Below are 56120 nucleotides of genomic sequence, written 5' to 3'. Positions count from 1 at the left end.
CGACATCCTGGCTGACCTGAACAACGAAGCGGTGATCGACGCCGTTCGTGAGAAAGTCAAAGCCATCTGCAAGAAACTGCCGGTGTACGGCGCTTAATTGCGACGCTAAACCCGCAGCATGAAAAACCGGCCAAGTGATTGGCCGGTTTTTTTTCGCCTGGGATTTCCCCTGTAGGAGCTGTCGAGTGAAACGAGGCTGCGATCTTTTGATTTGTTTTAAAAACGGGATCAAAAGATCGCAGCCTCCGGCAGCTCCTACATGCGGCTCTGGCCTCTGGTCAGACCGGTCATGCCAATTTTAATGTTTTCACTTGTCATCCCGAAAAAACCGAGCGTAGACTGCACCCGCACTGGACATACCGGTAAGACCACAATAATTAAGTCCTGAATCTGAGCGTGCAAGCGCCAGCAGCCAGGACACCGACCAGGATTCCTCCCATGCTCAGATGGTGCTCGCGTTCAATCTTCCTCCAAGTGGTTCTCGGACTGATGCTCGGCATCGTCTGCGGGCTGACCCTTCCTGAATACTCGGCCCAGCTCAAACCGCTCGGCGACGGCTTCATCAAACTGATCAAGATGCTCATCGGCCTCATCGTGTTCTGCGTGGTGGTCAGCGGCATCAGCGGCGCGGGCGATCTGAAGAAGGTCGGGCGCATCGGTCTCAAGTCGGTGATCTACTTCGAAGTCCTGACCACCATCGCTCTGGTGATCGGCCTGGTCTTCGCCTTCAGCACAGGCATCGGCAGCGGCGCGAATATCCATCTCGAGCAACTCTCCGCCGCCGACATGGGTGACATCGCCGAACGCGGCCAGCACATGCACACCACCACGCAATTTCTCATGGACCTGATCCCGACCTCGGTGATCGGCGCCTTCGCTGACAACAACATTCTGCAGGTGCTGCTGTTCTCGGTACTGTTCGGCAGCGCGTTGAATCTGGTCGGTGAAGCGGCCTCCGGGATCTCGCGACTGATCAACGAACTGAGCCATGTAATCTTCCGCATCATGGGCATGATCGTGCGTCTGGCACCGATCGGCGTATTCGGCGCCATCGCGTTTACCACCAGCAAATATGGCCTCGATTCCCTGCAACATCTGGGCAGTCTGGTCGGCCTGTTCTACCTGACCTGCATCGCGTTCGTCAGCGTGATTCTCGGTCTGGTGATGCGAGCCTCCGGCCTGCGCATGTGGCCGCTGTTGAAGTACCTGCGTGAAGAACTGCTGATCGTCATGGGCACCGCATCATCCGATGCCGTGCTGCCGCAGATCATGCGCAAACTCGAACACCTCGGCATCGGCAGCTCGACCGTCGGACTGGTGATTCCCACCGGTTACTCGTTCAACCTCGACGGCTTCTCGATCTACCTGACCCTGGCCATCGTGTTCATCGCCAATGCCACCGGCACACCGTTGGCCATGACCGATCTGCTGACGATTCTGCTGGTGTCGCTGATTACCTCAAAAGGCGCCCACGGCATTCCCGGTTCGGCCCTGGTGATTCTGGCGGCCACGCTGACGGCGATTCCGGCGATCCCGGTGGTCGGTCTGGTGCTAGTGCTGGCGGTGGACTGGTTCATGGGCATCGGCCGGGCACTGACCAACCTCATCGGCAATTGTGTCGCCACGGTGGCGATCGCCCGTTGGGAAAAAGACATTGATGTACAGCGAGCCAACAAAGTACTGAGCGGCCAGCAGGGCTACACCTTTCAGCCGCGTAAAACAGCGACTCCGGCGCACCAGCAGGAGTTCTGATTTCAACCCTGCAGGCGCTGCCGCAAGCGGCGATCTTCTGATCCCGGTTTGCGGCGCCCCTACAGGCACATGGAGCAAGACAAGTGATTACCACATCAACCGTCGTCAACTCAGTCGTAGAAAAACTCCGTGCCGCATTGGCCCGTGGCCAGTGGCGCTCCGGCGACATGCTGCCGGGCCAGCGCGAACTGGCCGAACAACTGGGCATCAGCCGCCCGAGCCTGCGCGAAGCGGTGATCGTTCTGGAAACCCTTGGCCTCGTACGCTCGATGCCAGGCAAAGGCGTAGTCGTACTCGACGCGCAACTCAGCGACAGCCAAAGCCATGACAGTGCAGTCGCCGGCGCCAGCCTCGAAGACGTGCTGCAACTGCGCTACACCCTTGAGCCGTTCATTGTCGGGCTGGTGGCGCAGTCGATCAGCAGCAAGGAAGTCGGCCAGTTGCGTCTGACCCTGATGGACATGCGCGAAGCCCTCGAAGCCGGCGACAGTGAAGCCGGGGTCAGCGCCTACATCGCCTTCCACGAAGAGCTGTTCACCCTGACCTCGAATCCGATCTTCCAGAGTGTGGTGCAGCAAACCAGCAATGCCCTCAAGCAGAGCGCCGAAGTGCTGCGCAATTCCCCGGAGCATCTGGCCGAGCGACTGGAAGAAAACGAAGCGGTGGTCCGCGCGATCCGCAGCAAGAACAGCGCCCAGGCCAGCGCCGAAATGCGTCGGCACATTCTGCGCGAAGGTCAGCGCATGGGTATTGAGCTGAATATTCCGGAAGACAACTTGAGTCGCTGATACCGACTGGAGACAGGCCATGAACAATTTCGCTGCAGCTTCGCCCACTCGCCAGACCACGACGCCCCTGCCCTTCTCCCGCCTGCGCGCACCGGCGGAAGATCTGTATCCGCGGCTGCTCGACGCGATTCTCGAACAGCGCATCGACTCGGCCAGCCGTTTTACCGAGGACAGCCTCAAAGACATGTTCGGTGCCAGCCGTGCCGATGTGCGGCGGGTGTTGACGCAGTTGTCTCTTGAACAAGTCATTGTGCTGCGCGCCAATCATCGCCCACGTGTGGCGGCACCTGATCGGGAGCAAACCCGGCAGACTTTGCATGCGCGGCGACTGACCGAGAGCACGCTGGTGCGGCTGGCGTGTCAGCGTCCGCAGGCTGACAGTTTGAAAAGGCTGCGCGGATTGATTGAGCGTGAGCGTATGGCGATTGAACAGGATCGGCGCGGGGCGGCGATTCGCTTGTCTGGGGAGTTTCATCTGACGTTGGCGCAGATGGCGGGGAATGCACCGCTGGCGCATTTTCTTGGCAGTCTGGTGCCACTGACGTCATTGGCGATTGCGCGGAGTGAATGCCAGACGCACAGCGGTTGCGCGTGGCAGGAGCATTTGGCGTTGGTTGAGGCGGTCGAGCGTGGCGATGTTTCCAAGGCCGGAATGCTGATGAACCGGCATCTGGATCATCTTGAGCAGACACTGCTGGGTTCAAACCTTGAGCAATGTGCTGTCGGTTAAATCGCTTTCGCGAGCAGGCTCGCTCCCACAGTGGACCGCGTTCTGTCAGGAAGAATGCAATTCACTGTGGGAGCGAGCCTGCTCGCGAAGAGGCCATCACTGACAACCAGGATCCATCAGGCAGAAGCCACTCTGGCAAACCCCGCCCGAATCTTCTCTTCCGGCAAATCATCGGCAATAAACACAATCACACTTTCCCGCGCCTCACCCTCGGCCCATTCGGTATCCCAGTCGAAGCCATAGAGCTTCAACACGCCCTGAAACACCAGGCGCCGATCCTCACCCGCGATGTTCAGCACGCCTTTGTAACGCAGCAACTGCTTGCCGTGTTCTTCCAGCAGCTCATTCATGAACTCGCTGAGCTGATCGATATCCAGCGGCTGATCGGTGCGCAACACCAGACTGGAAATGCGATCAATCGACGGCGCCTTGCTGACCGGGCGCAAGCTCAAACCACCGCCGAGATCAGCATTGAGGTTGAAGCCGCGCACATCGAGCAATTCCGCCAGATCGATGTTGCCGTGCTCGACCACTCGGATCGGCGCGCGCCGGTTGATCCTCGTCAGGCGTTCGCTCAGCGCGGTGAACGTGGCTTCATCGACCAGATCGGTCTTGCTCACCAGCAAGCGGTCAGCGAAACCGATCTGTGCCTGGGCGATGGTCTGGCTCAGATGTACTTCCGCGTGGGCGGCATCGACCAGGGTGATGATGCCGTCAAGCAGGTAGCGCTCGCGCAGCTCTTCGTCGATGAAAAAGGTCTGCGCCACCGGCGCCGGATCGGCCAGACCGGTGCACTCGATGACCAGGCGATCAAACGCAATCTCGCCGCTGTCCAGGCGCTCAAGCAGCAGGTACAGCGCTTTGGTCAGGTCGGTGTGAATGGTGCAGCAGACGCAGCCGTTGGCCAGGGTCATGACTTGCACCGGTTCGTCACCGAGCAACTGAGTGTCGATGCCGGCATCGCTGAATTCGTTTTCGATCACGGCGATTTTCAGGCCGTGCTCGGCTTTCAAGATATGGCGCAGCAAGGTGGTCTTGCCGGCACCGAGGAAACCGCTGAGTACCGTGACCGGGATGGGAGAGGACAAAACTCGATCTCCTTCAAATAAATGAACAACACGAAAACAAATGTGGGAGCGAGCCTGCTCGCGAAAGCGGTGTGTCAGTCAAATTATTCATCAACTGACACTCCGTATTCGCGAGCAGGCTCGCTCCCACAGGGATTACCTCAACCTTGCGCTGTCAGCTCAACAGCACTTCGGCCCACCCTTGCCACCGTAACGGGCTTCCTGACGTTCGCGAAAGAACATCTCGTAGCTCATCACCGGCTTGTCCGGGTGCTTGGTTTGCATATGCTCGACGTAGGTGTCGTAGTCGGGCATGCCGACCATCAGGCGTGCAGCCTGACCGAGGTATTTACCGAGGCGACTCAGGTCATTGAACATGGTGCAATCCTCTGGTTACGCATCCGGCAGGGCCTGGAATGGCGATTCTTTATCCGTACGCTCTTTTTTGCCCCAGGCGGCGATGCCGACCTTGAGCGCATAGAACAGGATGCTGAAGACCACGAACAGGAACAGCGCGGTGAGCGTTGCGTTGGTGTAAGCGTTGAAGATCACGTGCTGCATCTGCTCGACGCTTTTTGCCGGTGCCAGCACCTGACCATTGGCCAGCGCATCGCTGTATTTCTTGGCCAGCGACAGGAAGCCGATCGCCGGGTTGGCATCGAACAGTTTGATGAAGCCGGCGGTCGTGGTGCAGATCAGCAGCCAAGTGGCGGGCAGCAGAGTGACCCAGATGTAGCGCTGGCGCTTCATTTTGATCAGAACCACGGTGCCGAGCATCAGCGCAATACCGGCCAGCATCTGGTTGGAGATACCGAACAGTGGCCACAGGGTGTTGATGCCGCCCAGTGGATCGATCACACCCTGGTACAGCAACCAGCCCCACATCGCCACACAACCGGCGGTGGCAATCAGGTTGGCGGTCCACGATTCGGTGCGTTTCAGCGCGGGAACGAAGGAGCCGAGCAGGTCCTGCAGCATGAAGCGCCCGGCACGGGTGCCGGCGTCCACAGCCGTCAGGATGAACAGCGCTTCGAACAGGATCGCGAAGTGGTACCAGAACGCCATGGTGTTTTCACCCGGCAGGACACTGTGCAGGATCTGCGCGATACCGACCGCCAGGGTCGGCGCACCACCGGCACGGGCCAGGATGGTGGTTTCACCGATGTCGTGGGCCACGGCTTGCAGTGCTTCCGGCGTGATCGCGAAGCCCCAGCTCGTGACCATTTGCGCCACTGACGCGGCATCACTGCCGACCACGGCGGCCGGGCTGTTCATGGCGAAGTACACGCCTGGCTCGATCACCGAAGCGGCAACCATCGCCATGATCGCGACGAACGACTCCATCAACATGCCGCCGTAACCGATGTAGCGGGCGTTGGTTTCGTTATCCAAAAGCTTCGGCGTGGTGCCCGAAGAAATCAGTGCGTGGAAACCGGAAACCGCACCGCAAGCGATGGTGATGAAAAGGAACGGGAACAGACCGCCCTTCCACACCGGGCCGGTGCCGTCGACGAACTGGGTCAGTGCCGGCATTTTCAGCTCGGGCATGGTCACCAGAATGCCGATCGCCAAGGCGACGATGGTGCCGATCTTGAGGAAAGTCGACAGATAGTCACGCGGCGCCAGAATCAGCCAGACCGGTAGCGATGCAGCCACAAAACCGTAACCGACCAGCATCCAGGTAATCTGCACGCCGGTGAAGGTGAAGGCCTTGGCCCACACCGGATCAGCAGCAATCTGCCCACCGAGCCAGATCGACCCGAGCAGCAGCAACACGCCGACCACGGAGATTTCGCCGATGCGGCCCGGGCGGATGTAGCGCATGTAAATGCCCATGAACATCGCGATCGGGATGGTCGCCATTACGGTGAAGATGCCCCACGGGCTCTCGGCCAACGCTTTAACCACGATCAGCGCCAGCACCGCGAGGATGATGATCATGATCAGGAAGCAGCCGAACAGGGCGATGGTGCCAGGCACGCGGCCCATTTCTTCACGCACCATATCGCCCAGGGAACGGCCGTTGCGCCGGGTCGACATGAACAGCACCATGAAGTCCTGCACCGCGCCTGCCAGCACCACACCGGCAATCAGCCAGAGCGTGCCGGGCAAGTAGCCCATCTGCGCGGCCAATACCGGGCCGACCAGAGGTCCGGCGCCCGCGATCGCGGCGAAGTGGTGACCGAAAAGAATGTGTTTGTTGGTCGGCACATAGTCCAGACCATCATTGTTGAGCACGGCGGGGGTCGCCCGACGCGGATCGAGTTGCATCACATTGTTAGCGATGAACAGGCTGTAGTAACGGTACGCAACCAGATAAATGGCCACGGCTGCGACCACGATCCACAAGGCGTTGATCGCCTCGCCGCGGCGCAATGCCACTACGCCCAGGGCGCACGCTCCTACGATTGCCAGCACTAGCCAGGGTAAGTGGCGTAGCAGGCTATTATTATTTTTCATTTTATTATTCCAGCCAGGGTGGACAAGAAAGACAGCCACCCCGAGTTTAGCGCTTACGGCGCCAAAGGCCATACCCCGACGTTGGTCTAGACGCTTTAGCGATTGGCTGGCGCCCGCATTCGCGGTCTATAGTCAGCGAACCTTCAAGAGGATTGCGCCATGAGCGACCACTCCGCCAACCGACGTCGTTTCAAACGTATTGCGTTCGATGCCAGAACCGAGCTGAGTCAGGGCCAATTCATCTGGCCGGTCAAGCTGATCGATCTGTCGCTCAAGGGACTGCTGATCGAGCGACCGGAGCCGTGGCTGGGGGATCGCGAACAGGATTTCTTCGTTGACATTCATCTGAGCGATGACGTCGATATCGAGATGGATGTGCACTTGGCCCATGAGGAAAACGGCCAGTTGGGGTTTGTCTGCCGGCATATCAGCCTGGAATCGATCCAGCGCTTGCGACGGTTGATCGAGTTGAATCTGGCGGATGAGGCCGAACTGGAACGCGAACTGGGTGCCTTGATCGAAATCTAGCCATCACTACAAATCTCCTGTGGGAGCGAGCCTGCTCGCGAAGACGGTGTGTCATTGAGCAATGATGCCGACTGACACGGCCCCTTCGCGAGCAGGCTCGCTCCCACAAGTTCGGCGTTCACTCAAACAATGCGTCGAGCGCCTGTTCGAGGCGGGTCACGGCGATGATCTGCAAACCCGCAGGGGATTCCTTCGGCGCATTGCCTTTAGGCACGATCGCCCGCTTGAAGCCATGCTTGGCCGCTTCCTTCAAACGCTCCTGCCCGCTCGGCACCGGACGCACTTCACCCGACAGCCCGACCTCACCGAACACCAACAGATCATGCGGCAACGGCCGGTTGCGCAGGCTCGACATGACCGCCGCCATCAACGCCAGATCCGATGCCGTCTCCAACACCTTCACCCCGCCGACCACGTTGAGGAACACATCCTGATCGTGAGTCGGAATGCCACCGTGGCGATGCAAAACCGCCAACAACATCGCCAAACGGTTCTGATCCAGCCCCAACGTCACCCGCCGCGGATTGGCCAGATGACTGTCATCGACCAGCGCCTGCACTTCCACCAGCATCGGCCGCGTGCCTTCCCATGTGGCCATGACCACGCTACCCGGGACTTCTTCCTGCGCACGAGTCAGAAATATCGCCGAAGGATTGGAGACTTCTTTCAAACCCTTGTCGGTCATGCCGAACACGCCCAACTCGTTGACCGCGCCGAAACGGTTTTTCACCGCGCGCAGCAAGCGCAAACGGCCATCGGACTCACCTTCGAAATACAGCACGGTGTCGACCATGTGTTCGAGAACACGGGGACCGGCCAACGCGCCTTCCTTGGTAACGTGGCCGACGAGGAAAATCGCCGTGCCGCTCTGCTTGGCATATCGCACCAGCAGCGCCGCGCTCTCACGTACCTGGGAAACGCCGCCGGGGGCCGATTGCAGTTGTTCGGTGAAGATCGTCTGGATCGAGTCGATCACCATCACCTTGGGTTTTTCCTGACGGGCGGTGGCGATGATGGTTTCGATGCAGGTTTCGGTCATTACCCGCAGTTGATCCTGCGGCAGTCCGAGACGCCGGGCGCGCATCGCTACTTGTTGCTGGGATTCTTCACCGGTGACGTACAGGGCGGGCATGCTTTTGGCGAGGTTGCACAGGGTCTGCAACAGGATCGTCGACTTGCCGATGCCCGGATCGCCGCCGATCAGCACCACCGAGCCGTCGACCAGACCACCGCCGAGGACCCGGTCCAGTTCACCGGACGCGGTGGAAAAGCGCGGAATCTCTTCGATGCTGACTTCGGCCAACGTCTTGATCTGCGCCTGTTGCCCGGCCCAGCCGGTACGCCCGGTCGGTGCCGTGGCACCGCCGCTTTCGATCATGGTCTCGGTCAGGGTGTTCCAGGCGCCGCACTCGCCGCACTGGCCCGCCCACTTGGGAAAGGTTGCGCCGCACTCGGTGCAGCCGTACATGCGCTTGGCCTTGGCCATCAGAACCCCCGATAAAAACCGCGATGATAACGCACGTGCCGACGATCAGCGCGGCGCCGCACTACGGATTTCGCCACTGGCCAGACGCGTGGCGCTATTACCCAACGGATCTTCGGCATTCAGGTCCGCGCCCTTGGTTTTCAGCGCATCGAGCAATTCCAGGCGCTTGAACAATCCGGCGTACATGGCTGCCGTCTGCCCGGCGCCATTGCGCTGATCAGGGCTGCAATCGGTAGCCATCAGGCGCCGGGCGATCTGTACTTCACCTTTGAAAATCGCCCCCATCAGCGCGGTGTTGCCGCGTTGATCCTGGGCACAGGCATCGGCGCCAGCAGCAAGTAACCGCTCCACGGCCGGGGCCTGACCGTGATAGGCCGCCAGAATCAGCGCGGTGTAACCCTTGCTGTCGCGGGTGTCGAGGGAATAGCCGGACTCGATGAACGTGTCGAGCATCGGCACATCACCACGTCGGGCCGCATCGAAGTAGTAGTCCTGTAGCTGGGCTTTGATCGCAGCGGGACTCTGCTCGACCGGTGCCGCCCATGCCGCGAACGACAGGCAACCGGCCAAGAGTAAAAGACAGGTTCGCATCAGCATTCTCCTTTAACGGAACGGGGCCTGACTCAGGCCCCGCGTGCGCTACATCGGTGTCAGTCGACCAGTTTCGCTGCCAGCGCCTTGACCCGGCTCAGGTCGCCCTTGGCCACTTCCGTGACGCCAGTGCCGTATTCCGGATCGGCCTTATAAAGGAAGGACAGGATGATGTGCTTGCTCTCGTCATCGGTGGTCGCCAGCGAGCCGCCGAAGCTGTCGATCAGGTCCCGGCGTTCCTTCTTGCTGAACGAGCGATACAGATCACCGGCCTGCTTGAAGTTCTGCTCACGCTGGATCTTCGCCTGCTGCGTGCTGCCCGACAGCGCCAACTGGCTGTAACGCGCGCCTGGCGTCTCGTCACGGGGTTGCAGTCGGCTTGGCTGGTAGTTCACACCACTGTTGCTGGCGCCGAAGTTCATCGCGCCATCCTGGTTGCCATTGTTCACGGCAACTTTCGGCGCATTGATCGGCAATTGCAGGGCATTGGCACCCAGGCGATACATTTGCGTATCGGCATAAGAAAACACTCGGCCTTGCAACAAACGGTCTTCGGAGGGTTCGATACCCGGAACAACATTGGCCGGTGCCATGGCCACTTGTTCGGTTTCCTGGAATACATTTGCCGGATTACGGTTCAATACCATTTGTCCAACTTTTCGCTCAGGAATACCTGGCCAGATCTTGGTGGCATCTAATGGATCGAAATCAAACTTGGACAAATCTTGTGGTTTCAGCACTTGAATGTACAAGTCCCATTTCGGGAAGTTGCCTTTATTGATATTGCTCACCAGATCATTGGTCATATGACTGTAATCTTGACCCTGAACTTTCGCGACTTGTTTTGGCGTGAGGTTATTAAGCCCCTGCAAGCTCTTCCAGTGAAACTTGACGTAATGAACTTCGCCCTTGGCGTTAATCAACTTGTAAGCATGGACACCGTTACCGTCCATTTCTCGATAACTGGCCGGCGTACCCGAGTTCGAATACAACTCGGTCAACGTTCGGGTAGCCTCCGGTACGTGGGAGAAGAAGTCGAATCGGCGAGAATCGTCATCAAGGTTTGTCCGCGGATCCGGTTTGAACGCGTGCACCATGTCGGGAAACTTGATCGCGTCGCGGATGAAAAAGGTTGGGAAATTGTTACCGACCAGATCCCAGTTGCCGTCGGCGGTGTAGAACTTGGTGGCGAAACCTCGCGGATCACGCAGGGTTTCCGGTGAGTGATTGCCGTGCACCACCGCAGAGAAACGCACGAATACCGGCGTTGTCTGGCCGGCGGCGAACACCTTGGCCTTGCTCAGGTCGCTGAGATCGTTGGTCACCGTGAAGGTGCCATGGGCGCCGGTGCCGCGGGCGTGAACCACACGCTCGGGAATGCGTTCACGGTCAAAGCGCTGCAACTTCTGAATCAATTGCACATCCTGCAGCAGCACCGGGCCGCTGGCACCGGCGGTCTGCGAGTTCTGATTGTCGCCGACCGCTGCACCGTTATCGCGGGTCAGCGGCGCGGCGTTTACGGAGAAGGTCAACAGGCTGGCGGTGAGTACGCCGAGGGTGCGACGACGGGGAAAAGCCCCCAGTCCAAGTGCGGAGTTCATATCAGGATCCTCTGGTTTTTTTGGGCGCATCCAGGTGCGCCAACCCAAGGCTAGAGGCCTGCGGCGTCGAACATAAATAGAAAGAACGTAACGCCATGATTGAGAAAATTGGCTTTCCGATCAGCGAGTTACCGTATATTTCGCGCGCGACTGCTGGCACTTTGCAAACTAATCGTCGATTGATGTGTCGATAAAAACGGGCATTGTAAGAAGGTGTTTCGCGCAGGACGCGTTTTGCTGATTTACACTGCGTACACCAAACTCATCTGTAACAAGGAAATAACTATGGGCGTGCTAAGCGAGTTCAAGGCCTTCGCGGTCAAAGGCAATGTGGTCGACATGGCCGTCGGTATCATCATAGGTGCTGCCTTCGGCAAGATTGTTTCGTCGTTTGTCGGGGACGTCATCATGCCGCCAATCGGCCTGTTGATCGGGGGGGTAGACTTCAGTGATCTGGCCGTCACGCTCAAGGCCGCAGTGGGAGACAGCCCTGCGGTGGTACTGGCCTACGGCAAATTCCTGCAGACCGTACTCGACTTCATCATTGTCGCTTTCGCCATTTTCATGGGTGTCAAAGCAATCAACCGCCTCAAACGCGAAGAGGCCGTGGCCCCTACCCTGCCACCGGTGCCGACCAAGGAAGAAGAGTTGCTGGGCGAGATCCGCGACTTGCTCAAGGCCCAGAACACCCGGCCCTGAACGCTGTGCACGATAGAAACAACGGCGCCTTCGAGGCGCCGTTTGTTTACCAGTAGTTTTCCACGGCCACCTGACCGGGCCGGCGGGACAGGCTGAGGCTCATGTGGCGTTTTTTCAGCAGCGCGCGCGCGTCATCGATCATCTGTGGATTACCGCACAGCATGACGCGCGAGTGTTGCGCTGACAGTTCCACACCGGCTGCGCGCTCCAGCTCACCATTTTCAATCAGGGTGGTGATGCGCCCATGCAGTGCGCCAGGATGCGCTTCACGCGTCACCGTCGCGATGAACTGCAACTTGTGCGCATGCTCGCTGAGGTAGTCACGCTGCGTGAGTCCGGCAATCAACTCTTGATAGGCCAACTCCCGCGCTTCGCGCACGCTGTACACCAGAATGATGCGCTCGAATTTTTCCCAGACTTCGAAGTCCTGCAGAATCGACAGAAAAGGCGCCACCCCGGTGCCTGTGGATAACAGCCATAAATCGCGGCCATCGACGAAGCGGTCAAGCGTCAGATAGCCGAAAGCCTGGCGATCCACCAACAAGGTGTCGCCGACCTGCAATCGGCTCAGCTCACTGGTAAATTCCCCGCCCGGTACGACGATGGAAAAGAACTCGAGGAACTCGTCAAAAGGCGACGACACCATCGAATAAGCGCGCCACACAATGCTGCCATCGGACCTGGTCACACCGAGCCTGGCGAACTGCCCGGCGCGGAAACGAAAACCTGCGTCCCGGGTGGTCCGCAAGGTGAACAGGCTTGGGGTCAAGGGTTGAACATCAAGCAACGTCTGCGTGGTGTATTTCTCGGCGCTGGCGGTCATGGGGCACTCCATTGAACGATTGCCCTCAGTGTCGCGCATATTGTCTCCCTTAAACACCGACGATGAGTAATGGCATTCAGCTATTTAGCGACATGAATAGAAATTCAACTCATCAAGAAAACTTGAATGTAAAACTGAAATTTAGGATGACGATCTGAATACTAAAGCCATCATTCGCTAAGAACCTTTTATAAAAACATTCCCACGATCGATATCGAAAAAATTTAATGCTCATTGTACGAAACGTCCTACACTTCTTTCCGTGCCGGATCTTTTGGATCCATTCTGCACCCCGCAATAGCAATGGAGATTCAGTATGGAAACGTGGAAGGAGTCGCAGTTAAAGCAACTCACCTTCGCTAAGGGAATTGATGCTGCTTATCCGATTCTGTTGAGGTTTGCTGAAAACCTGGGCTTTAATTATTGCGCCGTTTCGGTGACTTCACCCCATCGGAAATTACACCTTGATACCTTGCAAATCAATAACTACCCGAAAGAATGGAGTACGCAATATGACCAAAAAAACTACGGTAAAATCGACCCACTAATAGCACACTGCAATCACTCAATGATGCCCATTGTCTGGAGCCAATCCGTATTCGCGCAAACACCTCAGCTATGGCAGGGTTTGCAGCAACATGGACTGCAACATGGCTGGTCACAGTCGTTCCACCATGAGCAAAGCGGTTTGTGCAGCATCATCAGCCTGGCGCGCAAGCACTGCCCCATCAGTCCCCTGGAGTTGTATGAACATTTTGGCTATATGTTCTACGCCACCAGTCACCTGAGTGAACTGTTTGCCCGGACATTGCCGCCCCAGTCTCTCAAGCCCCGCCAACCACATCTGTCGCCACGCGAACTGGAGGTTCTGCAATTGTCAGCCGGCGGCAAGACCGCCTATGAGATCTCGAAAATCCTCAGCCTGAGCGAACGCACCGTGAACTACCACGTGCAGAACGTCATCGAGAAGCTCAACGTCTGCAACAAGATTTCCGCTGTCATCGCGGCCGCCAGAGCCGGCATCATCTAATCAAACAGTCTTGCGTCCCCTATAAAACGTGCAGGTAATAACGTAGAAAAAAACGTACCATTCGCGCCCCTCCTGAGTGATGACCTGAACGTTCGGCGTTGCATTACACTCGGGCGGTGCCGCAGCGCAATGTCAGGGCTGTGGAACACCCCGTTGATTACCCTGAGTTCCCGCCCCATGCCTCTGCTTGATACGCCGTTTGCCCAACTCGACCTGATCCGCCAGCCCGAACAGCAGAACGAACCGCTGCAAGCCTTCGATGCCGCTGACGAATACCTGCTCAACCATCTGGCGGCGCAACAACCGGCGGCGGACACGCGAGTATTGGTGCTCAACGACAGCTTTGGTGCCTTGGCTGCCAGTTTGTCGGGCAAGGTCAGGGTCAGTAGCAGCGGTGACTCGTTTCTGGGTTTCCAGGGCCTGGAAAAAAACCTGCTGCGCAATGGTCAGGCGTTTGACGCTGTTCGCGGGATTCCCGCCAGCGAGCCATTGGTCGGACCGTTCGACCGGGTGCTGATCCGCGTGCCGAAAACCCTCGCACTGCTGGAAGAACAACTGATTCGCTTGCAGGGACAACTCGCTCCCGGCGCCGAAGTCGTCGCAGCGGCCATGGTCAAACACCTGCCACGCGCCGCCGGTGATCTGCTTGAGCGCTACATTGGCCCGGTGCAAGCCTCGCTGGCGGTGAAAAAGGCTCGCTTGTTGATCGCCACGCCTGAAGCAAAAGCCCCGACAGTCTCGCCCTACCCGTCACGCTATCGCCTCGACGAGCCATCGATCGAGTTGCTCAACCACGCCAACGTATTCTGTCGCGAAGGCCTGGATATCGGCACGCGAGCCTTCCTGCCGCATCTGCCGAAAAATCTGGGCAGCGCCCGAGTCGCCGATCTGGGCTGTGGTAATGGTGTACTGGCAATCGCGAGTGCTCTGCAAAACCCTGATGCGCACTACACGCTGGTCGACGAGTCGTTCATGGCGGTGCAATCGGCTCGCGAAAACTGGCGCGCAGCGCTGGGCGATCGTGAAGTGATCGTGCGAGCCGGCGACGGCCTGGCCGGACAGGAAGCGCAATCACTGGAGGTGGTGCTGTGCAATCCGCCGTTCCATCAGCAGCAGGTAGTGGGCGACTTCCTCGCCTGGCGCATGTTCCAGCAGGCGCGCGAAGCGCTGGTGGTGGGTGGCGCGCTGTATATCGTCGGCAACCGCCATCTGGGTTACCACAGCAAACTGGCGCGGTTGTTCCGCGGCGTGGAACAAGTGGCCGCCACGCCGAAATTCGTCATCCTCAAAGCGCGCAAGTAGATCTCAAGGCAAAAAAAACCCTCCGTGAGGAGGGTTGCAAAACCGTACCCGAAGGCGCCGGGACGGGATGATTCAGTGTGTGGTCAGGCCTGCGGCGTTCATGAACATGCGCATCAGGCTGGCAGCGATAAACAGCACACCGACGCTGCCGACCCAGATCAAGGCCAACCAACCGAGCCGCTGCCACAGCGGTTTTTTTTCGGCTTCTTCAATATCGTGCAGGGAATGTTTGCCGGGCATTTTGTTAAACCTCTTCAACATTGATGGCGCCGCTGCCGACGCCATCGCGAGCAGGGTTGTGCTTAGTGATAACCGTCTTCATGGGTGACCTTGCCGCGGAACACGTAGTAGCTCCAGAAGGTGTAACCCAGGATGAACGGAATGATGAACAGCGTACCCACCAGCATGAACCCCTGACTTTGCGGCGGTGCGGCGGCGTCCCAGATCGAGATCGACGGCGGCACAATGTTCGGCCACAGGCTGATGCCCAGGCCGCTGTAGCCGAGGAAGATCAGCACTAGGGTCAGCAGGAACGGCATGTAGTTGGCGTTGCGCGCCACGGCGCGGATCAGTCCGTACATCGTCACCAGCACCAGAATCGGCACCGGCATGAACCAGAACAGGTTTGGCATGCTGAACCAGCGAGTTGCAATATCCGGATGAGCCATCGGCGTCCAGATACTGACAATACCGATCACGGCCAGCAGGACGAAAGCCAATGGCCGTGCCAGGTCATGCATCTGCTCCTGCAGCTTGCCCTCGGTTTTCATGATCAGCCAGGTGCAGCCGAGCAAAGCATAGGCAACCACCAATGCGGCGCCGCAGAACATCGTGAATGGTGTCAGCCAGTCCAGTGAGCCACCGGCAAACTGCCGATTGACCACCGGCAGGCCGTCGATGAATGCTCCGAGCGCCACGCCCTGGAAGAACGTCGCCGCCACCGAGCCGCCGATAAAGGCTTTGTCCCACAGATGACGCTTGTCGTCCTTGGCCTTGAAACGGAACTCGAAGGCCACGCCACGGAAGATCAAACCGATGAGCATGAAGATCAGCGGCAGGTACAGCGCCGACAACACCACCGAATAAGCCAGCGGGAAGGCGCCGAACAACGCTGCGCCGCCCAGCACCAGCCAGGTTTCGTTGCCGTCCCAGACCGGGGCGACGGTGTTCATCATCACGTCACGGTCGACTTTGCCCGGGATGAACGGGAAAAGAATCCCGATACCCAGATCGAAGCCGTCCATGACCACGTACATCATGATGCCGAAGATGATGATCACGGCCCAGATCAGCGGAAGATCAATACCCATGGCTCAAATCTCCTTGGTCAGGCGAATGTCATCGTCGCCGTGATCGGCATCAGCCGTATCGTCGGCAGCGGACAACGGACGCGCAGGTGTGCGTTTCTTGCCTGGACCACCGTCCGGCGTCTCGGCGCCTTCGCTGATCTTCGGCCCCTTGCGCACCAGGCGCATCATGTAGCCGAGACCAGCGCCGAACAGGGCGAAATACACCACCACAAACATGATCAGCGTGATGCTCATCTGCATGAAGCTGTGGTTGGAAGACGCATCTGCGGTGCGCATCAAGCCGTAAACCACCCACGGCTGACGACCGATTTCCGTAGTGAACCAGCCCGCGAGAATCGCGATCAGACCGGACGGCCCCATCCACAACGCCAGGTACAGGAAAGGTCGCGAGGTGTACAGCGAGTCGCGTTTACGCAGCCACAGGCTCCACAAACCGGTGAAGATCATCAGGAAACCGAGGCCGACCATGATCCGGAACGACCAGAACACAATGGTCGAATTCGGCCGGTCTTCCGGCGGGAATTCCTTGAGCGCCGGAACCTGTTTGTCCAGCGAGTGAGTCAGGATCAGGCTGCCGAGGTACGGAATCTCCACGGCGAATTTGGTTTTCTCTTCTTTCATGTCCGGCCAGCCGAACAGGATCAGCGGCGTCGCTTCGTCGCCTTTGTTTTCCCAGTGACCTTCGATCGCGGCGATTTTCGCCGGCTGATGCTTGAGGGTGTTGAGACCATGGAAGTCGCCGATGACGGCCTGGATCGGTGCGACGATCAACGCCATCCACATCGCCATCGACAGCATGGTGCGGATCGCCGGGTTGTCCTTGCCGCGCAGCAAGTGCCAGGCCGCCGAAGAACCGACGAAGAACGCCGTGGCGACGAACGCTGCCGTCGCCATGTGCATCAGGCGATACGGGAATGAAGGGTTGAAGATGATCGCCAGCCAGTCGGTGGGGATGACTTGACCGTTGACGATCTCGAAGCCTTGCGGGGTCTGCATCCAGCTGTTGGAAGCGAGAATCCAGAACGTCGAAATCAGCGTACCGATCGCCACCATGACAGTGGAAAAGAAGTGCAGTCCGCGTCCGACCTTGTTCCAGCCAAACAGCATCACACCGAGGAAACCGGCCTCGAGGAAAAACGCCGTGAGCACTTCATAGGTCAGCAACGGCCCGGTGACGGCGCCGGCGAAATCCGAGAACCGGCTCCAGTTGGTGCCGAACTGGTAGGCCATGACCAGCCCGGAGACCACGCCCATGCCGAAGTTGACGGCAAAGATCTTCGACCAGAAATGGTAGAGGTCACGGTAGGTGTCGTTACGGGTTTTCAGCCACAAGCCTTCGAGTACCGCGAGGTAACTCGCCAGGCCGATGGTGATGGCCGGGAACAGGATGTGGAACGAGATGGTGAACGCGAACTGAATTCGGGCGAGATCGAGTGCCTCTAAACCGAACATAAGTCTTCCTCTGTCAGGTAAAACCGGCTGTGGGGCTTTTGGCCCCTGCGCCTACTGCCCCCACGGATATGGAGTGCGGCGAATTCTGATTCGTTCTTTTTAAACAACCATCGCAACGCGGGGAGTCTGGCCAACGGGCCACCAGAGCATGGCCCGGGAGGGTCTTGATCTGGATCAAGCAACGTTGAAAGAGTAGTCCCATTTCCGACGAAGAACTGCGTGGTCGTTTGCCGCGTGACAAGTTGCCTCACTGCAGCAGCAACCCTTTGCCATGCATCCCCTCGCCACACGCAGTCAGGCAACGGGCGAAATAGATGTCTGGCTAACTAAATTTTTTTTCATAGCAACTTCCTGTTACAGACTGGTGATAACCTCGCCATTCCCCTCGAGCCAGACCTGCCTTCAGATGCCCAGCCAAGAGCCCCTGCTGTTACGTCACCATCGTCCGTTTCTTGCTTTCTGGTTCGCGCGGATTTTTACCGCCAGCGGCTTTCAGATGCTCACCGTGGCAATTGGCTGGAACCTCTACCAATTGACCGGCAACGTCCTCGATCTGGGTCTGGTCGGGCTGGTCGAATTCGCCCCGCGTGTGCTGTTCATATTGCACACCGGGCATGTCGCTGATCGTTACGACCGGCGCAAAGTTGCGGCGATCTGTCAGTCGTTGCAGGCATTGATCGCCCTGGCGCTGGCCATCGGCAGCGCCACCGATCACGTCACCCGCGAGATGATCTTCATCCTCGCCTTCCTGCTCGGCGCGGCGCGTTCGTTCGAGATGCCGACCACCCAGGCACTGCTGCCGAGCATCGTGCCCAGCGCGCTATTCCCGCGGGCAGTGGCAGCGGCACAGTCGGCGCAACAGTCGGCCACCATCGTCGCCCCGGCGCTGGGCGGCTTGCTCTACGCGTTCGGCAGCGTCTGGGTGTATGGCCCGACCGTGCTGCTGTATGTCATTGCCTGTACCTTGATGCTCAACCTGCCCGCACGGCAAACGCCGCTGAACAAAGGCAAAGCGACACTGGATTCATTGCTGGCGGGAATTCGCTTCATTCGCAGTCGCCCGGACATTCTCGGCGCTATTTCGCTGGATTTGTTTGCGGTACTGCTCGGCGGGGCCACGGCGCTGCTGCCGGTATTCGCCAAAGACATCCTGCTGACCGGGCCATGGGGCCTCGGCTTGCTGCGTTCGGCTCCGGCGGTCGGCGCACTGGGGATGTCGCTGTTTCTCGCGCGATTTGCCGTGGAGCGCAATGTTGGCCGGGTGATGTTCACGGCGGTCGGTGTATTCGGCGTTGCGACCATCGCCTTCGGCCTGTCGACCTCGTTCTGGTTCTCGCTGGCAGTATTGGTGGTGCTCGGCGCGGCGGACATGATCAGCATGGTGATCCGCGCCTCCTTCGTACAACTGGAAACCCCGGACGAAATGCGCGGCCGGGTCAGCGCGGTGAACGGCCTGTTTATCGGTGCTTCGAATCAGCTCGGCGAATTCGAATCCGGCCTCACCGCCCACTGGTTCGGCACCGTGCCAGCGGTGGTCATGGGTGGCATCGGCACGCTGGTGGTGACTGGGACGTGGATCAAGTTGTTTCCGACACTGGCGAACCGGGACCGGATGCATCTGCCGGCGGAAGAGGCAAAGGTCTGAAGCGATCCAGACCTACAACTCCCCCGCCACTTTCGCCCGCAAGGCCTTGCCGCCCAGTTGCTCGACCAGCGTCAAGGCAAATTCCAGCGCAGCGCTGGAGCCTTGGGCGGTGACGCAGTTGCCGTCGACCACCACCGGTTGATCAACAAATGTACAGCCCGACAGTTGATGACTGGTGCCGGGCAAACAGGTCATGCGCCGTTGGCGCAACACGCCGAAGGTTTGCAGGGCGACGGCCGGGGATTCGGCGATGGCGGCGAACAGGCGTCCGGCGCTGGCCTGATCCTTGACCAACTGTTGCAACGGTTGATGCGCCGCCAGGTGTTGTGAGCCGACGGCGCCGCCGGGCAGGACGATCAGGTCGAAGGTTTGCGCCAGCACATCGACCAGCATGCCGTCGGCGGTCAGGCGCGTGCCACGCGCGCAGGTGAGCATGCGTCGCCCTTCAATACTGGCGGCCACCACTTCGATGCCGGCCCTGCGCAGCACGTCGATCAGGGTCACGCTTTGCAGATCATCGATGCCCTCGGCGAGGGTAATCAGGACTCTAAAGGTCATGGGCGTTATCCGCTGGGTGATCTTCCAAGCGTAGACAGCTTTGTCCGGCCCTGTTCGCAGACAGCCGTTACTTGATGTAAAGCTGGGTCGACATCGTGTTGCGTGGCGCGTTGATCGAGGTGTTGCTGAAGCTGAAGGTGCCTTCCTGCTTGCCCGCCAGATCGAAGGTATAAAGAGACCCGACGGTACTGCGCCCCGGGGTGCACTCGGTCAGGTTGCCATTATCAAAGGCACAGACCGGCGCTCGGGTGCCGTTCACCTCGAAACCATCCAGGGTGGCATGCGGCTGGCTCTGACCGTATCCGACTTCCAGCACATAGACCTTGATGCTCGGCCCGTTGTGATTGCATTGGGTCTGCGTCTGGCCATCACCGATGTCTTCCAGGCCACAGGCCGGCGATTGCACCTTGATCACCTTCACTTGGGTCAACGGCTGCGCCGAGGCCGCCAGCGCTACCGGAGCCACGGCCAGCAACGCTGCAATCAAACCCGAAACCTTCATCCAGCACCTGCTCATGCACTTCCCGCCCCGAAAAAATCAGCGCGCAGTATGGCGCAGTTGGCTTCAACGCAAAACTTCGCCGACGATCGACACCAACAACCGCCATATTCCTCACGCTGCTGGTATGATGCGCGGCTTTTTCCGGCCCACCACAATTTTCCAGGCGCTTGCGACGGTCTGTGCTTTGCTGTTGAGGTCGATACATTCACGGCGCCACGCGCGCCACGGGGAGCAGACATGCTGGAAAGGCTGTTTCAACTCAAGGCACACAACACCAACGTGCGCACCGAGATTCTCGCGGGCATCACGACCTTCCTGGCCATGGCCTACATTCTGTTCGTCAACCCGAGCATTCTCGGCGAGACCGGCATGGACAAAGGTGCGGTGTTCGTCGCCACCTGTCTGGCCGCCGCGATCGGTTCGACGATCATGGGCCTGATCGCCAACTACCCGATTGCCCTCGCTCCGGGCATGGGTCTGAACGCCTTCTTCACTTACACCGTGGTCCTGCACATGGGCCACACCTGGCAAGTGGCGCTGGGCGCGGTGTTCATCTCGGCGGTGTGCTTCTTCCTGCTGTCGATCTTCCGCATCCGTGAATGGATCATCAACAGCATTCCGCTGCCACTGCGTTCGGCGATTGCTGCCGGTATTGGTTTGTTCCTGGCGCTGATCGCCCTGCACAACGCCGGTATCGTGGTCAGCAATCCGGCGACCATGGTTGGCCTCGGTGACCTGAAACAGCCAGCACCGATTCTTGCCACCCTCGGTTTTGCCTTGATCGTTGCCCTCGAAGCGCTGAAAGTGCGCGGCGCGGTGCTGATCGGCATTCTGGCGGTGACCATCATCTCCATCGCCATGGGCTTCACCCCGTTCGGCGGCGTGACCTCGATGCCTCCATCACTGGCCCCGACTTTCATGCAACTGGACATCAAAGGCGCGCTGGACATCGGTCTGGTCAGCGTGATCTTCGCTTTCCTGTTCGTTGACCTGTTCGACAACTCCGGCACCCTGATCGGCGTCGCCAAGCGCGCCGGCCTGATGGGCAAGGACGGCCACATGCCGAAAATGGGTCGTGCGCTGATCGCCGACAGCACCGCGGCCATGGCCGGTTCGTTGCTCGGCACGTCGACTACCACCAGTTACATCGAATCCGCCGCTGGCGTGAGTGCGGGCGGCCGTACCGGTCTGACGGCCATCGTTGTGGCGATCCTGTTCCTGCTGGCGCTGTTCTTCTCGCCACTGGCGTCCAGCGTTCCGGCCTTCGCCACGGCACCGGCACTGCTGTTCGTCGCCGTGTTGATGACGTCGGGCCTGGCGGAAATAGACTGGGACGACATCACCGTCGCCGCGCCGGTCGTGGTCACCGCGCTGGCCATGCCGTTCACTTACTCGATCGCCAACGGCATCGCGTTCGGCTTCATCGCCTGGACCGTGATCAAGTTGCTGTCCGGCCGCGCTCGTGAGCTGAACCCGGCGCTGGTGATTCTGTCGATTCTGTTCGTGATCAAGTTGGGTTGGTTCAACGCATGACTTTCGATTCCCAGGCTTACGCCGAGCAACTTGAAGCCAAGGTCACGCGCTTGCGTGATCTGCTGGCGCCGTTCGATGCCCCCGAGCCGACCGTGTTCGACTCGCCGCTGCAGAACTTCCGTCTGCGCGCCGAATTCCGCCTGTGGCGCGAGGGCGGTGAGCGGCATTACGCGATGTTCTCCCAGGACGACAAACGCACGCCGATCCTCATCGAAGAGTTCCCGATCGCCAGCCTGCGCATCAATCAATTGATGCCGCAGCTGAAGGCGGCATGGCAGGCCAGTTCGGCGCTGAGCCACAAGCTGTTTCAGGTGGAGTTCCTGACCACGCTGTCCGGCGATGCGATGATTACCTTGTGCTATCACCGCCCGCTGGACGCGCACTGGCACGCGGCAGCCACGAAGCTATCGGCGGATCTCGGTGTCAGCATCATTGGTCGCTCGAAGGGCAAACGCGAAGTGCTGGGCCTCGATTACGTGGTCGAGAAACTTGAGGTCGGCGGCCGCACCTTCAGCTATCGCCAACCGGAAGGCGCGTTCACCCAGCCTAACGGCACGGTGAACCAGAAGATGCTCAACTGGGCGTACGAAGCACTGGGCGATCGCAGCGATGATTTGCTGGAGCTGTATTGCGGCAACGGCAACTTCACCCTGCCGCTCGCGACACGCGTGCGCAAAGTGCTGGCCACCGAAATCAGCAAGACCTCGGTCAACGCCGCCCTGAGCAACCTCAGCGAAAACGCTGTGGATAACGTCACGCTGGTGCGTTTGTCCGCCGAAGAACTGACCGAAGCGCTTAACGACGTGCGCCCGTTCCGTCGCCTGCAGGGTATCGACCTGAAGAGCTACGAATTCGGCAGCGTCTTCGTCGACCCGCCACGCGCCGGCATGGACCCGGACACCTGCGAGCTGACCCGCCGCTTCGATAACATCCTGTACATCTCCTGCAACCCGGAAACCCTGGCGGCGAACATCGCCCAGTTGCACGACACCCACCGAATCACCAAATGCGCGTTGTTCGACCAGTTCCCGTGGACGCATCACATGGAATCGGGTGTGCTGCTGACACGCCGTTGATTGCCGATGCCGGATACGAAAAAGCCGTCGTGATTGACGGCTTTTTTGTGGGCGCTTACAGCGCGGGATCGGCCTTGCGTGGGCGACCGCCCTTTTTGCCGTTGGCCCGTGCCGCGGCGGACTTTGCAGCACTGCTCTGACGACCGTTACGCGATGCAACCACCGACGCGGCCATCCTCATGAGTGACGGGCTTGCTGAAATCATCCCGGCAATGGAAACGTCGAGGTCTTTGCCCTCGTGGCACAGCGCAGTGCCTGCGAAACCGACGGTCAGCTCCTCGTAATCGCCCGCATCAAACCCGTCGAACTCTGGATACTGGTTCACCGGTAGCAACACACCACTGCCGTCCTCAAAACGGATGACCAGAGAAGATTTTTCGACGCGCACAGAAACCGCCTGCAAACTGCTGGCCTGTCGTGCTTCACCACGCTCTATCGCTGCATCGAGCATTTCTTCCGTCAGTGGGCGATGTACGGACGGCTTTACCTTGATGACTTTCATAAGTGGATTTCAACTCCTTCCAGTTTGCCGACCAATGTCAGAAGCACCTTGCTCTCTTCTGGCTCATAGCGCGCCGCAGCGATCCTGTAGGTCGTATCGGTAACCGCTTTCATCACGGGAACCTCGTTTGATTCGCAGTCCCACACCTGATTGTCGAGACAGACGGTTTGCAAGCCTGACCACCAGATCCCACGTGCGCGACGCAGATGAACAGGATGTCCGAGTGATCGACACAAGCCCTCCAGCACGGCCATCGGCGGTAGACGAGACAGCGGCACGACATCCCACAGATCAATGTCGTTGTGCCAGAAGCTGAACTGGAATCGCGCATTCCAGACGCCCGCATTCACATGAACGTGAGGTGGGCAGTGCTCATCCCGCAACATTACGCGTATCGACAATCCCTTGTAGCTGCATACCTTCATGCTAACCCATCCGTTAGGTTAATAAATTTCAGGATTCGATAATCCTTTCAAATCCGACGACCGGAGCTGCACAGCACGCGCTACTCCTCTCCACTCTCAGGCTAGCGCCGGCATGGGTCAGGAGTCGGTGAATCTCCAAGAGAAAACGTAAGCAAAGCTGTCGTTACGACTCGAACAACATTCAGTATGAAATGGCTTGCGTTCGATTACCGAACACAAAAAACCTGGGCTCAAGCACTTCAATTGACCGATGTAACCATCTGGTACATTTTATCTCCACAGGCTGAAACACTCGGCCAAAGCCAAAAACAATAAGTGGAGTTACCCCTCATGCCCCCTATCGTTCTGGTGCTCAACGGCCCGAACCTGAACCTGCTCGGCACTCGCGAGCCGGCGACTTACGGTCACGAAACCCTGGCGGATATCTCGGCGTTATGCGGTCGCGCGGCAGAAGAGTTCGGCCTGGCCGTGGAATTTCGCCAGACCAATCACGAGGGCGAACTGCTCGACTGGATTCACGCGGCCCGGGGCCGTTGCGCCGGAATCGTGATCAATCCGGCCGCGTGGACCCACACATCGGTGGCGATTCGCGACGCACTGGTGGCCAGTGAGTTGCCGGTGATCGAAGTGCACCTGTCCAACGTCCACGCCCGCGAGCCGTTCCGCCATCACTCGTTCGTCTCGGCCATAGCCACGGCAGTGATGTGCGGCTTTGGCAGCCATGGCTATCGCTTGGCACTGGAACATTTCAGCCAGCGGCTAAAGGGGTAACGCGCATGTCTCGCTCTAACGTAATACTCGCCGGACTGATCGGCGCTGGCATTCAGGCCTCGCGCACGCCGGCACTGCATGAGCACGAAGGTGATGCGCAAGGCATGCGCTATCTGTATCGATTGATCGATCTCGATCAGCTGAAAATTGACAGCACCGCCCTGCCCGATCTGCTGCTGGCGGCCGAGCGGATGAATTACACCGGGCTGAACATCACGTTTCCGTGCAAGCAGGCCATCATCCCGCTGCTCGATGAATTGTCGCCAGAAGCCAAGGGTATCGGCGCGGTCAATACGGTGGTGTTGAAGGACGGTAAACGTGTCGGCCATAACACCGACTGCCTTGGTTTCGCCGAGGGTTTTCGCCGGGGGCTGAAGGACGCTGCCCGTGCACGCGTAGTCCAGATGGGCGCTGGTGGCGCAGGCGCAGCAGTGGCCCACGCGTTGTTGAGCGAAGGCGTACAGCAACTGAGCATTTTCGATGTCGATCGTGAGCGCGCCGAGAGCCTTGCGAACAATCTCAATCAGCATTTTGGCTCGGGTCGCGCGGCGGCCGGGCGGGATCTGCCGGGCACGCTGAATCAGGCCGACGGCCTGGTCAACACTACGCCGATGGGCATGGCCAAACTGCCGGGCATGCCGGTGCCGGTCGAGCTGTTGCGCAAGGAGTTGTGGGTGGCGGAGATTGTGTATTTCCCGCTGGAAACCGAGCTGCTGCGCAATGCGAGAGCGCTGGGTTGCCGGACGCTGGATGGCGGCAATATGGCGGTGTTTCAGGCGGTGAAGGCGTTTGAATTGTTCAGCGGCGTGGCGCCGGATGCGCAGCGGATGCTCGCGCATTTTCAAAGCATGAATGGCTAAAAACCTGTGGGAGCGAGCCTGCTCGCGAAGGCGTACCTTCAGTCAACATACTTACTGACTGACACACCGCTTTCGCGAGCAGGCTCGCTCCCACATGGACGGTGTCAGGCCTGCAGATAACGCAACACCGACTCGCAAATCATCTCGCGATGCCGCTGCTTGATGCTTTCATCCGGCAGATCGATCTGAAAGATCTCGCCAAACGTGTGCCGGTTCGACACGCGGTAGAAACAGAACGAACTGATCAACAAATGCACATCCAGCGCATCCAGCCCCGCACGGAAAACACCCTCAGCAGCACCACGACGCAGAATCTCGCCGAGTGAATCGAGGATGGTGTTGTTCATCGCCTTGATCGCGTCGGAACGCTTAACGAATTCGGCGTTGTGGATGTTTTCGATGCTGACGATGCGCACGAAATCGACGTTGCGGTCGTGGTGATCGAAGGTGAACTCGACCAATCGCCGAATCGCCTCCACCGGCGGCAACTCCGCCAGGTGCAAACGGTTTTCGGTGCTGCGGATATCGCCGTAAAGCTTCTCCAGGACCTCGACGTACAACTGCTCCTTACTGCCGAAGTAGTAATAGATCATGCGTTTGGAGGTATGGATACGCTCGGCAATTGCGTCGACGCGGGCACCCGACAAACCTTGCTGGACGAACTCGACGATCGCCTCCTGCAAAATGTTCTCGCGGGTCTTTTCCGGGTTGTTCTTGCGACTCTTGCGCGGCTCTACAGCGGATACGACAGGAGCTGCGGAAAGTTCTGGATTTATTGTCATTGCGGGCTCACGGCCATCACTGCACAGGTTGGCGATTATGGGCTGCGCTGCACAGTGAAGGAAGTCACGCGGCCCGTGTTTGATCCCGCGTTTACGAATTTCCTACAACTTCGCCTGGCGCACGGCGCCGCTGCGTGATTTGGCCATCGCCGCCAGACGCACCGCAACGTTCGCCGCGCCGTAGCCGGCATAGCCGTTCTTGCGCTGGATGATCTCGAAGAAGAAGCGCCCTTCGAACGGTTCGGTGTAGACGTGAAACAGCTCACCGCCTTGGGCATCACGGTCGTAGAGCACGTTGTAATACGCCAGCTCACTGAGAAACTCGTCGTCGAAATCGAAGCGCGCAGCGAGGTCGTCATAATAGTTGAGCGGGATATCCAGCAGCGGCACGCCGGCCTCTTTGGCGCGACTGACTTCGGCGAAGATGTCGTCACAATCAAAGGCGATGTGGTGCACACCGGAACCGCGATAACTCGACAGCGCGTGGGAAATGGCGGTATTGCGGTTCTCGGAAATGTTCAGTGGCAAACGGATCGAGCTGTCGCGACTACGCAAGGCACGGCTCTTCACCAGACCATACGGGTCAGGCAATACCACTTCGTCATCCGCCTCGAAATCCAGCAGGCTCTTGTAGAACAGCACCCAACTGTCGAGGCTGTCGGCCGGCAACGCCATGGCCATGTGATCGATGCGTTTCAAACCGCCACGGGCCGCAGCGTCCGGCAACAGATTGAAGTCGGTGCCGTAGACATCAGCCTCCTCATCCACCAGATAAATCAGGCTGCCATCCGGCGCACGCACCGCTGCCAGTTCCAGTTCGTTAGGGCCGACCAGACCACGATAGGGCTGACCTTTGTAAGCGACAGCGCGGGCTAACGCACTGGCGCTGTCCTTGACCCGCACAGCCGTGGCACACAGCGACGGGCCGTGAGCCTCGAAGAAGCTGTGAGCGAATGAATACGGTTCGGAGTTGAGAATCAGGTTGATATCGCCCTGGCGCAACAGGCTCACGCTCTTGGAGCGATGTTGCCCGGCCTTGACGAAACCGAGGCGTTCGAGCCAATGACTGAGTTTGGCGCCGAGTGCTTCGTCGACGGCAAACTCGAGAAACTCGATGCCGTTGTACTCGCTGGCTTTCGGTGTTTCGAACAGGATTTCGCGGTTGGCCACAGGCGCCACTTCCTGCTCCAGGCGCTGACGGGTCTTTTCTTCCAGATACAGCAGCGAGCGCAAACCGTCCGCAGCATTGGCCCGTGGCGGCGCGGCGCGGAAACCGTCGTTGAAGATTTCCAGCGACAGCGGCCCGGTGTAGCCACTCTGGATGATCGGCGCGAGGAAACCCGGCAGATCGAATTCGCCCTGCCCCGGGAAGCAACGGAAATGCCGGCTCCACTCCAGCACATCCATGGCCAGGATCGGCGCGTCGGCCATTTGCACGAAGAAGATCTTGTCGCCGGGAATGTCGGCGATTGCGCGCGGATCGCCCTTCAGCGACAAGGTATGAAAGCTGTCGAGCAACACGCCCAGGCTCGGGTGATCGGCCTGCCGCACGATGTCCCAGACCTGTTGATACGTGTTCACATGCCGGCCCCAGGCCAGCGCCTCGTAACCGATGCGCAAACCGCGCGCGCCGGCATGTTCGGCCAGCAGGCGCAGGTCATCGACGAGGATTTGCTGATCACCGACGCTGTCGGCCGAGGCGTTACTGCAGACCAGCACCAGGTCAGTGCCCAGTTCCTGCATCAGGTCGAACTTGCGTTCGGCCCGCTCGAGATTGCGCGCCAGCCGATCACGGCGGCAGCCTTCGAAATCACGGAACGGCTGAAACAGGGTGATGGCGATGCCGAGATCGGCGCACATCTGTTTAATTTCCCGCGGACTGCCGTCGTAGTACAAGAGGTCGTTTTCGAAAATCTCCACCCCGTCGAACCCGGCGGCGGCGATGGCTTCGAGTTTTTCCGGCAGGGTGCCGCTCAAGGAAACGGTGGCAATGGAACGCTGCATGTTTCAACTCCCGGACTGCGCCGCTTTAATATAGGAGCTGCCGAAGACTGCGATCGTTTGATCCTGAAAAGCAAAGATCGCAGCCTTCGGCAGCTCCTACACAGGATGATTTTTATAGTGGGGGAAATTATTGGCTGCATCGATCGTGGCAGCAATTTAAAGTGTACTACCCGGTTAGTTTTGCGTGCGATTATCGAACACAATGGCGGTTTGGCGAATTGACGATTTTTCGTCCACTGCCCAACATCGACCGCACATTGAGTCCGGATCTGAACCACCGGTCGCAGCGTGCAAGTAACAAGCACACCAAATAACAAATCCAAAAACGGGTGGAACACATGATTCCTTCACAGACTTCCCGCATGGCCCCGGCCATGAGCACTGCCACGGGTGGCATTGGCGACAAGATCCGCGGCGCCATGGCCGTCGGCAAAACCCGTTGGGGCATGCTGGCGCTGGTGTTTTTCGCCACTACCCTGAACTATATCGACCGCGCCGCCCTCGGCGTCATGCAGCCGATCCTCGCCAAGGAAATGAGCTGGACGGCGATGGATTACGCCAACATCAACTTCTGGTTTCAGGTCGGCTACGCGATCGGTTTCGTCCTGCAAGGTCGCTTGATCGACCGGGTCGGCGTCAAGCGCGTGTTCTTCTGCGCCGTGCTGCTCTGGAGCCTGGCTACTGGCGCTCATGGTCTGGCAACCTCAGCCGTTGGCTTTATGGTCTGCCGCTTTATCCTCGGTCTGACTGAAGCGGCCAACTACCCGGCCTGCGTGAAAACCACGCGTCTGTGGTTCCCGGCCGGCGAACGTGCGGTCGCCACCGGCATCTTCAACGCCGGCACTAACGTCGGTGCGATGTTCACGCCGATGCTGCTGCCACTGGTTCTGCACGTCTGGGGCTGGCAAGCGGCATTCCTGTGCATGGCGGCGCTGGGCGGGATCTGGTTGCTGTTCTGGGGCTTGAAGTACTTCAACCCGGAAGATCACCCGAGCGTGAAACAGTCCGAGCTGGACTACATCCAGCAAGAAGTCGAACCGGAACAGGCCCGCGTGCCGTTCTCGAAAATCCTGCGAATGCGCGGCACCTGGGCCTTCGCCCTCGCCTACTCGCTGACCGCGCCGGTGTTCTGGTTCTACCTGTACTGGCTGCCGCCGTTTCTCAATCAGCAATACAACCTGGGCATCAACGTCACCCAGATGGGTATTCCGTTGATCATCATCTACGTTACGGCCGACTTCGGCAGCGTCGGTGGCGGCATTCTGTCTTCGTTCCTGATCGGTCGCGGGATGAATTCGATCAAGGCGCGGCTGCTGTCGATGTTCCTGTTTGCCTGCTGCATCATCGGCGTGATCATGGCCGCCGGCTCTGCCAACCTGTGGGTGGCGGTGGCCGCGATTTCTCTGGCCATCGGTGCGCATCAGGCGTGGACGGCGAACATCTGGAGCCTGGTGATGGACTACACGCCCAAGCACATGATGAGCACGGTGTTCGGTTTCGGTGGTATGTGCGCAGCGATTGGCGGGATGTTCATGACCCAGATCGTCGGCCACATCCTCACCGTGACCAACAACAACTACACCGTGTTGTTCACCCTGATTCCGGCGATGTACTTCATTGCGCTGACGTGGATGTACTTCATGGCACCGCGCAAGATTCCTACCGTCACCGAGTAACCTGCCTACACACCACTCCCTCGTAGGAGCTGCGGCACGCTGCGATCTTTTGATCTTGATTTTGAAGATCAAAAGATCGCAGCCTCGTTTCACTCGTCAGCTCCTACACGGGTTGCTGTTTTCTGCTCTGTTGCCACGCTGCCGCCAGTCCACTGCAACAGATCACCGCAATGCCAATCACCGTCAACAGACTCGGCGTGTGGTTGAACAGCAGCCAGCCCAACAACCCGGCAAACACGATCTGGCAATAACCGAACGGCGCCAGCAGCGCTGGTGCGGCATGGCGAAACGCCTGGGTCAGAAACAAATGCGCGGTCATCCCGCAACTGCCCAGCGCCAGCATCAACCCGGCATGGGTCAACGTCGGCACCTGCCAGAAGAACGGCACCAGTGCACTCATCACCAGCGTGTTGCATAACCCGGCGAAAAAGTTGCTGGTGGTCGGGCTGTCGACTTCGGCGAGCTTGCGGGTCAGCAACTGATAGAAGCAGAAAAACAGCGCCGAGCAGAATGGCAGCAATACCGCCGGGGTGAACAACTCACCGCCGGGATGGACGATGATCAGCACGCCGACAAAGCCGCAGATCACCGCGATCCATTGACCACGCGTCACCCGCTCTTTGAGCAGCGGCACGGACAAGGCTGTCACCAAAACCGGCGCGAGAAAGTTGACCGCTGTGGCTTCCGCCAACGGGATGTACAGCAACGCCGTGGTGAAAAACAGGCTGGTGCCGAGCAGGCAGAGTGCCCGAACCAACTGCCATAACGGCTTCTTGGTGCGCAGGACGCGCAATCCGGATTGCGGCAGAAAAATCCCCGCCATCAACAGCGTGTGCACCACATAACGTGCCCACACCACCATCACGATCGGATAGAACCCAGACAGATACTTCGACAGCGCGTCATGGCTGGAGAACAGAAAGGTCGCCACGACAATCAGCATGATCCCTTTGAAGGGTTGGTTGACTCCGGAAAGCGGGGTGCTGACAGTCATTGGCTATCTCTGAAGAAAACAAACTGAGGAAAGATCCCAAGCAACAATCTAGAACCCGGTTCCAGATCCCGACACCCACCAACAATAAAAGTGTGCGAACAGCGCACAACTTTGCAACCGCAGGCGAAGCGGGGCCAAGTGAACTCAGGTTAGACGAACAGCTCCGAAGCCAGACTCGCAGCGGACAGCTCCTCAGTAAACCTGAGCAGCAATGGTGCCAACTCATGCAGCCTCGCCCCCGGCATCCGCGCACTCGGCCCGGCGATGCTCAGCACACCGACCACCCGCCCGTCAGCGGGATGGCGCACCACCGCCGCAATCGCCGACGTCCCCACCGCCGAACTTTCTTCGACACAGGCATACCCCAACTCGCGCGCGACCCGAAGAAGCTCGAGCAATTCGATATTGGAGCGCGGCGCATTCGGCCCGATGTCCGCCGGCACCTCGGCGCCCTGGCGTTCAACCAGCGACAATGCCTCGGCATCGCTCATGCACGCCAGCCACGCATGGCCCGACGCGGTGTAGAACAGCGGCGCATCGCGGCCCATGTCCGGGTCGTAACGCAAACCACTGCGTGCGCCCTGAGACTTGGCGATCCAGGTCTGACGTTCGCCATCGATAACACCCAGACGCACCAGCTCGCCGGTTTCCTGAGCCAGGCGATCGAGCACCGGCTGCACGATATCGGCGCCGCTGCTCGACAGGTAACGAAAACCCATCGCCACCAGTTTGGTCGACAAGTGATAACGCAAAGTCTCCGGGTTCTGCCGCACGTAACCGAGTCGTGTCAGTTCGGCGAGCAAACGGTGCGTCGCACTTTTCGGGATGTCGATCTGCTCGGCGAGCGTCTGCAACGCCAATCCACGGGGCTCACTGGTGAGGTTTTCCAGCACGCTGAAAACCCGTTCGATTTGACTGCCGGCCATAGTGAGATCTCAGTTAAATTTGGTGAATTCTAGAATATGCACAATACAAAGCAAAATATGGAACCCGGTGAACATTTCACAAATTATCTTTGTTGAATGGAATTCACTGAACACAACGGGTTCTTACCCGTCGACTGGGCTGCGGGCGTACGAATAGACGGACGACCGGACTGGCGCCACACTCACACAACAGCAACACTCATCACCACCCGATACACACAGAGGATTCCCACATGCTATGGAAAAAAGGCCGACGCAGTGACAACGTCGTCGATGCCCGTGGTGATGATGCCGGCGGTGGCGGCGGCATGCGCTTCGGCGGCGGCAAGGGCCTGAGTCTGGGGGCTATCCTGCTGATCGTCGGTATCGGCTGGATCACCGGACAGGATCCGCTGCAGATTCTCGGTCAGCTCGCCGGGCAATCGACACAACAATCGGCGCCGACCTCGCAAACCCGCCAGGCTCCACCGGCCAACGATGAACAGGCCGAATTCGTGCGCTCGATCCTCGGCGATACCGAAGACACCTGGGGTGCGATTTTCCAGCAGGCCGGGCGCCAATATAAGGACCCGACCCTGGTGCTGTTCAGCAATCGAGTGAATTCTGCCTGCGGTCTGGCGACCTCGGCCACCGGCCCGTTCTACTGCCCGGCAGATCAGAAGGTCTATCTGGACATGGCGTTCTTCCAGGAAATGGCCCAGCGCTTCAAAGCCGCTGGCGACTTTGCTCAGGCCTACGTGATCGCTCACGAAGTCGGACACCATGTGCAGACACTTCTCGGCGTCTCGGCGAAAATTCAGACAGCCCGCCAGCAAGGTCGGCAGATGGAAGGCGATGGCGGCCTGCTGGTGCGTCAGGAATTGCAGGCCGACTGCCTCGCCGGCGTCTGGGCCTACAGCGCACAGAAGCGCTTGAACTGGCTGGAACCGGGCGATATCGAAGAGGCCTTGAATGCGGCCAACGCCATCGGTGATGATCGCCTGCAACAACAGGGTCAGGGCCGTGTGGTGCCGGACTCGTTTACCCACGGTACGTCGGCGCAAAGGGTGCGCTGGTTCAAAACCGGATTCGCGCAGGGCCAGGTCGGCCAGTGCGACACCTTCGCGGCGAAAAACCTGTAAATGCATAAATGGCTTTTGGCGTTACTGATCGTTGGCAGCACCGCGCACGCCGCAGGTGTCGATGCGATCAGCCCCGGTCGTTTGCAATTCAAGGCCGGGGAAATGGCGGTGGGCATCGGTCCTGCGCCGGAGAAGATCGAGCGCGTGCTGATCGTCATTCATGGCCGGTTGCGCAACTCGGAAACCTATCGCAAAAGCGCCGAGAGCGCCGCCGAACTGGCAGGACAAAGCGCGCACACGCTGGTGATTGCGCCGCAGTTTCTCAATCAAAGCGATGTCGCGCTGTACTCGCTCCCCGCCACGTTGCTGCGCTGGCAAGGCAACGAGTGGATGGGCGGCGGCTTATCCACAGGGCCGAATCCGTTGAGTTCCTATGCTGCGCTCGATGAGATCGTCGGACGGATCAGCGATCGCAAACAGTTTCCCGACGTCAAGCAGATCGTGATCTTCGGGCACTCCGGCGGCGGCCAGGTGGTGCAGCGTTATGCCCTGCTCGCCAAGGAGCAGCCGGCACTGAAAGCCAACGGCATTCGCCTGCGCTATGTCGTCGCCAACCCATCGTCGTACGCCTATTTCAATGAGCAACGGCCAGTGGCGTTCGATCACGCCAAGTGCGCGGGTTTCAATCGCTGGAAGTATGGTCTGTCAGACATGCCGGTGTATGCCGGTGGGCAAACGCCGTTGCAGCTTGAGAGCAGTTACATCAAACGCGAGGTGATTTATCTGCTTGGGCAGCAGGACATCGATCCCAATCATCCAGCGCTGGACAAGCGCTGTGAAGCCGAGGCGCAGGGTGCGTATCGCCTGGAGCGTGGCAAGTTGTACTTCGGCTATTTGCTGCGTCGGCATCCGGAAGGGGTGAATCAGCGACTGGTGGAAGTGCCCGGGGTCGGGCATAACGGTGATGGAATGCTGACCTCGCCGGAGGGGCAGAAGGCGTTGTTCGAATAAGTCCTGTATTGAATGATCTGGCCTCATCGCTGGCAAGCCAGCTCCCACAGTGGGTTGTGTCGCATACATTTTGCATTCACTGAAAATCCCTGTGGGAGCTGGCTTGCCAGCGATGAGGCCAGATCAAACAACCGAAATGTCAGGTAAACAACATCCTGCGCAACTCGACACAATCCTTCGCATGCCAATCGGTCAACTCAGGCCAAGGGTTTTCCGGCACATTCACCAACACCGTCCGCGCCCCCGCCGCTCGCCCGCAGTCCAGATCAAAACGGTAATCACCGACCATCACCATATCGCTGGCCGGCACAGCCCAGGCCTCTGCCAACTTCAACAGTCCACCCGGATGCGGCTTCGGCGGCGCTTCATCGCGGCCCAACACATCGTCCACCGCAAAGCAGTCGGCCAGGCCAATCGCTTGCAGCGTCACATGCGCCAATTCCCGCGCATTGCGGGTCAGAATGCCGAGGCGGTAACCGCGCGCGTGCAGGTCACGCACCAGCTCCACCGCCCCGGTCGCCGGGGTCGACCCCAGCGCCAGATCCCTTTCGTGTTCCAGCAGCCAGGCGTGTTTCGCCGCCGCCTCGTCCGCCGGCAATGCCGCGAGATGAGTGAGGATGTCGTCCTCCGGCGGAATCGCCAGTGCCACGCGAATCGCCGCAAAGTCATGCACGGCGACGGTCAGCGTGCCGTCCATGTCGAACACCCAATGCTTCACCTCTTGCAGGCTCATGCCCAATCCTTGCGATGGCGGATCAGGCCTTCCTGCGTCACCGAGGCGACCAGTTGCCCGGCGCGGTTGTACACGCTGCCACGGGAGAATCCACGGGAATTGCCGGCCCACGGACTGTCCATCGCGTAGAGCAACCAGTCATCGGCGCGCAGATCGTTGTGGAACCACAGTGCGTGATCAAGGCTGGCGACCTGCATGTCTTTCTGCCAGACCGATTTGCCGTGGGGCAGCATCGAGGTGGTCAGCAGGCCGAAGTCCGAGGCGTAGGCCAGCAGGTATTTGTGCAGCGCCGGAATGTCGGCCAGTGCGCCATCGGCACGGAACCACACATATTTGATCGGATCCGCCGGTTGCGGGTTGTACGGGTCTTTTTCGGTGACCGGGCGTACTTCGATCGGTTTCGGGCACAGCAGTTTTTCACGCATGTGCTCGGGGATCAGGTGCGCGCGTTGCTGGGTCAACTCCAGCTCCGAAGGCAGGTTTTCCGGACCGACCACCACCGGCATCTGGCTCTGGTGCTCAAAGCCCGCCTCGTCGTATTGAAACGATGCGCTACAAGTGAAAATCGGATGGCCCTTCTGGATCGCCGTGACGCGGCGAGTGCTGAAACTGCCGCCATCGCGCACGCGATCAACCGAGTAGACCACCGGCAACTTGGCATCGCCCGGACGCAGGAAATAGCCGTGCATCGAATGCACATGACGCGCTTCTTCAACGGTCTGACTGGCCGCCGACAGCGACTGACCCAGCACCTGGCCACCAAACAACTGACGGAACCCAAGATCCTGGCTACGGCCACGGAACAGGTTTTCTTCGATCGGTTCCAGGGTCAGCAGGTCGACCAGATCTTCCAACACTTGGCTCATTCAGACTCTCCTCACACAACGCTTTGCCGCGCAGTCTTGGCTGCGGCGGCCGATTCAGATTCTGGCGCGGGCCAATGATTTGGCGGCCATTGTAAACGTCCGTGTCGGCTTATCCATGCAAGGTTTGCAGCCATTGTTCGCGGCTGATGCGGTACAGCACATGCCGGCGCAGCGGATGATCGGCGGCTAGCTTGGGGTGATCGAAATCATCTTCCGGGGCGTGGTGCATGCCGATCGCCTGCATGACTTTCTCCGAGGGCAGATTGGATTGCGCGGTGAAGGAGACGATCTCCTTTAGCGCCAACCGATCAAAGCCGCAGCGCAGAGCAGTCCACGCCGCTTCACTGGCGTAACCCAGGCCCCAATGTTCCTTGGCCAGGCGCCAGCCGATTTCCACTGCCGGGGTGAATGGTGCATCAAAACCGACCACGCCCAGGCCGGTGAAACCGATGAATTCGCCGCTGTCCTTGCGCTCAAGCGCCCACAGGCCAAACCCGTGCTCGGCAAAATGCCCGCGCACACGGCCGATCATCGACGCGCTTTCCAGACGACTCAACGGTGCCGGAAAATAGCGCATCACCTGAGGATCGGCGCACATCGCGGCAAATGCCGGCAAATCCTCGTCTTGCCACTGACGCATCAGCAAGCGCGCGCTTTCGAGTTCCAGTATCGGCTCCATCATGCCCCTCCGTTTCCATGCCGCAAGTCTACATCGCTGGTAGGATCCTTCACTCTTTCCTACGTTCCTACATGAAACCGCCATGCCACTGCCGCTGATCTACCACGAAGACTACAGCCCCGAGTTTCCGGCGGATCACCGCTTCCCGATGGACAAGTTTCGTCTGCTGCGCGATCACCTGGTCGACAGCGGTCTGACCCGCGACGCTGATCTGCTGCGCCCGGAGATCTGCCCCAACGACATCCTCGCCCTCGCCCATGACCGTGCGTATATCGAACGCTACATGAGCGGCGAGTTGTCCCGCGAAGACCAACGGCGCCTTGGCCTGCCGTGGAACGAAGCCTTGGCGCGGCGTACGGTGCGCGCAGTCGGCGGTTCGATTCTGGCAGCGGAAAAAGCCCTGGAGCATGGACTGGCCTGTCACTTGGCGGGCGGCACCCACCATGCGCATTACGACTATCCAGCGGGATTCTGCATCTTCAATGACTTGGCGATCATCAGCCATTACCTGCTGCAAAGCGGGCGGGTGAATCGCGTGCTGATCTTCGATTGCGATGTGCATCAGGGCGACGGCACCGCGCGAATCCTGCATGACACGCCGGAGGCGATTACCGTTTCCCTGCACTGCGAGAAGAATTTCCCTGCACGCAAAGCGCAAAGCGACTGGGACATCCCGCTGCCCAAAGGCATGGGCGACGCTGATTACTTGAAAGTGGTCGATGACACGCTCAACTATTTGCTGCCGCTGTATCAACCGGATCTGGTGCTGTACGACGCCGGTGTAGACGTGCACAAGGACGATGCCCTCGGTTATCTGCAGTTGACCGACGCAGGCGTCGCCGCCCGCGATGAAAGCGTGATGCGTCATTGTCTGGGCCGCGACATTCCGGTGATGGGCGTGATCGGCGGTGGCTACAGCAAGGATCGCCACGCCCTCGCCCGCCGCCACGGCATCCTCCATCACAGCGCGCAGCGGGTCTGGCAGTCACACGGTTGTCATTGAGTTGTGCTGCGTTACCCACAATCGCTGTGGAACGGCCTGTGGATAACCTGAGTGAAAGGGACTACAGGCCATGCCAATTGCGGCCCACAGAACACTGGCTATTTTTTAACCAGATACTGAATCCACCAAAATCCTACTGTGGGAGCGAGCCTGCTCGCGAAGGCGTCGGTACACTCAACATTTCACTGACTGACCCACCGCTTTCGCGAGCAGGCTCGCTCCCACAAGGATCTCCCACATTGGTTTGCGCTGTTAGAATGCGCGCCTTATCCCGCCATACCGCAGCGCAGCCATGAACCAGACTTCCGCCTCCTCCCCCGCTCACGTCGCCATCATCGGCGGTGGCCCTGCCGGCCTGATGGCCGCCGAAGTGCTGAGCCAGGCCGGAATCCGCGTCGATCTCTACGACGGCATGCCCTCGGTGGGCCGCAAGTTCCTGCTGGCCGGTGTCGGCGGCATGAACATCACCCACTCCGAAGCCTATCCGGCATTCCTCTCGCGCTATGCCGAGCGCGCACCGCAGATCGCACCGTTGCTGCGCGGCTTCGACGCCGATGCGTTGTGCACATGGATTCACGATCTGGGTATCGAAACTTTTGTCGGTAGCTCCGGCCGGGTTTTTCCTACGGACATGAAAGCCGCGCCACTGCTACGCGCCTGGCTCAAACGCCTGCGCGACAGCGGCGTAGTTATCCACACCCGCCATCGCTGGCTCGGTTGGGATGAACACGGCGCGCTGCGGATCGACAGCCCGGAAGGTGAAATCACCGTAAAACCCGACGCCACCCTGCTCGCCCTCGGCGGCGGCAGCTGGGCGCGCCTCGGTTCCGACGGTGCGTGGATGTTGCCGCTGGAACAACGCGGTGTAGGACTGGCGCCGTTGCAGCCAAGCAATTGCGGCTTCGAGGTGCAGGCCTGGAGTGAATTGATGGTGAGCAAATTCGCCGGCGCACCGCTGAAAAATATCGCCATCGGCTTGAACGACGATGTACCGCGCTTGGGCGAATGTGTAATCACCGCTACAGGAATCGAGGGCAGTCTGATTTATGCGCTGTCGGCGCCGATTCGTGAGGCGATCAATCAGCAAGGCGCGGCGGTCATTCACATCGATCTGCTGCCCGGCCGACCTGTGGATAAAGTGCAGGCAGCGTTAAGCAAGCCACGCGGTTCGCGGTCAATGGCCAAGCATCTGCACAGTCAGGTCGGGATTGATGGGGTGAAAGCGGCGTTGTTGCGTGAGTTGACTGATGCGGCGACGTTTGCTGATCCGACGCTGTTGGCGCGGGCGATCAAAGCGTTGCCGCTGACTCTGGTCAGAACGCGGCCATTGGACGAGGCGATCAGTAGTGCCGGGGGCGTGACGTTTGAGGCGATGGACGAACGCTTGATGATCAAGGCGTTGCCGGGGGTGTTCTGCGCGGGCGAGATGCTTGACTGGGAAGCGCCAACGGGCGGTTATTTGCTGACGGGATGCTTTGCCAGTGGGCGGGCGGCCGGGTTGGGAATTGTGCAGTGGCTGAAAAGCTAAACCCTCACCCCAGCCCTCTCCCAGAGGGAGAGGGAGCCGACCGAGGTGTCTGGCGTCCAACATCGACCTGAAACACCGAGTCGATTATGGATTCAACCCTGCAAGATCAGGTCGGCGTATTTCGAATATCCAACTCGGTCAGTCCCCTCTCCCTCCGGGAGAGGGTTAGGGTGAGGGGCTTTTGACTTTAAGGTTTGCGCTTGCGCGGCCCGGTATTGAACACCGGCACTTTACGCACAGGCTTGATCGAAGGCTCCGGCGCCTGCGTCTCGCCGCTGTCGACCCACTTGCCCAGATTGCGCTTGCCGCCACCACCTGAAGCTTTCGGCTTCTTCGGTTTCTTCGGCTTCTTGATCACCTGACCGCTGGCATCGGTATCCGGCACGCGGTGTTCAGGCTCGAAATCCGGCTCGTTCTGACGCTTCAAGGTCTGGCGAGTCAGCATTTCAATCGCCGACAACATGTTCACTTCATCCGCGCACACCAGCGAGATCGCCTCGCCCGTCGCGCCCGCACGCCCCGTGCGGCCGATTCGGTGAATGTAGTCCTCAGCCACAATCGGCAAGTCGAAGTTGACCACCAGTGGCAGATCTTCGATATCCAGACCCCGTGCAGCCACGTCGGTGGCCACCAGAATCTGCACTTCGCTGAGTTTGAAACGGTCCAGCGCACGCTGACGGGTCGCCTGCGGTTTATCACCATGGATGCCGTCGGCATTGACACCGAGGCCCTGCAGTTTTTCCACCAGTGCATCAACGCCGTTGCGGGTCTTGGCAAACACCAGCACCTGCTTCCACTTGTTCTTGCGCATCAGGTGCACGAACAGCTCGGCCTTGCGCTTCTTGTCCACCGTCACTACCCATTGCTTGACGGTGTTGGCCGCGACGTTGCGCGGGCTGACTTCAATGCTCAGCGGATCGTTAAGCATCTGCCCGGCCAGCAGGCGGATATCATCGGAGAAAGTCGCGGAGAACAGCAGCGTCTGACGTTTCTTCGGCAACATGCGGTAAATGTTCGCCAGTTCTTCGGAGAAGCCCAGGTCGAGCATACGATCGGCTTCATCCAGCACCAGAGTCTGCAATTGATCGAGTTTCAGCGCGTTCTGGCGGAACAGGTCGATCAGGCGACCGGGCGTGGCGACCAGCACATCGACCCCGCCGCGCAACTTCATCATCTGCGGATTGATGCTGACACCGCCGTAAACCGCATAAGTGCGCAGCGGCAGGTTTTCGGCGTACTGGCGCACAGACTCATGAACCTGCTCGGCCAGCTCGCGGGTCGGCACCAGAATCAGCGCACGCGCCGAATTGGCAGCGACTTTCGGCCCTTCCATGGCCAGCAACTGCAACAGCGGCAAAGCGAAACCGGCGGTCTTGCCGGTGCCGGTCTGTGCGGCAGCCATCAGGTCACGACCGGCCAGCACGGCCGGAATGGCTTGCGCCTGAACCGGCGTCGGGGTCTGGTAGCCGAGCGTCTCGAGAGAGCGCAGCAAGGGTTCGATCAGGCCAAGGGAGGCGAAAGTCATGGGAGTACCGTAGGAAAAAATAACGCAGGCATGCAATGGCGCGCAGTTTACCCTAATTCGTACGCGTTTCTGTGGGAACGGCTGTCGACACCACGACTGGTGGCAGTGCCGGCCGACGCCACTGCGGCAAGCCAATCAACACCACAGCGCTGATGATCACCAGCATCGCCAAGGCTTCTTCGATGCCAATGGTCTCGCCGACAAACACGATCCCGAGCAACACCGCCACCGCCGGGTTGACGTAGGCATAACTGGTCGCGGCTGCCGGACGCACGTGCTTGAGCAGGTACATATAAGAGTTGAAGGCGATGATCGAGCCGAAGAAGATCAGGTACGCCAGCGCCAGCCAGCCCTCAATCGGTGGCAGCGCCTGCAGGTGTTCACCGCTCGCCGCACTGCCAATCAGCAGCACCACACCGCCGACCAGCATCTCTACCGCACTGGCCATCGCGCCTTGGGGCAACGGCAGATGTTTGCTCCATACCGAACCGAACGCCCAGGTCGCCGCCGCAAAAATCAGCAACGCCGCACCCATCGGACTCGATTGCAGGTTGGAGCCCATGTTGAGCATGGCGATGCCGATAATCCCCAACGCCACCCCGGCCCATTCCAGTCGGGTATTACGCGCGCCCCAGAAATATCCACAGAGCAACGTGAACAATGGCACCGTCGCCACCGCCAATGCCGCAACACCGGAAGCCACGCCGGTATGCTCGGCCACGCTTACCGCGCCATTACCGAAACTGAGCAGCAAAATGCCGATGATCCCCGCCGCTTTCCATTGCGCCCAAGTCGGCGCCGGCGCCCCGCGCCAGCGCAGGAAGGCATACATCAGGCTGCCGGCGATCACGAAGCGCACCCCGCCGAGCATCAGCGGCGGCCAGTATTCGACGCCAATGCGGATCACCAGATAGGTCGATCCCCAAATCACATACAACGCAAAAAACGCGGCGATCAGCGGCAAGGAAAAACGGCGCAAGGCAGGCATGGGCAGCTCGAAAGTCAGGCTCGGTGGATGGATTATTCTAGAAAGGCGCACGAGCAAAAATAAGTTACAAAACCTGTTTATAGCGCCGGTACACTTTAGAAAACACGGAGATCGGCGGGATAAACCACGATTTCGAAAGTCTGGCATTTTCAGGAGTCCGGCCTTGGACAAATACGACCGCATGCTGCTCAGCGCCCTGCTCGAAAACGGCCGTGCGTCCTACGCCGACCTCGCACGCAAAGTGAACCTCTCCGCCCCGGCCGTCGCCGAGCGCGTAGCCAAGCTAGAGGCAGCCGGGGTGATCACCGGGTATGAGGCGAAAATCGACCTGTCGAAAATCGGCCTGCCGATCCAGTGCATGATCGAATTGCGCCTGCACCAGAACGGCAGCCAGAAGGTCTACGACGAACTGGTGAAAATTCCGCAACTGACCGAGTGCTTCCGAGTGACAGGCGATCCGTGCGTGATGATGAAAGCCGCGGTGGGTTCGATGACGGAGCTGGAGGAGTTGATCAATCGGGTAGCGAAGTTCGGCTTCAGCAAAACCTCGATTGTATTGTCGAGTGCCATCGAAAAGCGTGTGCCGCTCGGCCAGATCGAAAACAACGGCAAATCCTGAGAACGATGATGCCCCGTGTGGGAGCGAGCCTGCTCGCGAAAGCGGTGTATCAGACAACATCAATGTTGAATGGAAAACCGTATTCGCGAGCAGGCTCGCTCCCACAGGGGTTGTGTACTGGATTGGGAATCAGCGATAGCGCTGCAGGTGTTCGATGACTTTCGCGGCAGGGACTTTCTGCAACTTGCACAGCAGGTCGTGCGATAGCTCGCTGACACCGTGCTTGTGCCGTAACTCTTCCGTCAGATGCGCCATCAGATTGGCCGCCATCTCGGCATCGGCCATGGCCCGGTGAGCCTGGCCGGTATGCGGCAAACGCGCAAACGTGGTGAGCGTACCGAGCTTGTGATTCGGCGCCGCCGGCATCAACCGCCGGGCCAACAGCAGCGAACAGGCAAAGTTCTGCAACCGCGTGCGTTTGATCCGTCCCAGTTCAAAGTCCCAGAACTTCTGGTCGAACGAGGCGTTGTGTGCGACCAGCGGCGTGCAGCCGACAAACTCATTGACCTCTTCCATCACCCGTTCGGCCAGCGGCGCGGTGCGCAGCATGGCGTTGCTGATACCGGTCAGTTGCTCGATAAACGCAGGGACGCGCACGCCGGCGTTCATCAGGCTCTGGTAACGCTCGACGATGCGGCCGTTTTCCAGCATGACCACGGCGATTTCCGTGGCGCGGCAGCTGCTGTTCGGCGACAGGCCGGTGGTTTCAAAGTCGATGACTGCAATGCGTTCCAAACCGGGTGGTACTCCGTCAAATCAATTCTTTAGAAGCAGCGCGCCTTCAATCGGCACGTAACGGCTGGCGGCGCGGATCAGCGAGTTGGCGGTGAGGCCGGGCACGCCGTAGGCGACCGCTTGCACGCCGTGTTTGCTGATGATGCGTTCGAGCAGCATGTCGAAATCACCGTCACCGGAGGCCAGGACGATTTCGTCGACGTGGTCGGCGGCGTCCATGATGTCGAGGGTGATGCCTACGTCCCAGTCGCCCTTGGCCGAGCCGTCGCTGCGCTGGATGTAGGGCTTGAGCTTCACCGTGAAACCGAGGTTGCGCAGGATCTGCTGGAATTGCTGCTGCTTGCTGTCGCCGCGGTCGATCGCGTAGGCGTAGGCCTCGACGATCTGCCCGTCCTTGCTGATGTCGGCCCACAATGCGGCGTAGTTGAAGTGACAACCATAGGCCTGACGCACGGTGTAGTAGAGGTTCTGCACGTCGGCGAACACTGCGATTTTTTTCACCGGAGTTCCTGTGGGCGCGCAAGCGCGCGAAGCGGGATCAGGCGCCTGGCCCGAAAAAGGCGCCCAGTATGCCAGTCCGAAGGAAGGTTCCGCGAATAATCGGCCCGGAGCCCTCAGGGGCTCCGGACGAATGGTGAATCAGACGAAGGAATCGTCATCATCAAAGAACGAGGAGTTGTCGTTGCCGTAGTCGGTGTCGGTGAACCCGCCCTGGTCATTGCCGGAGAAGCCGTTATCGGCCACACGCTGATCATCGCCCCAGCCATTGTTGCTCTGGTCCGCGACTTGCGCCGGCTCTTCCTTGATCACTTCAACGATTTCTTCCGGCTGCTGGTTGTGATGGAACAGGCTGCTGATGCCCTGTGCCAGCATCACGCCACCCGCGACACCGGCAGCGGTTTTCAAGGCGCCGCCAAGGAAACTGCTGCCGGCTGCCGGAGCCGCTTGCTGCGCATAATTAGGCGGCGCTGCGCCGAAGTTCTGCTGTGGCGCCGGGGCGGCATAATTCTGCTGCGGTGCCGGTTCGCGCCAGCCGCCAGTCGAGGCCGGGGCACTCTGGGTCGGCGCCGGACGCGGGCTGCCACCGAAAATACTCGACAGAAAACCACCGCCGCCGCTCGGCGCGGGTGCCGCACTCTGCGCCTTGGCCGATTGCAGTTCGGCCTGCAACTGCTGAACCTGTTGAGTCAGTTGCTTGTTCTGCTCGTCGAGGCTCTTGAGCGCAGCCTCTTGCACCAGAATCGCCTGGGTCATGAAATAACCTGCCGCCGGCTGGCGGGTCAGGTGTTCCTTGATCCGCGCCTCGGCCTGGGCATCGCGCGGGGCTGCCTCCGTTTCGGCCTGTTGCAGCCGGGAAAACAGTCCATCGATCAGGGTTTGCTCTTCGCTGTTCATGGCGACCTCGTAGATTGCCGGGGATAACGTTGCCCTCGTCCACTGTGGACAAGGTGCTCTCCCGTAATGGAGACAGTGACAGGATGTTTCAATGAGCTTTACCGAATGTTTACGTTTGTGTCGCGCCAGCCATCATCGGTTAAAGTGAGCCACTGTTTTCGACCTGCGATACCGACTGATGAATGCCCTCGAAGTACTGCGCGACTCTCTGTATTTTTTCAAACGCCATTTGGGCAGCATCGTGCGGTTGTGCCTGCCGCTGGTGATTTTCGAAGCGTTTCTGCAACAAGTGGTCGATCACGCCAGCGGGCCGGAAAACATTTCGGCGATCAGTATCGTCGTCGGTCTGCTGGTGTATCCGCTGTACACCGCGGCGCTGATCCTCTTTCTCGATGCGCGCAGCCGTGGCGAGGCGCCGCGCAACCGTGATCTGCTGGCGATGGCCGCCACCCTGTGGCCGCGTTTCGCCCTGCTCACGGCGCTGAACACCTTGCTGATTCTGTTGGGCCTGTCGCTGTATTTCCTGCCAGGCCTGATGTTGATGGTGATGCTCGCGTTCGGCGAATACCTGCTTGTGCTGCGCGGCATGGGGCCATTGCAGGCGATGAAAGAAAGCCTGCGCCTGACCCGCGGGCATTTCTGGCGGATCCTGCTGTGCATTCTCTGTGTGATGACGCCGCTGTGGTTGCTCAAAGGCGCGACGCTGGCGGTGTACCCCGAGCCGCAAAACCCGGTGATCGCGATACTGATCGACAGCGCTCACAGTTTCCTGCAACTGTTCACCAGCGTGGTGTTGTTCCGCCTGTTCATGTTGATCAGCGAATTGCCTGACAAACGTGACAGAGTAATCTGACCGCTCTGCGCTTGGGCTTCGAGACAGCCGTCAGGTATGCTCGGGGCCACTTTCTGTAACGCCATAAGCCGAGCCATGACCCGCCTACTGCGCTACACCCTGTTGCTTGTCGTGCTCGCCATCGTCGTGATCGGCGGGTTGATGTTCAGCCTGACCTGGCGCCCGGACGCCCGCGAAACCCTGCCGGTCAGTTGCACGGGAACGCCACCGACGCTGGTGCCGGGCCAGGCAGTGAAAGTCATGACCTGGAATGTGCAGTACCTCGCCGGCAAACGCTACGTGTTCTGGAATGATCTGGCCCAGGGCAGTGATGAAGCGCCGACCCTGGAAGACATGGCTTTCAGCCTCGACGAAGTGGCGCGGGTGATCCGCGATGAGCAGCCTGATGTGGTGCTGTTGCAGGAACTGGATGACGGCGCCAAGGCCAGCGACTATCAGGATCAGCTGAAGCTGTTGCAGGAACGCGTGGCCGACCTCTATCCATGCAGCGCCAGTGCGTTCGACTGGAAAGCCGAATTCGTCCCCGATCCGCATATTTACGGCAGCGTCGGGCGACAACTGGCGACCCTGAGCCGCTACCGCATCGAGCACGCCGAACGCTTGCAATTGCCGGTGGCCTCCGCCAATTTCATCAGCCGTCAGTTCCAGCCGAAAGATGCTTTGCTCGCGACCAAACTGCCGCTGAGTGACGGCGGGCAACTGACCGTGTTCAACACGCATCTGGAGCGTGCCAGCCAACCGGACGACACCTCGCTCGCGCAGGTAACCGCAGTCGCCAAGGTGCTCGACAAATACGAGAGTCAGGGCCTACCGTGGTTGATCGGCGGCGACTTCAACCTGTTGCCGCTAGGCCAGTATCGTCGCCTCCCCGCCGAACAGCGCACGCCCTATTCCGCCGACAGCGAGCTGCATCTGCTGTGGGACAAGTACCCGATGATCCCGACCAACAACGAAGCCAGCGGTATCGACCGTGCGCAGTGGCTGACCCACTACCCCAACGACCCCGGCCTGAATGGCCCGGATCGTACGGTCGACTATCTGTTCTACAGCCCGAAAATCAAGCGGGTCGAAGCGAAGGTGCGCCAGGACGATACGTTGCGCATTTCCGATCACCTGCCGGTGATTGCGCGGTTCCTCCTGCCCGCCGCTCCGTAATTCCTGTAGGAGTGAGCCTGCTCGCGATAGCGCCGTATCACGCAACAGAGACGGCGACTGACACTACGCCATCGCGAGCAGGCTCACTCCTACAAGGTTCGGTGTCGGCCCAGATTCAGTGCACTTCTTCCAGGTCGTCATGCAGCAGCCCGAAAATCTGCCGTTTCATGTCGATGAACGAGCGCTCCATGACCATGTCCAGTGAGCGCGGACGCTCGATCGGCACATCGAGAATCTGTTTGATACGCCCCGGTTTGGCGCCCATCACGTAGACACGGTCGCCGAGCAGAATCGCTTCGTCGATGTCATGGGTGACGAACAACACGGTCTTCTTGCTGTTGCCCCAGACCCGCAACAACAACTGCTGCATCTGCAGACGCGTCTGGCTGTCGAGCGCGCCGAACGGTTCGTCCATCAGCAGAATCTGCGGGTCATTGGCCAGTGCTCGGGCAATCGCCACACGCTGCATCATCCCGCCCGACAGCTGCTTGGCGTAGTTGTCGGCGAACCCGGCGAGGCCGACTTCGTTGACGTAGTAATCGACAATCTCCTTGCGCCGCGCCGCCGGCATGCCCCGGCGCTTGAGGCCGAACTCGACGTTCTGCCGCACGGTCAGCCACGGGAACAGTGTGTAGCTCTGAAAGACCATGCCACGATCCGCGCCGGGGCCTTGCACTTGCTGACCACCGACGTAGATCTCGCCGGAGGTTGGCTCAGCCAGCCCGGCAGTCAGGTACAACAGGCTCGACTTGCCACAGCCCGATGGCCCGACCAGCACAGCAAACTGCTGATCCGGCACTTCGAATGACACTTCCTCCAGCGCCGTAAACGTGCCGCCATCAGGTTTCTTGTAACGCAGGCTGACCTTGTCCACCTGCAAGCGCGGCGCGGCGTGCGCCGGGGTCGCAACAGGTTCGATAAAACGATGATTGGCAGCAGTCACTGAGCCCATGCGGCAACCCTCAAGCGGAGAAAACGGAACAGTTGATCGGTGATCAGACCGAGCAGGCCGATGATCGCGATAGCGAGGAAAATCACGTCGACCTGAAAACCGCGCATGGCCTTCAGGCTCAGGTAACCCAAACCGCTGGACGCAGCGACCAGTTCAGCCACCACCAGATAGGTCCAGGCCCAGCCCATGGTGACCCGCAATGTGTCGAGCACACCGGGCACCGAGGCTGGGGCGATCACGTGCAACACCGCGTCGCGGCGGTTGGAACCCAGGGTGTAAGAAGCGTTGATCAAGTCCTTGGAAATCCCCTTCGACACGTCAGCGATCATCACCAGTTGCTGGAAGAACACGCCGAAAATGATCACCGAAACGCGCTGCTCCAGACCGATACCGATCCACAAAATGAACAGCGGCACGAACGAGGTTACCGGCAAGTAACGAATGAAGTTCACCAGCGGTTCAAGGAATGCCTGGACGATGCGAAAGCTGCCCATCAGAAACCCCAACGGCACCGCCACCAGCGACGAAACAATGAAGCCGACCATCACCACTTCGACACTGGCCCACACATGCGTGCCGAGGGTGCCATCACGGCCCAGGCGCACGGCGGCTTCAACCACCGCGCCTGGCGTCGGCAAGAACATCCCCGGCACGATGCCGCCATAAGAAAGCCAGGCCCACAGGCCGACCAACAACACCCAGGCCAGACCGCTGGCACTCCACACCACGTGCACCGGCAATGCGGTTTTCGGTGTGAGGCTGCGGCTCAGCCATGAATTGCGCTTGAACATGGCAAAACTCCTAGCGCGGGCTGACGAAACGGTTGTCGACCAGCTCGTCGTTGCTGACGTTGTAAGGCTTGCCCTGCAATTCGCTGGCGGTTTCGTTGGCCAGTTTGATCAGCGCGGCGCTGTCGCCCGGTTTGCCCGGCGAGCCGAGAAGTTTCTCGCTCATGGCTTGATCGTAGAAACGCACGCCTTGCGCGGCGGCGGCCAGTTCCTTCGGATCGGACAGGTAACCGCCGACACCTTTGGCCATGATTTTGTAAGCGTCTTGCGGATGATCCTTGGTGTACTGCACGGCTTTGTACAAACCGGCGACCAGCGCCTTGACGTCTTCCGGTTGCTTCTCGATCACGCTGCAATTGAGCGCGACCACATCGACGATCACGCCGGGGGTGCTGCTGCTGTCGATCAGCACTTTGCCCTGCTGCTTGTCGCGCACCATCGACAGGTGCGGTTCCCAGGTCACGGCAGCGGGCACGCGACCGGCGATGAACGCGGTGGCGGCATCATCAGCGGTCATGTTCTGCACGGTGATGTCGCTCATCTTCATGCCGTGCTTTTTCAGCAAATAGGAGAGCCAGAACTGCGAGGTCGAACCTTCGTTGACGGCCACGGATTTGCCCTTGAGCTCTTGCAGGCTTTTCACATCCTTGCCGACCAGCACGCCATCGCCGCCATGGCTGTCATCCAGCGCCGCGACTGCTTTGAAGCAGAACTGCGGGCGGTATTTGAGCACTTCATCAATGGTCGACGCCGAGCCGGACAGTTGCCCGGACGCCTGCGCGGCCATGTACATCGACGCCTCTTCAACCACCGGCAATTCGACGGTCAGGCCGTTTTCCTTGAAGTAGCCCAGGTCCTGAGCCAGATAGAGAGTGCCGTAGCCGACCCACGTGGTGTGGCCGATGGACAAGGTGCCGGCCTGGGCGCTGGTCGCGACCGTGACAGCCAGGGCAGTGATTGCCAGAGGATGAGTGAGACGAATACACAAGGACTTGATCATGGAGCACTCCCGACGCTGTTGATTTAGTTTTGTCATGGGCAGTACGGTCACCGGCCGTTGTGCAGTTGCTGCCGTTGGTCTCTCACGGACACTTGGGCGGACAACATTCGGCTGGCGGGCAAGACCGATGGTGGCCCATGTGCGCGGTGAGGAAAATCAGGAAATTGTTGGCTGCAAATGATGAAAAAACTGGGTAGTGCGCACTGCTAAAGGGCGGGGATTGCGGGGGTGCGCGAGGTGGGTGCAAATTGTGGATTTTCGGCGACTGGGAGAATGCTATCGCTGGCAAGCCAGCTCCCACAGGGATCGTGGGTGTGCTCTAGATTTGCGTACACCACTAAAACCTGTGGGAGCTGGCTTGCCAGCGATGGCGCCGCGTCAGTCGACATTTTCGCTGCTGACCCACCGCTTTCGCGAGCAGGCTCGCTCCCACAGGGGATCTGCCGTGCGACTTAGATCCAGTGTGGGAGCTGGCCTGCCAGCGATAAGGGCGACACGGTATCAGCGCAACTGGAACCAGGTGGTTTTCAGCTGGGTATATTTGTCGAACGAGTGCAGCGACAGATCCCGGCCAAATCCCGATTGCTTGCCACCGCCAAAAGGCACCGTCACATCCAGCGCGTCCACCGTATTGACCGACACCGTACCCGCGCGCAACTGCCGCGCCACACGATGCGCACGGTTGAGGTCATCGGTCCACAACGACGCGGCCAGTCCATACACGCTGTCATTGGCCAGCCGTATGGCCTGCGCTTCATCATCGAACGGCAGCACCGCCAGCACTGGCCCAAACACCTCTTCGCGAAACAGCGGCATGTCCGCGGTGACGCCGGTGAAAATCGTCGGCTCAATGAAATTATCCGAGCCGTTGAAGCGCCGCTGCTGGCCGCCACAAACCCGCGTCGCCCCCGCCTGCCCGGCACTGCGAATAAAGCGCATGATGCTCGCCGTCTGCTTGTGGTCGACGATGGCGCCAGCGCTGCTCTGCGGATCCAGCGGATCCCCCGGCAGCCAACGCTCGGCCTGCACTTTCAACCGCTCGACAAACTCATCATGAATCGAACGCTGGACCAGCAAACGCGAGTTGGCCGAGCAGACTTCACCCTGATTGAAGAAAATTCCGAATGCAGCTTTTTCCGCCGCCAGATCGAGATCCTGACAATCGGCGAACACCAGATTGGCGCTCTTGCCGCCGCACTCCAGCCACACCTGCTTGAGGTTCGATTGCGCGGAATACTCCATGAAATATTTGCCGACCTGAGTCGAACCGGTGAACACCAGACAATCGATATCCGCGTGCAACCCCAACGCCTTGCCGGTCTGCTCGCCAAGCCCCGGCAACACGTTGAGCACACCCGCTGGCAGCCCTGCTTCCAGCGCCAGCTCAGCCAGACGCAACGCCGAAAACGGTGACTGCTCGGCCGGTTTGAGGATCACCGAATTACCCGCTGCCAGCGCCGGCGCAAGCTTCCACGCCGCCATGTCCAAGGGGAAATTCCACGGCACCACAGCGGCCACCACCCCCAGAGCTTCACGGGTAATCGTCGCCAGCACATTCGGTGCACTGGGTGCGACCTGATCGTAAAGTTTGTCGATAGCTTCGGCGTACCAGCGGAACACCCCGGCGGCGCCCGGGACATCGATGTTGTAGGCGTCCATTACCGGTTTGCCCATGTTCAGCGAATCAAGCAGCGCCAGTTCTTCGCGATGGCTCATCAGCAGATCAGCCAGACGCAGCAGCACTTGCTTGCGCTCGGCAGGCGCGCGTTGCGACCAGATGCCCGACTCGAACACCTGACGTGAATTGCGCACCGCCGCGTCGACATCGTCTTCGCCACACGCCGCGACATTGGCCAGACACTCGCCAGTCGCCGGGTTGATCGCGGCAAACGTCTGCCCCGATTGCGCGGAGCAATGCTTGCCATCGATCATGGCCTGGTCGGGAAATTTCAATGCAACGGCGCGGCGCTGCCACTCTGCAAGCTCGAACACGACGGATGCTCCTGGAGGTTATTGTCCATCGATGGTCGCTCAGCCTCGCGGGGGCTAAAAATAGTAAAAATGTCTTCGCAGGCAATAAAAACACTGGGCAATGACTTCCCCCAAATGCTGCGCAGGTGGCTATGGTTGAGGGATAAGAACATCGTCGCGCAACGGACGTGGCGGCGCACAAATTGCTTGGAAGTCGAGTCCGCTCGTCCTGAGGTTTGCCGTGGCCGCCTACAATTTGCGTCAGTTGAAATACTTCATCACTACCGTCGAATGCGGCAGCGTCGCCGAGGCCTCGCGCAAGCTGTACATCGCGCAACCGGCGATCTCCACCGCGATCAAGGCGCTGGAAGACAGCTTCGCCGTGCAACTGCTGATCCGCCATCACGCGCAAGGGGTTTCCCTTACGCCGAGCGGTGCACGCTTTCTGCGCAAGGCGCAGGAACTGCTGCGCATGGCCAAGGAGTTCGAGCAGAACGCCCTCGCCGACAATGACGTGGTCGCCGGGCAGATCGATATCGGCTGTTTCGAAACGGTTGCGCCGTTGTACTTGCCCCAGTTGATCGCGGGGTTCTCGGCGCTGTATCCGGGGGTGCAAATCCGCATCCGCGACGGCGAGCAGCAAGAGCTGGTGCAAGGCCTGACCTCGGGGGCGTTCGATCTGGTGATTCTGTACGAACACGAGCTCGATGCGACCATCCAGACCGAACCGCTGATGCCGGCGCAACGGCCGTATGCGCTGTTGCCGGCGGATCATCGTTTTGCCCAGTACAAGCAGGTTTCGCTGCGCGATCTGTGTCTGGATCCGATGATCCTGCTCGATGTGCAGCCGAGCCGGACCTATTTTGTCAGCCTCTTCGAAGAGCTTGGATTAACGCCGCGCATCGAGTTCAGCTCGCCGTCGATCGAGATGGTGCGCGGGATGGTCGGCCAGGGTTTCGGTTTTTCGATTCTGGTGACCAAACCGCATTCGGAATGCACGTACGACGGCAAGAAAGTCGTGTGCGTGGATATCGTCGAAGATGTCACCGGTTCAGGGCTGGTGGCGGCGTGGCTCAAGCGCGGGCAACTGACCAAACCGGCGCAGTTGTTCGCCGATTATTGCCGCGAACAACTGACCGCCCAGACCGCTCACATTCCTGGGGGAATATAACCGGGGACAAACCTGACGTTGAGGCACTTGCCATGCAGGAGCCGCCCGTCTTCGATCAGGAACTGCGCAATCTTCTTTTGTTGGTTGATCTTCGCCTGCAATTTGCAATCGGAACTGTGCCCGACCTGTTGGTAATACTCGGTGTACACCATGCCATTGCCGGTATGGTTCATCGAGGTGCCGGCCGCTTCGGTGGTTGTCCAGCTCGCGGACTTGTACCAGGTCAGCACCGCCAAGGGTTCGCCGTTCGGGGCGATTTCCTTTTGCATCGAATCGGGCGTGCCGAACAAGTCCAGCGCTTCCTGCATATCACGCCCTTCCCAGCGGCTTTGCGCAATAGCGGAACAGCCAGTCAAGAGCAAGGCGGCCAACAGAGCGGCCAACAATAAGCGTATGTAAGTCATTGGCTGTCCCGGCTTATTTTTTCAGTTCGAGCAGACTGTCGATGTTGTCCATCATCTGGCTCTTTTCCTGAATCGGTGCGAGTTTGAAGAACATCTGCTGCAGCATCTCGATCATCTGCAGGTATTCCATCTTGCCCACGGCGGCCATGTCGTTTTTTGCTCGACTGCCCGGCGCACAGACAAACTTCAGCGCTTGCTGTACCCAGAACTCTTTCGGGGTCTGCCATTGATTGGCAACTTTCAGATGGCGCAGGGTGTAAGCCAGACGCTCGACGGATTGGCCATTGATAAAGCGCACCTTGCCCGTAGAGCACTGGGCTTCGAGGTTGTACACGTCGATCATTGGTTTGCCCGGCTCTTCATAAACCAGCGTAACCGCCACCATGGTCGCGCCTTTGGTTTTTTCAGAAGGCACTACCGACGTGGCATCGGCGACATACATGATGTTTTTTTGGGCCACGCCATTGCCGTAGATAATCCACCAGTCGCCTACAGGGTTGGGCTCTTCGGCATTTGCCGAATTGAAGGCGAACAGCAGCGCAGCCGACAAGAAGATCAACTTCTTGAACTTGAAGAAAGATGACATGAGCAGTTCCGTTCCTTGGGTACACGTTGCCAGGCAGCAACTTGTTATTGTTCGGGCCGCCACTTTAGGAGGCGGCTCGGACAGGGGCAATTAGGGCGGATGGGCTAATGGCGCGCTGCCATTGCTGCTCAAGTGCCCCGAGGTTTTGCCCGTGCTGTGGCTTCGGCGACCAAGGGATCGTCCGGCCAGTAATGCTTCGGATACCGCCCCTTCAGATCCTTCTTCACCTCGGCATAAGTGCTGCGCCAGAAATTGGCCAGATCCTGCGTCACCTGCACCGGCCGCCGTGCTGGCGACAGCAGGTGCAACTTGACCACCTGTCGCCCGCCGGCAATTCGCGGCGTATCGGCGAGCCCGAACAACTCTTGCAAACGCACCGCGAGAATCGGCGGAAACTCGCTGTAATCCAGGCGAATCGACGACCCCGACGGCACACTCAGATGATGCGGCGCCAGCTCATCGAGCTTTTGCGGCAACGGCCACGGCAGCAGATTACGGACGATGCTCGACAGATCCAGATTGGCAAAATGACTGAGTCGCGAGACCTTGCCCAGATAAGGCATCAGCCAGTCTTCAAGGGTATCGAGCAACGTCGCATCGCTGACATCCGGCCATTGGCTGTCGTCCTGAGTGCTGAGATCCAACTGGCGCAACAGCGCCACGCGCGCCTGCCACTGGCGCAGCTCCGGCGTCCACGGCAACAACTCCAGCCCTTTGCGTCGCACCAGGTTGACCAGCGCCTGACTGCGCGCATTTTCATCAAGACCGGTCAACGGTTCACGGCTGAGAATCAGCTCGCCGACCTTGCGCTGGCGCTCGGCGCGCAATACGCCTTCGCGTTCGTCCCAGTCGAGTTGATCAACGTTGCGCACCTGTTCGGCGAGCACCGAATCGAACAGCGCCGGATCGAAATCCGCCGCCAGATAAATCCGTTCTTCGCGCTGGCCCTGACGGCTGCCGAGGTCGGCGATGACGATCCACGGCTCTTTCATCAGGCTGTCGGCTTCGGCGAACAGCGCCGCGCGACCGTTGGCCAGACGATATTCGGCGCCACCGGCACGCCGCTGTTGCGCGACACGATCCGGGTAGGCCAGCGCCAGCAAGGCGCCGAGCCAGCGCGGATGATCAGGATCGCTGACCGGCTCGCTCGGCTTGCCACGCAGGTAACCGCGATATTGCCGCGCCAGTTGCTTGGCCCGCTGCACCCCGCTCTGCGCACCACGAGCCGCGCGCTCTTCGCCGGAAAGCAGCGCCAATCGACTGTGCAAATCCGCCCCGGCACCGCGCAAGATATCGCGCTCGCCCAGCAGCGCAGCAACATCGCAGGCCATGTGCGCCAGACCCAACGCCTGCCCGCGCAGGAGCAAATGCCCGATGCGCGGATGCGCTGGCAACTCAGCCATGGCCTGACCGTGGGAAGTCAGCGTTTCCCCTTCCAGCGCACCGAGCCGCTGCAACAACTCCTGCGCCTGGGCATAAGCGGCCGCAGGCGGAACATCGAGCCAGACCAGTTCGCCCGGCGTCACACCCCAGCGGCCCAGTTGCAACGCAAGACTGGCGAGATCCGCCGACAGAATTTCCGCACTGCCGTAAGCGGCCAATTGCTCGTGCTGATCCTGCGACCACAAGCGATAACAAACGCCCGGTTCCAGACGCCCTGCCCGACCTGCGCGCTGCGTAGCACTGGCCTTGGAAATGCGCTGGGTATCGAGGCGCGTCATGCCGCTGCCGGGATCGAAACGCGGCACCCGCGCCAGCCCGGCATCGATGACTACGCGCACGCCGTCGATGGTCAGACTGGTCTCGGCAATGTTGGTCGCCAGCACCACTTTGCGCTGGCCGGTCGGCGCCGGGTCGATGGCGGCACGCTGGGCGTTGAGGTCCAGTTCGCCGTGCAATGGACACAGCAACACATCACTGCGCTCACCGATGGCGTCGGCCAGTTGTTGATGGACGCGACGGATTTCCGCCTGCCCCGGCAGGAACACCAACAGGCTGCCACTTTCATCGTGCAGCGCTTCGAGCACGGTTTGCGTGACGCGCTGATCGATGTATTCGCCAGGCTGAAACGGCCGGCCCCAGCGCATCGTCACCGGGTACATGCGCCCTTCGCTGCGCAGGATTGGTGCATCATCCAGCAGCCCGGCCAGACGTTCGCCTTCCAGCGTGGCGGACATCAGCAAAATCTTCAGCGGCTGTTCAGCTCGGAATAGCTCGCGACCGTTCAGACTTAACGCCAGCGCCAGATCGGCGTCGAGGCTCCGTTCGTGGAATTCGTCGAAAATCAGCAGGCCCACGCCTTCCAGCGCCGGGTCATCCTGCAAGCGGCGGGTGAGAATGCCTTCGGTGACCACTTCGATACGTGTGTTGGGGCCGACCTTGCTGTCGAGACGAATGCGATAACCGACGGTTTCACCGACCTTCTCGCCCAACTCACTGGCGAGACGTTCTGCGGCTGCACGCGCGGCGAGACGGCGCGGCTCAAGCATCAGAATGGTCTGCCCGGCCAGCCACGCTTCATTGAGCAAGGCCAACGGCACACGGGTGGTTTTACCGGCGCCGGGCGGTGCTTCGAGCACGGCTTCGTGGCGTGTTGCGAGGGCTTCACGCAGGGCGGGTAAAACGTCATCGATTGGCAAAGAAATCATGCTGGCTCCAAAACAGAGGCGCGAGTATAACGGCGAACTGCCAGGCGTTCGTCAGGGTCTTAACTTCACAAGACGAAGCTTCGTTATCAGATGACTCAGGAGATTTTTCCATGCGCTTACCTTTTCGCCTGATCGGCGGTGTACTGGTCGCCACCCTGCTCACGCAGATCACCGCGTGCGGTTCGATTTTCTACCCGGACCGGCGCGGTCAAATCGACGGCAAGATCGACCCGGCGATTGCCGTGCTCGATGCCGTGGGCCTGCTGTTCTACGTGATTCCCGGGCTGATCGCGTTTGCCGTCGACTTCGCCACCGGCGCGATCTATTTCGAACCGGGCCACACGGCGCAGATCGACCCGGCCAAACTCAAACAAGCCATCGGCCCGGACGGTCAGGTCGATAATCACAAGTTGCAGGCTATTCTCGAAAGCGAGTTGGGCCGAGACTTCCCTCTCGACGATCCGCGCCTGATTCAACACAAGGGCAGCACTCAACAACTGGCGATGTTCGGCCTGCAACCCGCCGCTTAAAAAGGACGTTCAATGACATCCAGCCCCGAACACGCCCGCCTGCTCA

At 59.7% G+C, this 56120-nt stretch carries 57 protein-coding genes (2 of these 57 running past the window's edge); 24 read left to right on the top strand and 33 right to left on the bottom strand.

Annotated features, from left to right (window positions below):
• The 4 genes from glyA to QZR14_RS08375 form a co-directional block, all read left to right on the top strand.
• On the top strand, positions 1-97 hold the 3' end of the coding sequence (glyA, locus tag QZR14_RS08390) for a serine hydroxymethyltransferase (protein ID WP_123463984.1). It extends 1157 nt beyond the left edge of the window; only the last 97 of its 1254 coding nucleotides appear in the window; its start codon lies off the left edge, out of view; its stop codon occupies positions 95-97.
• Positions 98-438: 341 nt separating this feature from the next.
• Positions 439-1752, top strand: coding sequence for a C4-dicarboxylate transporter DctA (locus tag QZR14_RS08385; protein ID WP_103303615.1), 1314 nt, complete (start codon positions 439-441; stop codon positions 1750-1752).
• 83 nt (positions 1753-1835) lie between these two features.
• Positions 1836-2540 (top strand): FadR/GntR family transcriptional regulator, encoded by a 705-nt coding sequence (locus tag QZR14_RS08380; RefSeq protein WP_034153832.1) that lies wholly within the window; start codon positions 1836-1838, stop codon positions 2538-2540.
• A 19-nt stretch (positions 2541-2559) separates the two neighbouring features.
• A complete protein-coding gene (locus tag QZR14_RS08375; protein ID WP_311996309.1) occupies positions 2560-3270 on the top strand; it encodes a GntR family transcriptional regulator in 711 nt (236 codons plus the stop codon).
• 116 nt (positions 3271-3386) lie between these two features.
• Here the strand turns inward: QZR14_RS08375 and yjiA are convergent, their stop codons facing one another.
• The 3 genes from yjiA to QZR14_RS08360 form a co-directional block, all read right to left on the bottom strand.
• On the bottom strand, positions 3387-4358 hold the full coding sequence (yjiA, locus tag QZR14_RS08370; RefSeq protein ID WP_311996308.1) for a GTPase: 972 nt from the start codon (positions 4356-4358) through the stop codon (positions 3387-3389).
• Between the two features lie 159 nt (positions 4359-4517).
• Positions 4518-4715 carry a YbdD/YjiX family protein gene (locus tag QZR14_RS08365; RefSeq protein ID WP_003228401.1) on the bottom strand — a complete coding sequence of 66 codons (198 nt, stop codon included), beginning with the start codon at positions 4713-4715 and terminating at the stop codon, positions 4518-4520.
• 15 nt (positions 4716-4730) lie between these two features.
• The gene (locus QZR14_RS08360; protein ID WP_311996307.1) at positions 4731-6797 is read right to left on the bottom strand and encodes a carbon starvation CstA family protein; all 2067 of its coding nucleotides are present in this window, start codon (positions 6795-6797) and stop codon (positions 4731-4733) included.
• Positions 6798-6956: 159 nt separating this feature from the next.
• Here QZR14_RS08360 and QZR14_RS08355 point away from each other — a divergent pair, with 159 nt between their 5' ends.
• Positions 6957-7325 (top strand): PilZ domain-containing protein, encoded by a 369-nt coding sequence (locus QZR14_RS08355; RefSeq protein ID WP_250607175.1) that lies wholly within the window; start codon positions 6957-6959, stop codon positions 7323-7325.
• A gap of 118 nt (positions 7326-7443) precedes the next feature.
• On the opposite strand, the gene radA is transcribed toward QZR14_RS08355, so the two are convergent.
• From radA to katB, 3 genes are read right to left on the bottom strand one after another with little or no spacing between them, the layout of a single operon-like run.
• Positions 7444-8811: a DNA repair protein RadA gene (gene radA, locus QZR14_RS08350; RefSeq protein ID WP_095181861.1), complete on the bottom strand. Its 1368-nt coding sequence runs from the start codon at positions 8809-8811 to the stop codon at positions 7444-7446.
• Between the two features lie 45 nt (positions 8812-8856).
• Positions 8857-9402 carry an ankyrin repeat domain-containing protein gene (locus tag QZR14_RS08345; RefSeq protein WP_250607176.1) on the bottom strand — a complete coding sequence of 182 codons (546 nt, stop codon included), beginning with the start codon at positions 9400-9402 and terminating at the stop codon, positions 8857-8859.
• A gap of 59 nt (positions 9403-9461) precedes the next feature.
• Positions 9462-11003: a catalase KatB gene (katB, locus tag QZR14_RS08340; protein ID WP_250607177.1), complete on the bottom strand. Its 1542-nt coding sequence runs from the start codon at positions 11001-11003 to the stop codon at positions 9462-9464.
• A 285-nt stretch (positions 11004-11288) separates the two neighbouring features.
• On the opposite strand from katB, the gene mscL reads away from it, so the two are divergent.
• Complete coding sequence (gene mscL / locus QZR14_RS08335; protein ID WP_250607178.1) at positions 11289-11702, top strand: large-conductance mechanosensitive channel protein MscL; 414 nt, start codon at positions 11289-11291, stop codon at positions 11700-11702.
• Positions 11703-11748: 46 nt separating this feature from the next.
• Here the strand turns inward: mscL and QZR14_RS08330 are convergent, their stop codons facing one another.
• The gene (locus QZR14_RS08330; protein ID WP_311996306.1) at positions 11749-12525 is read right to left on the bottom strand and encodes a ferredoxin--NADP reductase; all 777 of its coding nucleotides are present in this window, start codon (positions 12523-12525) and stop codon (positions 11749-11751) included.
• Positions 12526-12841: 316 nt separating this feature from the next.
• On the opposite strand from QZR14_RS08330, the gene QZR14_RS08325 reads away from it, so the two are divergent.
• Together QZR14_RS08325 and QZR14_RS08320 are read left to right on the top strand one after the other, a co-directional pair.
• Entirely contained in the window at positions 12842-13555 is a 714-nt protein-coding gene (locus QZR14_RS08325; RefSeq protein WP_311996305.1) for an autoinducer binding domain-containing protein, read from the top strand.
• A gap of 177 nt (positions 13556-13732) precedes the next feature.
• A complete protein-coding gene (locus QZR14_RS08320; protein WP_250607180.1) occupies positions 13733-14857 on the top strand; it encodes a methyltransferase in 1125 nt (374 codons plus the stop codon).
• A 72-nt stretch (positions 14858-14929) separates the two neighbouring features.
• Here QZR14_RS08320 and QZR14_RS08315 read toward each other — a convergent pair whose 3' ends face one another.
• The 3 genes from QZR14_RS08315 to QZR14_RS08305 form a co-directional block, all read right to left on the bottom strand.
• Positions 14930-15097 carry a DUF2474 domain-containing protein gene (locus QZR14_RS08315; protein WP_007909751.1) on the bottom strand — a complete coding sequence of 56 codons (168 nt, stop codon included), beginning with the start codon at positions 15095-15097 and terminating at the stop codon, positions 14930-14932.
• Between the two features lie 62 nt (positions 15098-15159).
• Positions 15160-16167, bottom strand: a complete 1008-nt coding sequence (gene cydB, locus QZR14_RS08310) for a cytochrome d ubiquinol oxidase subunit II (protein ID WP_250607181.1) — start codon at positions 16165-16167, stop codon at positions 15160-15162.
• Between the two features lie 3 nt (positions 16168-16170).
• On the bottom strand, positions 16171-17619 hold the full coding sequence (locus QZR14_RS08305) for a cytochrome ubiquinol oxidase subunit I (protein WP_250607182.1): 1449 nt from the start codon (positions 17617-17619) through the stop codon (positions 16171-16173).
• 406 nt (positions 17620-18025) lie between these two features.
• On the opposite strand from QZR14_RS08305, the gene QZR14_RS08300 reads away from it, so the two are divergent.
• The gene (locus QZR14_RS08300; protein WP_311996304.1) at positions 18026-19264 is read left to right on the top strand and encodes an MFS transporter; all 1239 of its coding nucleotides are present in this window, start codon (positions 18026-18028) and stop codon (positions 19262-19264) included.
• A gap of 12 nt (positions 19265-19276) precedes the next feature.
• On the opposite strand, the gene QZR14_RS08295 is transcribed toward QZR14_RS08300, so the two are convergent.
• Complete coding sequence (locus QZR14_RS08295; protein ID WP_311996303.1) at positions 19277-19822, bottom strand: DJ-1 family glyoxalase III; 546 nt, start codon at positions 19820-19822, stop codon at positions 19277-19279.
• A gap of 67 nt (positions 19823-19889) precedes the next feature.
• The gene (locus QZR14_RS08290; protein ID WP_250607185.1) at positions 19890-20339 is read right to left on the bottom strand and encodes a DUF4879 domain-containing protein; all 450 of its coding nucleotides are present in this window, start codon (positions 20337-20339) and stop codon (positions 19890-19892) included.
• A gap of 222 nt (positions 20340-20561) precedes the next feature.
• On the opposite strand from QZR14_RS08290, the gene QZR14_RS08285 reads away from it, so the two are divergent.
• Together QZR14_RS08285 and trmA are read left to right on the top strand one after the other, a co-directional pair.
• A complete protein-coding gene (locus QZR14_RS08285) occupies positions 20562-21857 on the top strand; it encodes an NCS2 family permease (RefSeq protein WP_250607186.1) in 1296 nt (431 codons plus the stop codon).
• On the top strand, positions 21854-22933 hold the full coding sequence (gene trmA, locus QZR14_RS08280) for a tRNA (uridine(54)-C5)-methyltransferase TrmA (protein ID WP_250607187.1): 1080 nt from the start codon (positions 21854-21856) through the stop codon (positions 22931-22933). Before QZR14_RS08285 ends, trmA begins: the two co-directional genes overlap by 4 nt.
• A 55-nt stretch (positions 22934-22988) precedes the next feature.
• On the opposite strand, the gene QZR14_RS08275 is transcribed toward trmA, so the two are convergent.
• Both QZR14_RS08275 and QZR14_RS08270 read right to left on the bottom strand, forming a co-directional pair.
• Entirely contained in the window at positions 22989-23435 is a 447-nt protein-coding gene (locus QZR14_RS08275; RefSeq protein WP_250607188.1) for a DUF2442 domain-containing protein, read from the bottom strand.
• Positions 23432-23860, bottom strand: coding sequence for a DUF4160 domain-containing protein (locus QZR14_RS08270; RefSeq protein ID WP_311996302.1), 429 nt, complete (start codon positions 23858-23860; stop codon positions 23432-23434). Before QZR14_RS08270 ends, QZR14_RS08275 begins: the two co-directional genes overlap by 4 nt.
• A gap of 330 nt (positions 23861-24190) precedes the next feature.
• Between QZR14_RS08270 and aroQ the strand changes: the two genes are divergently transcribed.
• Together aroQ and QZR14_RS08260 are read left to right on the top strand one after the other, a co-directional pair.
• Positions 24191-24631 carry a type II 3-dehydroquinate dehydratase gene (gene aroQ / locus QZR14_RS08265; protein WP_102899935.1) on the top strand — a complete coding sequence of 147 codons (441 nt, stop codon included), beginning with the start codon at positions 24191-24193 and terminating at the stop codon, positions 24629-24631.
• A gap of 5 nt (positions 24632-24636) precedes the next feature.
• Positions 24637-25491 (top strand): shikimate dehydrogenase, encoded by an 855-nt coding sequence (locus QZR14_RS08260; protein WP_311996301.1) that lies wholly within the window; start codon positions 24637-24639, stop codon positions 25489-25491.
• A 104-nt stretch (positions 25492-25595) separates the two neighbouring features.
• Here the strand turns inward: QZR14_RS08260 and QZR14_RS08255 are convergent, their stop codons facing one another.
• Together QZR14_RS08255 and quiC are read right to left on the bottom strand one after the other, a co-directional pair.
• Positions 25596-26273 carry a TetR/AcrR family transcriptional regulator gene (locus QZR14_RS08255; protein WP_250607191.1) on the bottom strand — a complete coding sequence of 226 codons (678 nt, stop codon included), beginning with the start codon at positions 26271-26273 and terminating at the stop codon, positions 25596-25598.
• Between the two features lie 102 nt (positions 26274-26375).
• Positions 26376-28277 (bottom strand): 3-dehydroshikimate dehydratase QuiC, encoded by a 1902-nt coding sequence (gene quiC, locus QZR14_RS08250; protein WP_311996300.1) that lies wholly within the window; start codon positions 28275-28277, stop codon positions 26376-26378.
• A gap of 338 nt (positions 28278-28615) precedes the next feature.
• Between quiC and QZR14_RS08245 the strand changes: the two genes are divergently transcribed.
• The gene (locus tag QZR14_RS08245) at positions 28616-29953 is read left to right on the top strand and encodes an MFS transporter (protein WP_095125472.1); all 1338 of its coding nucleotides are present in this window, start codon (positions 28616-28618) and stop codon (positions 29951-29953) included.
• Positions 29954-30056: 103 nt separating this feature from the next.
• Here QZR14_RS08245 and QZR14_RS08240 read toward each other — a convergent pair whose 3' ends face one another.
• Both QZR14_RS08240 and QZR14_RS08235 read right to left on the bottom strand, forming a co-directional pair.
• Entirely contained in the window at positions 30057-30947 is an 891-nt protein-coding gene (locus QZR14_RS08240) for a DMT family transporter (RefSeq protein WP_250607193.1), read from the bottom strand.
• Positions 30948-31096: 149 nt separating this feature from the next.
• Positions 31097-31873: an IclR family transcriptional regulator gene (locus QZR14_RS08235; protein ID WP_250607194.1), complete on the bottom strand. Its 777-nt coding sequence runs from the start codon at positions 31871-31873 to the stop codon at positions 31097-31099.
• A 233-nt stretch (positions 31874-32106) separates the two neighbouring features.
• Here QZR14_RS08235 and ypfJ point away from each other — a divergent pair, with 233 nt between their 5' ends.
• Both ypfJ and QZR14_RS08225 read left to right on the top strand, forming a co-directional pair.
• Positions 32107-32994: a KPN_02809 family neutral zinc metallopeptidase gene (gene ypfJ / locus QZR14_RS08230; RefSeq protein ID WP_311996299.1), complete on the top strand. Its 888-nt coding sequence runs from the start codon at positions 32107-32109 to the stop codon at positions 32992-32994.
• Positions 32995-33945, top strand: a complete 951-nt coding sequence (locus tag QZR14_RS08225; protein WP_250607196.1) for an alpha/beta hydrolase — start codon at positions 32995-32997, stop codon at positions 33943-33945. It abuts the gene before it with no gap.
• A 139-nt stretch (positions 33946-34084) separates the two neighbouring features.
• Here the strand turns inward: QZR14_RS08225 and QZR14_RS08220 are convergent, their stop codons facing one another.
• From QZR14_RS08220 to QZR14_RS08210, 3 genes are all read right to left on the bottom strand, one after another.
• On the bottom strand, positions 34085-34678 hold the full coding sequence (locus QZR14_RS08220; RefSeq protein WP_311996298.1) for an HAD family hydrolase: 594 nt from the start codon (positions 34676-34678) through the stop codon (positions 34085-34087).
• A complete protein-coding gene (gene tesB, locus QZR14_RS08215; RefSeq protein ID WP_095048747.1) occupies positions 34675-35544 on the bottom strand; it encodes an acyl-CoA thioesterase II in 870 nt (289 codons plus the stop codon). Before tesB ends, QZR14_RS08220 begins: the two co-directional genes overlap by 4 nt.
• Before the next feature lie 109 nt (positions 35545-35653).
• Positions 35654-36223, bottom strand: a complete 570-nt coding sequence (locus tag QZR14_RS08210; protein ID WP_250607198.1) for a GNAT family N-acetyltransferase — start codon at positions 36221-36223, stop codon at positions 35654-35656.
• A gap of 82 nt (positions 36224-36305) precedes the next feature.
• Here QZR14_RS08210 and QZR14_RS08205 point away from each other — a divergent pair, with 82 nt between their 5' ends.
• Both QZR14_RS08205 and QZR14_RS08200 read left to right on the top strand, forming a co-directional pair.
• Entirely contained in the window at positions 36306-37226 is a 921-nt protein-coding gene (locus tag QZR14_RS08205) for a histone deacetylase family protein (RefSeq protein ID WP_250607199.1), read from the top strand.
• Between the two features lie 292 nt (positions 37227-37518).
• Positions 37519-38754: a TIGR03862 family flavoprotein gene (locus QZR14_RS08200; RefSeq protein WP_250607200.1), complete on the top strand. Its 1236-nt coding sequence runs from the start codon at positions 37519-37521 to the stop codon at positions 38752-38754.
• 187 nt (positions 38755-38941) lie between these two features.
• Here the strand turns inward: QZR14_RS08200 and QZR14_RS08195 are convergent, their stop codons facing one another.
• The gene (locus QZR14_RS08195) at positions 38942-40279 is read right to left on the bottom strand and encodes a DEAD/DEAH box helicase (protein WP_250607872.1); all 1338 of its coding nucleotides are present in this window, start codon (positions 40277-40279) and stop codon (positions 38942-38944) included.
• Between the two features lie 52 nt (positions 40280-40331).
• Positions 40332-41267, bottom strand: a complete 936-nt coding sequence (gene yedA, locus QZR14_RS08190; RefSeq protein WP_311996297.1) for a drug/metabolite exporter YedA — start codon at positions 41265-41267, stop codon at positions 40332-40334.
• Between the two features lie 163 nt (positions 41268-41430).
• On the opposite strand from yedA, the gene QZR14_RS08185 reads away from it, so the two are divergent.
• Positions 41431-41886, top strand: coding sequence for an Lrp/AsnC family transcriptional regulator (locus tag QZR14_RS08185; RefSeq protein ID WP_311996296.1), 456 nt, complete (start codon positions 41431-41433; stop codon positions 41884-41886).
• 129 nt (positions 41887-42015) lie between these two features.
• On the opposite strand, the gene QZR14_RS08180 is transcribed toward QZR14_RS08185, so the two are convergent.
• The 3 genes from QZR14_RS08180 to QZR14_RS08170 form a co-directional block, all read right to left on the bottom strand.
• Positions 42016-42621, bottom strand: a complete 606-nt coding sequence (locus QZR14_RS08180; protein ID WP_311996295.1) for a 3'-5' exonuclease — start codon at positions 42619-42621, stop codon at positions 42016-42018.
• A gap of 21 nt (positions 42622-42642) precedes the next feature.
• Positions 42643-43122 (bottom strand): LabA-like NYN domain-containing protein, encoded by a 480-nt coding sequence (locus QZR14_RS08175; protein ID WP_007949802.1) that lies wholly within the window; start codon positions 43120-43122, stop codon positions 42643-42645.
• 138 nt (positions 43123-43260) lie between these two features.
• On the bottom strand, positions 43261-44016 hold the full coding sequence (locus QZR14_RS08170; RefSeq protein WP_311996294.1) for a DUF2076 domain-containing protein: 756 nt from the start codon (positions 44014-44016) through the stop codon (positions 43261-43263).
• Positions 44017-44194: 178 nt separating this feature from the next.
• Between QZR14_RS08170 and QZR14_RS08165 the strand changes: the two genes are divergently transcribed.
• Together QZR14_RS08165 and QZR14_RS08160 are read left to right on the top strand one after the other, a co-directional pair.
• Positions 44195-44869 carry a YciC family protein gene (locus tag QZR14_RS08165; protein WP_034153797.1) on the top strand — a complete coding sequence of 225 codons (675 nt, stop codon included), beginning with the start codon at positions 44195-44197 and terminating at the stop codon, positions 44867-44869.
• A 75-nt stretch (positions 44870-44944) separates the two neighbouring features.
• Positions 44945-46024 (top strand): endonuclease/exonuclease/phosphatase family protein, encoded by a 1080-nt coding sequence (locus tag QZR14_RS08160; RefSeq protein ID WP_311996293.1) that lies wholly within the window; start codon positions 44945-44947, stop codon positions 46022-46024.
• 115 nt (positions 46025-46139) lie between these two features.
• Here QZR14_RS08160 and QZR14_RS08155 read toward each other — a convergent pair whose 3' ends face one another.
• From QZR14_RS08155 to QZR14_RS08140, 4 genes are all read right to left on the bottom strand, one after another.
• On the bottom strand, positions 46140-46976 hold the full coding sequence (locus QZR14_RS08155; protein ID WP_250607860.1) for an ABC transporter ATP-binding protein: 837 nt from the start codon (positions 46974-46976) through the stop codon (positions 46140-46142).
• A complete protein-coding gene (locus QZR14_RS08150) occupies positions 46964-47767 on the bottom strand; it encodes an ABC transporter permease (RefSeq protein WP_311996292.1) in 804 nt (267 codons plus the stop codon). The genes QZR14_RS08155 and QZR14_RS08150 overlap by 13 nt, the downstream gene beginning before the upstream one ends.
• 10 nt (positions 47768-47777) lie before the next feature.
• Entirely contained in the window at positions 47778-48764 is a 987-nt protein-coding gene (locus QZR14_RS08145; RefSeq protein ID WP_250607858.1) for an ABC transporter substrate-binding protein, read from the bottom strand.
• 501 nt (positions 48765-49265) lie between these two features.
• A complete protein-coding gene (locus QZR14_RS08140) occupies positions 49266-50756 on the bottom strand; it encodes an aldehyde dehydrogenase (protein ID WP_311996291.1) in 1491 nt (496 codons plus the stop codon).
• A 220-nt stretch (positions 50757-50976) separates the two neighbouring features.
• On the opposite strand from QZR14_RS08140, the gene QZR14_RS08135 reads away from it, so the two are divergent.
• Complete coding sequence (locus QZR14_RS08135) at positions 50977-51906, top strand: LysR substrate-binding domain-containing protein (protein ID WP_250607854.1); 930 nt, start codon at positions 50977-50979, stop codon at positions 51904-51906.
• Here QZR14_RS08135 and QZR14_RS08130 read toward each other — a convergent pair.
• From QZR14_RS08130 to hrpB, 3 genes are all read right to left on the bottom strand, one after another.
• Positions 51885-52310 carry a hypothetical protein gene (locus QZR14_RS08130; protein WP_250607852.1) on the bottom strand — a complete coding sequence of 142 codons (426 nt, stop codon included), beginning with the start codon at positions 52308-52310 and terminating at the stop codon, positions 51885-51887. The two genes, QZR14_RS08135 and QZR14_RS08130, sit on opposite strands and share 22 nt — an antisense overlap.
• A 13-nt stretch (positions 52311-52323) precedes the next feature.
• Positions 52324-52896, bottom strand: a complete 573-nt coding sequence (locus QZR14_RS08125) for a hypothetical protein (protein ID WP_311996290.1) — start codon at positions 52894-52896, stop codon at positions 52324-52326.
• Between the two features lie 128 nt (positions 52897-53024).
• Positions 53025-55544 (bottom strand): ATP-dependent helicase HrpB, encoded by a 2520-nt coding sequence (gene hrpB, locus QZR14_RS08120; RefSeq protein WP_311996289.1) that lies wholly within the window; start codon positions 55542-55544, stop codon positions 53025-53027.
• Positions 55545-55654: 110 nt separating this feature from the next.
• Here hrpB and QZR14_RS08115 point away from each other — a divergent pair, with 110 nt between their 5' ends.
• Together QZR14_RS08115 and QZR14_RS08110 are read left to right on the top strand one after the other, a co-directional pair.
• Complete coding sequence (locus QZR14_RS08115; protein ID WP_007909665.1) at positions 55655-56074, top strand: hypothetical protein; 420 nt, start codon at positions 55655-55657, stop codon at positions 56072-56074.
• Between the two features lie 12 nt (positions 56075-56086).
• Positions 56087-56120 carry the 5' end (the start) of a cation diffusion facilitator family transporter gene (locus QZR14_RS08110; RefSeq protein WP_250607810.1) on the top strand. 875 nt of this gene lie beyond the right edge of the window, so only the first 34 of its 909 coding nucleotides appear in the window; its start codon is at positions 56087-56089; the stop codon falls past the right edge of the window.

The sequence above is a fragment of the Pseudomonas sp. rhizo66 genome (assembly GCF_031931925.1).
Classification (GTDB): Bacteria; Pseudomonadota; Gammaproteobacteria; order Pseudomonadales; family Pseudomonadaceae; genus Aquipseudomonas.
The sequence above is the reverse complement of the archived record's forward strand: the minus strand, read 5'-3'. Positions and strand labels throughout refer to the sequence as shown.

Bases quoted from the DNA above. Each gene is read 5' to 3' on its own strand.
- QZR14_RS08345 (WP_250607176.1), bottom strand. From the start codon at position 9,402: ATGCGAACCTGTCTTTTACTCTTGGCCGGTTGCCTGTCGTTCGCGGCA.
- QZR14_RS08305 (WP_250607182.1), bottom strand. From the start codon at position 17,619: ATGTTCGGTTTAGAGGCACTCGATCTCGCCCGAATTCAGTTCGCGTTC.
- QZR14_RS08260 (WP_311996301.1), top strand. From the start codon at position 24,637: ATGTCTCGCTCTAACGTAATACTCGCCGGACTGATCGGCGCTGGCATT.
- QZR14_RS08270 (WP_311996302.1), bottom strand. From the start codon at position 23,860: ATGAAGGTATGCAGCTACAAGGGATTGTCGATACGCGTAATGTTGCGG.
- QZR14_RS08255 (WP_250607191.1), bottom strand. From the start codon at position 26,273: ATGACAATAAATCCAGAACTTTCCGCAGCTCCTGTCGTATCCGCTGTA.
- cydB (WP_250607181.1), bottom strand. From the start codon at position 16,167: ATGGGTATTGATCTTCCGCTGATCTGGGCCGTGATCATCATCTTCGGC.
- QZR14_RS08225 (WP_250607196.1), top strand. From the start codon at position 32,995: ATGCATAAATGGCTTTTGGCGTTACTGATCGTTGGCAGCACCGCGCAC.
- QZR14_RS08285 (WP_250607186.1), top strand. From the start codon at position 20,562: ATGCTGGAAAGGCTGTTTCAACTCAAGGCACACAACACCAACGTGCGC.
- QZR14_RS08170 (WP_311996294.1), bottom strand. From the start codon at position 44,016: ATGAACAGCGAAGAGCAAACCCTGATCGATGGACTGTTTTCCCGGCTG.
- yedA (WP_311996297.1), bottom strand. From the start codon at position 41,267: ATGCCTGCCTTGCGCCGTTTTTCCTTGCCGCTGATCGCCGCGTTTTTT.
- hrpB (WP_311996289.1), bottom strand. From the start codon at position 55,544: ATGATTTCTTTGCCAATCGATGACGTTTTACCCGCCCTGCGTGAAGCC.
- QZR14_RS08360 (WP_311996307.1), bottom strand. From the start codon at position 6,797: ATGAAAAATAATAATAGCCTGCTACGCCACTTACCCTGGCTAGTGCTG.
- QZR14_RS08125 (WP_311996290.1), bottom strand. From the start codon at position 52,896: ATGTCATCTTTCTTCAAGTTCAAGAAGTTGATCTTCTTGTCGGCTGCG.
- QZR14_RS08115 (WP_007909665.1), top strand. From the start codon at position 55,655: ATGCGCTTACCTTTTCGCCTGATCGGCGGTGTACTGGTCGCCACCCTG.
- radA (WP_095181861.1), bottom strand. From the start codon at position 8,811: ATGGCCAAGGCCAAGCGCATGTACGGCTGCACCGAGTGCGGCGCAACC.
- QZR14_RS08150 (WP_311996292.1), bottom strand. From the start codon at position 47,767: ATGTTCAAGCGCAATTCATGGCTGAGCCGCAGCCTCACACCGAAAACC.
- QZR14_RS08315 (WP_007909751.1), bottom strand. From the start codon at position 15,097: ATGCCCGGCAAACATTCCCTGCACGATATTGAAGAAGCCGAAAAAAAA.
- QZR14_RS08205 (WP_250607199.1), top strand. From the start codon at position 36,306: ATGCCACTGCCGCTGATCTACCACGAAGACTACAGCCCCGAGTTTCCG.
- QZR14_RS08300 (WP_311996304.1), top strand. From the start codon at position 18,026: ATGCCCAGCCAAGAGCCCCTGCTGTTACGTCACCATCGTCCGTTTCTT.
- QZR14_RS08210 (WP_250607198.1), bottom strand. From the start codon at position 36,223: ATGGAGCCGATACTGGAACTCGAAAGCGCGCGCTTGCTGATGCGTCAG.
- QZR14_RS08130 (WP_250607852.1), bottom strand. From the start codon at position 52,310: ATGACTTACATACGCTTATTGTTGGCCGCTCTGTTGGCCGCCTTGCTC.
- QZR14_RS08155 (WP_250607860.1), bottom strand. From the start codon at position 46,976: ATGGGCTCAGTGACTGCTGCCAATCATCGTTTTATCGAACCTGTTGCG.
- trmA (WP_250607187.1), top strand. From the start codon at position 21,854: ATGACTTTCGATTCCCAGGCTTACGCCGAGCAACTTGAAGCCAAGGTC.
- QZR14_RS08275 (WP_250607188.1), bottom strand. From the start codon at position 23,435: ATGAAAGTCATCAAGGTAAAGCCGTCCGTACATCGCCCACTGACGGAA.
- QZR14_RS08235 (WP_250607194.1), bottom strand. From the start codon at position 31,873: ATGGCCGGCAGTCAAATCGAACGGGTTTTCAGCGTGCTGGAAAACCTC.
- QZR14_RS08195 (WP_250607872.1), bottom strand. From the start codon at position 40,279: ATGACTTTCGCCTCCCTTGGCCTGATCGAACCCTTGCTGCGCTCTCTC.
- quiC (WP_311996300.1), bottom strand. From the start codon at position 28,277: ATGCAGCGTTCCATTGCCACCGTTTCCTTGAGCGGCACCCTGCCGGAA.
- aroQ (WP_102899935.1), top strand. From the start codon at position 24,191: ATGCCCCCTATCGTTCTGGTGCTCAACGGCCCGAACCTGAACCTGCTC.
- QZR14_RS08240 (WP_250607193.1), bottom strand. From the start codon at position 30,947: ATGACTGTCAGCACCCCGCTTTCCGGAGTCAACCAACCCTTCAAAGGG.
- mscL (WP_250607178.1), top strand. From the start codon at position 11,289: ATGGGCGTGCTAAGCGAGTTCAAGGCCTTCGCGGTCAAAGGCAATGTG.
- QZR14_RS08220 (WP_311996298.1), bottom strand. From the start codon at position 34,678: ATGAGCCTGCAAGAGGTGAAGCATTGGGTGTTCGACATGGACGGCACG.
- QZR14_RS08245 (WP_095125472.1), top strand. From the start codon at position 28,616: ATGATTCCTTCACAGACTTCCCGCATGGCCCCGGCCATGAGCACTGCC.
- QZR14_RS08295 (WP_311996303.1), bottom strand. From the start codon at position 19,822: ATGACCTTTAGAGTCCTGATTACCCTCGCCGAGGGCATCGATGATCTG.
- QZR14_RS08355 (WP_250607175.1), top strand. From the start codon at position 6,957: ATGAGCGACCACTCCGCCAACCGACGTCGTTTCAAACGTATTGCGTTC.
- QZR14_RS08160 (WP_311996293.1), top strand. From the start codon at position 44,945: ATGACCCGCCTACTGCGCTACACCCTGTTGCTTGTCGTGCTCGCCATC.
- QZR14_RS08325 (WP_311996305.1), top strand. From the start codon at position 12,842: ATGGAAACGTGGAAGGAGTCGCAGTTAAAGCAACTCACCTTCGCTAAG.
- QZR14_RS08290 (WP_250607185.1), bottom strand. From the start codon at position 20,339: ATGAGCAGGTGCTGGATGAAGGTTTCGGGTTTGATTGCAGCGTTGCTG.
- QZR14_RS08320 (WP_250607180.1), top strand. From the start codon at position 13,733: ATGCCTCTGCTTGATACGCCGTTTGCCCAACTCGACCTGATCCGCCAG.
- katB (WP_250607177.1), bottom strand. From the start codon at position 11,003: ATGAACTCCGCACTTGGACTGGGGGCTTTTCCCCGTCGTCGCACCCTC.
- tesB (WP_095048747.1), bottom strand. From the start codon at position 35,544: ATGAGCCAAGTGTTGGAAGATCTGGTCGACCTGCTGACCCTGGAACCG.
- QZR14_RS08200 (WP_250607200.1), top strand. From the start codon at position 37,519: ATGAACCAGACTTCCGCCTCCTCCCCCGCTCACGTCGCCATCATCGGC.
- QZR14_RS08165 (WP_034153797.1), top strand. From the start codon at position 44,195: ATGAATGCCCTCGAAGTACTGCGCGACTCTCTGTATTTTTTCAAACGC.
- QZR14_RS08330 (WP_311996306.1), bottom strand. From the start codon at position 12,525: ATGACCGCCAGCGCCGAGAAATACACCACGCAGACGTTGCTTGATGTT.
- QZR14_RS08375 (WP_311996309.1), top strand. From the start codon at position 2,560: ATGAACAATTTCGCTGCAGCTTCGCCCACTCGCCAGACCACGACGCCC.
- ypfJ (WP_311996299.1), top strand. From the start codon at position 32,107: ATGCTATGGAAAAAAGGCCGACGCAGTGACAACGTCGTCGATGCCCGT.
- QZR14_RS08145 (WP_250607858.1), bottom strand. From the start codon at position 48,764: ATGATCAAGTCCTTGTGTATTCGTCTCACTCATCCTCTGGCAATCACT.
- QZR14_RS08365 (WP_003228401.1), bottom strand. From the start codon at position 4,715: ATGTTCAATGACCTGAGTCGCCTCGGTAAATACCTCGGTCAGGCTGCA.
- QZR14_RS08385 (WP_103303615.1), top strand. From the start codon at position 439: ATGCTCAGATGGTGCTCGCGTTCAATCTTCCTCCAAGTGGTTCTCGGA.